Raw genomic sequence first — 40,667 nt, 5'->3', positions numbered from 1 at the left:
CCTTTGTTGTCGGTCGTCATTGTGGGCCCTCAGCCCGGCGGCCATTCCTTCATTTTTCTTTTCTTTTTTTCGCGGGGGGGCCCCCCCCCCCCCCGAGCCCGGAATCCATTCTTCAACCGTCTCTGCGACCAGATGGATTCCGGGCTCGCGCTGCGCCCCGGAATGACAGCGGCGGGAACCCTGTCAGCGAGTTTGTACATAGCCGTTAACCGTTCCTAAAGATGTGGCCTAGCGGGCGTTAACCCGCGTGCTACACCTCTCGCACAGCGCATCGCCGTGGATCGCGCCCCAGCCCTGATCGAGTTTCATGAGCCATCCAGTGTCCTACGCCCCCGCACGCGCGCCGCTGCCCGATCACGAGCAGAAACAGGCCGCACTGAGCTATCTCAACGAGGCCTGGGCCGAAGCGCGCCATGATGGCGTCGACGGCGACTGCCTGGCGCAGGCGAGCCTGTTCGCGGCCCTTGCCGAGCTCGTCGGCACCTATGGCGAGGACGCGGTGGCGAAGTTCGTCGAAGGCTTTCCCGGCCGCATCCGCAACGGCGAATTCTCGATCGACATTTCCAGACAGTAAGTCTTTCTCCAGGCAGTAAGCCTTCGAAAACGCCCCCGCCACGCGGGCGGGGCCAGCTTCCGCTGCAAACGGAATACGCTCCCGAGCCCGTTACGGCTCGATCTTGAGTGTCGCTTTCATGTTGGGATGATAGCGGCAGTAATAATCGATCGTGCCCGCCTTCTTGAGAACCAACGTCCCTGATTTCTTCGCGGGCAGGTTGACGTCGAAATCGCCGTTCCTGGCCGTCGCGGTGTGGGCGAACACGTCCTTGTTGATCCATTCAATGGTGTCGCCGACCTTGGCCGAAGCGTCTTTCGGCGACACTTCGAGATTCTCCATCGTGATCTCTATGGTCGCAGCGTGCGCCGGGACGGCCAACGCCACGAGCAGGACCGCTGACACGATCGCAGACAATCGTCCCGGCATCATCGCCTCCCTATTTCAGCTCCGCCGCGACGTGCTCGGCGTGCTGCTGATGGCCCTGGAAGATTTTCAGGCCGGTCTGCAGCAGGCTCTTCAGTTCGGCATTGCTGGCGGACGGAATGAGCTGGGTTTCCAGCGCGCCATTGACGGTTTTGTGGTAGGCGACCTCGTTTGCGACATAGGCCTTGTCGAAGGCCGCACCGCTCAGCTTGTCCAGTTCGGCGAGCTTCTCGCTCGCCTGCTTCGACAGCGCCTTGCTGGTCTCGTTGTCTTCAGGCGTGACGTTCAGCTTCTTGACCAGCGCGAGCGCCTGCTTGTTGACGGCCTCATGGTCGCGCAGCATGTCCTCGGCAAACGCCTTGACGTCCTTGTTCTTGGCCTTCTTCTGCGCCTGCTTGGCAGCGTTGATGTCGATCACGCCCGCGGTGTAGGCGATATGGGCGATCTGCGGATCGGTCAGCTTGTCGGCTGCTCTGGCGCCTTGCAGCAGCGCGGGGCTCGACAACAAGACTGCAGCGGCGATCGCCGCGCTCCAACGAACGAACATGGTTTGACACTCCTGTGGTGCCGGACGCTTTGCCGGCGCGTTGCTTCACAGGCGTTGGATGGGACTATGGCGCGAACGTTCCCGAAAAACTTCAGCCGCCGATGCCGAGCCGCTTCAGCACTGACACGGTCAGCCGCTCGCAGCGCCACCCGGCGAACGGGAACGCATCCATCACCACCGGACCGATCTCCTTCTCGACGTTCTCGCGCAGCATGGTCCGCGCACGGTGCAGCCGCGTCTTCACGGTCTCGGGCTTGACGCCGAGCAGCTCGGCGGTCTCCTCGATGTTCATGCCTTCCATGACACGTGCGACGAAGACCATGCGGAAGACATCCGGTAGTTCATCGATGGCGCGCTCGACGACGCGCTGGATTTCACGTTGGGCCATGGTCCTTTCCGGATCGCCTGCGGAAGAAACGGGAAATTTGATGATCTGCGCCTCGAGCATCGCTTCGGGCACCGAGCCGAGCTCGACATGCGGCCTGGCGCTTCGCGCCCGGCCAAGCGCCTCGTTGATGGCGATGCGCGACAGCCAGGTCGACAGCCCGGACTCGCCGCGGAAGCCGTCGAGATGGGTGAAGGCGCGGACATAGGTTTCCTGAACGACATCCTCGGCTTCGCTGTCGCTGCGCAGAATTCCGCGCGCCAGACGATAGAGCCTGCGGTTGTTGGCCTGCATGATCTCGCGTAACGCGGCCTCGTCACGGCCCCGCGCCCGCTCGACCAGTTCGGCTTCCAGGGTCCGGATTTCCGATGTTTTGGCGCCGGCGGATAGGCCGGCTGCGGTCCGTGGCATGGCGGTCACCTGCTCGTTTTGGCTTCGTCCTGACATTGGATGCCGCCCCAAGGGAAAGGTTCCCAACTTTCTGGCCTCCCCTGGGGAGGGACCAGGGAATGTCCTAATCCGTCTCGATCGGGAGCGCCGGATTTCTCGCCCACTCGCCCATCGAGGCATCGTACAGCGTCAGCTTGTCGTAGCCGAGTTGCGTCAGCAGCAGCAGGTCGATCGTCGCCGAGATGCCGCCGCCACAATAGCAGATCACATTCTTGTCGCGGGTGACGCCTGCCGCAACGAATTTGGCTTCGGCGTCGGCGAGCGAGGTCAGGGTCTTATCGGCATTGACAAGCGTTGCCGCTGATACGTTGACGCTGCCGGGAACGCGGCCGGGCCGCCCGTAGCGGCTCGGCTCGAGGCCGCGATGAAATTGTGGACCGAGCGCGTTGACGATAACAGTCGCGGGATCGCCGAGTCGCGCCTGCACCGCATTCTTGTCGACGAAGAAGTCTGCGCGCGGCGCCGCCTTGAAGGTCGTGGCGGGATAACCCTTCGGTCCTCCTGATACGACCGGCCGACCCTCTTCCTTCCATTTGTCGAGGCCACCGTCGAGCACCCGCGCGTCGACGCCGAGCGAACGCAGCATCCACCAGAACCGCGTCGACCACATCATCGTGCCGATGCTGTAGAGCACGACGGACTTGGATGCATCGAGGCCATGGCGGCCGAAGGCGGCCTCCAGCTGGGCCACATCTGGCATCATGAAGTATTGCTGCGCGGAGGCGTCGGAGAACTCGCCTTGCAGGTCGAGAAAATCGGCGCCCGGGATGTGGCCCGCCTCGAACGTCTTGTCGCCGGGCACGGCGCGATAGGGCACGTCGCTGCCTGGCGGCACCGGCTCGTTGTAGGTCGTGCAGTCGTAGAGGCGCAGGTTGGGATCGCCGAGAATGGCGGCGAGTTGCTCGGTGGTGATGAGGGGGGTCGGTTGGGACATTCACTCCTCCCTCAGGGTCGTCCTGGCGAAAGCCAGGACCCATTACCACAGGATCAAGTTGTGGCACACACGTGTAGCCACCCATCTTCGCAGCAAAATGCAGTCGGGGTAATGGGTCCTGGCTTTCGCCAGGACGACACCGAGGATGCGGCACTTTTGTGCCGCCTAACGATAACCCCCTACGCCTTCAGCGTCTCCAGAAACCGCACCGGTTCGCCCTGCGCGGCCGTTACGAGCTCGCCCTGCCACATCACGCGGCGACCGCGGATGAAGGTGCCGACGGGCCAGCCGGTGACGCGCAACCCGTCGTAGGGAGTCCAGCCGGCCTTGGACGCGACCCATTTGTTGGTGATGGTCTCGCTGCGCTTGAGGTCGACGACGGTGAAATCCGCGTCATAGCCGGCGGCAATGCGGCCCTTGCGGGCCATGTTGTAGAGGCGCGCTGGGCCGGCGCTGGTGAGGTCGACGAAACGCGCCAGCGACAACCGACCCGCATTGACGTGATCGAGCATGAGCGGCACCAGCGTCTGCACGCCGGTCATGCCGGAGGGCGAGGCCGGATAGGTCTTCTGTTTCTCTTCAAGCGTATGCGGGGCGTGGTCCGAGCCGAGCACATCGATAATGCCCTGCTCGATGCCGCGCCAGATCCCGGCGCGGTGATCCGCGCCGCGCACCGGCGGGTTCATCTGCGCCAGCGTGCCGAGCCGCTCGTAGCATTCGGGCGCGACCAGCGTGAGATGATGCGGCGTTGCCTCGCACGACGCGACGTCCTTGTGGTCGCGCAAAAATTCGATCTCTTCCTTGGTCGAGATGTGCAGCACATGGATGCGCTTGCCGGTCTCGTGCGCGAGCTTCACCAGCCGCTGCGTCGCCATCAGCGCCGCGGTCTCGTCGCGCCACACCGGGTGCGAGCGCGTGTCGCCCTCGATGCGCAGCGGCTTGCGCTCATTGAGGCGGTATTCGTCTTCGGCGTGAAACGCGGCGCGGCGGCGGATCACCTGGAAGATGCGGCGCAGGCTCTCGTCGTCCTCCACCAGCAGCGCGCCGGTCGAGGAGCCGATGAAGACCTTGACGCCTGCGCAACCCGGCGCACGCTCCAGCACCGGCAGATCCTGCACGTTCTCGCGGGTACCGCCGATGAAGAAGGCGAAGTCGCAATGCATGCGGTGATGAGCGCGCTTCACCTTGTCGGTGAAGGTGGCCTCCGTCACGGTCAATGGCGCGGTGTTCGGCATCTCGAAGACGGCGGTGACGCCGCCCATCACGGCGCTGCGCGAGCCGGTCTCGAGGTCTTCCTTCTGCTCCAGCCCGGGCTCACGGAAATGCACCTGCGTGTCCATCACGCCGGGCAGGATGTGCAGGCCCTTGCAGTCGATCACCTCGGCGGCGGAAGCCTGCGACAGGGTACTGATCTCGGCAATGCGGCCGTTGACGACGCCGATATCGCGGGCTCCCTCGCCGTCCTGGTTGACGACAGTGCCGCCCTTGAGGATCAGGTCGAAACGCTGGGTCATGGCTGAAGGCCTCTCTCGTCCCCAAGCGCAGGGCTTGAGGTCTTGTCGTTTTTGCCTTGCGGGCTTACGTTCCGGAGCAACATGTCGCAAGAGATTTTCGTATGAAATCAGCGTTTCTTCCGGACCGGGGCGTGATCAAGGTCGCAGGCGAGGATGCGCGCAACTTCCTCAATGGCCTCGTCACGACCGATGTCGACAAGCTGAAGCCGGGCCTCGGCCGATTCGGCGCGCTGCTGACGCCGCAGGGCAAGATCATCGTGGATTTCCTGATCACGGAAGCGCCTGCCGGCCATGGCGGCGGGTTCCTGATCGATTGCCCGAAGCCGCTTGCCGACGGCCTCGCCACCAAGCTGAAATTCTACAAGCTGCGCGCCAAGGTCACGGTGGAAAACCTGTCCGAGGATATCGGCGTGCTCGCGGCCTGGGACGGCAAGCCCGCGGCTCAGCCCGATCTCGCCTTCGCCGATCCACGCAATGAAGACCTCGGCTATCGCATCCTGATCCCTGAAGACCTCAAACAGAAGCTGTCGGATCTGATCGGCGCCGAGCTCGGCGACGCCGCCGCTTACGAGGCCCACCGCATCGCGCTCGGCGTGCCGCGCGGCGGGCTCGATTTCACCTACAGCGATGCGTTCCCGCACGAGACCAACATGGACCGCCTTTCCGGCGTCGATTTCGACAAGGGCTGCTATGTCGGCCAGGAGGTCGTCTCGCGCATGCAGCATCGCGGCACCGCGCGCACCCGTAGCGTCAAAGTGCTGCTCGAGGACTCCTCGCCTGAGCCCGGCGTCAGCGTCATGGCCGGCGACAAGCCGGTCGGCACGATGGGCTCGTCGGCGCAGGGCAAGGGTATCGCGCTGGTGCGCATCGACCGCGTTGCCGATGCGCTCGATGCAGGACAGGCGCTGACTGCCGGTGGCCTCGCTGTGAGGCTTGCGGAACCAGACGTCGTGCGCATTCCAACCAAGCAACCCATCGCATGAGCCGTGCCCCTCGCCTGCATCCCGACGGAAAGACGCGTTGCCCCTGGCCCGGCGAAGATCCGCTCTACGTCGCCTATCACGACACCGAGTGGGGCGTGCCGGAATATGACGACCGCGCGCTCTATGAGAAGCTGATCCTCGACGGTTTCCAGGCCGGCCTGTCCTGGATCACGATCCTGCGCAAGCGCGACAATTTTCGCAAAGCCTTCGACGATTTCCAGCCGGAAAAGATCGCACGCTACAACGAGAAGAAAGTTCACGCGCTGATGAACGATGCCGGCATCGTGCGCAACAAGGCCAAGATCGACGGCGCGATATCAAGCGCGAAATCCTATCTCGACATCATGGAGAAGGGCCCCGGCTTCTCAAAATTCCTGTGGGACTTCATGGACGGAAGGCCCAAGGTCAATCATTTCAAGACCACCGCGAGCGTACCGGCCTCGACGCCGCTCTCCATGCAGATCTCCAAAGAGCTGTCTTCGCGCGGCTTCAAGTTCGTCGGCCCGACCATCGTCTATGCCTTCATGGAGGCGACCGGCATGGTCAACGATCATCTGGTCGACTGCCATTGTCACGCGAACTGCGGCAAGACGCAGCGCAAGCCACGCCTCAAGTCCAAATGACGGCCAGGAAGTCGTCACCCGATGTGGCGTCTCGTGCCTGGCAGCGAATGCTGTCGGGCCGGCGGCTCGATTTGCTCGATCCCTCCCCGCTCGATATCGAGATCGCCGACGTCGCGCACGGGCTGGCGCGTGTCGCCCGCTGGAACGGCCAGACCATTGGCGCGCACATCTTCTCGGTCGCGCAGCACACGCTGCTGGTCGAAACCGTGATGCGGCACGAGAACCCGCGCGTGGATCTGCGCATGCGGCTTGCCGCGCTGCTGCATGACGCGCCCGAATATGTGATCGGCGACATGATCTCGCCGTTCAAGGCCGTGCTCGACGGCCATTACAAGGCGGTCGAGAAGCGCCTGCTCGGCGCCATCCACATCCGCTTTGGCCTGCCGCCGATACTGCCGGACGAGATCACGCTGGCGATCAAGACCGCCGATCGCGGCGCGGCCTATCTGGAGGCGACGACGCTCGCCGGCTTCAGCGAGAGCGAGGCCAAGCGCCTGTTCGGCAAGGACCCCGGCCTGTCCGACAGCGTCCGGCGCGACTATCTCACCCCCTGGACTGCTGCCCGGGCCGAGAAACAGTTTCTGGAGCGGTTTGGCGTCGTGTTTGCGTGATCGTTGTCGTGGGTTAAAGTCCTGCAGGGCGGGCAATTGGGCCCTTGCGCCGCCCCCACTGATTTTGCGCAATCAGACGAAAGTGGTGGGTACGCTTCGCTTTGCCCACCCCGCCAACGCTCGCTATAATCTGCGGAAAAAGGTCCGCCATGATCCACGTCTGCTCCCTCGCCGCACTTCCCGAAACCGTCCGCCTTACCAAGGCCAGCCACGTGCTGACCGTGATGGCCAATGTCGAGCAGGTGGCGCGGCCGGTGTCGGTACTGCCGGCCAACCATCTCAAGGTGTCGATGGACGACATCACCGAGGAGATGGACGGCTTCGTCGCGCCATCGGAAGCGCATATCGAGCAGGTGCTGAACTTCGTGCGCAGCTGGGACCGCGACGCGCCGCTGGTGGTGCATTGCTATGCCGGCATCAGCCGCTCCACCGCGAGCGCCTTCGCCGCCGTGTGTGCACTCAATCCGGATCGCGACGAAACCGAGATCGCGAAGAAGATCCGCGCGGCTTCCCCGATCGCCTCGCCGAACCGCCGCATCGTCGGCCTTGCCGACCGTGCCCTGGGGCGCAACGGCCGCATGCTGCGCGCGCTCGACGAGATGGGCCCGGGCGCGATGATGGTCGAGGGCCGCCCCTTCGTGATCGAGCTCGAATGACAGTTGCGCACCACAGCACAGGTGCGCTCCCTCTCCCGCCTGCGGGAGAGGGGTGGGGAGAGGGTATCTCCGCATCGGGACAGTCCCCTAGAGGAGAAAGCCCTCACCCGGCGCTGCGCGCCGACCTCTCCCGCAAGCGGGAGAGGTTACAGCGAGCCCGCGGCGAGACCGGCTCAATCAACTGGAATACGTATCTGATCACTCACGCGATCTCATCCGCATGAGCGAAAAGCTGCTGACGCCGATCGAGATCGGCCTGACTGCCGCGATCGTCGCGATCGAGAATCATGAGCCGCTGATCCTCACCGCGGGCGACAGTGACGAACTGGCGGGCCTGCCGTTCGGCCCGTTCGATGCGCCGAGCCATCGCACTTTCGAGATCGGCCTGCGGGCCTGGGTCGAGGAACAGACGGGCCTGCGGCTCGGCTATGTCGAACAGCTCTACACGTTCGGCGATCGCGGCCGGCATGCCGAGGCCGGCGACACCGGCGCGCACATGGTGTCGATCGGCTATCTCGCACTGACGCGCGCCATCGGCGGCGAACTGGCAGCCACGAGTGCGAGCTTCGCGCCGTGGTATCGCTTCCTGCCTTGGGAGGACTGGCGCGAGGGCCCGCCCGCGATCATCGCGGACAATATCATCCCGGCATTGACCGAGTGGGCCGAAGGGGAGACGCCGGAGACGACGCGCGCATTGCCGCGGAGGGATCGGGTGCGGTTCTATTTCGGTCTCGACGGCGCATCATGGGACGAGGAGCGCGTGCTCGACCGCTACGAGCTCCTGTACGAGGCCGGGCTGGTCGAGGAAGCGCGGCGCGACGGCCGCCCTGCGGCATTAGCGCGCAAGGCCCTGTCCGCGCTCGGCACATCCATGCGCTTCGACCACCGCCGGATTCTTGCGACAGCGATCGCGCGACTGCGTGCCAAACTGAAGTATCGTCCTGTGGTCTTTGAACTTTTGCCCGCCGAGTTCACACTTACCGAATTGCAGTATACGGTGGAGGCGATCTCCGGCCGACACCTGCACAAACAAAATTTCCGCCGCCTGGTCGAAATGGAAGCCCTGGTCGAACCGACCGGGGTGATGTCGACACAGACGGGCGGACGTCCGGCGGCGCTCTACCGCTTCCGTCGCGACGTGCTCCAGGAGCGGCCCGCGCCGGGCTTGCGCGTACGCTCCCGGCGCTAACCCGAGATATGCGCGATCGGCCCCTGCCCGCCGATTGCCTGGAGGCTTTATGTCTGACGGCCCGTTCGACGTCTTCGCGCTGATCATTGCGGTCATCGCTTTCATCATCGCGATCAAGGCCTCCAGCCAGACGGCTGAGCTGCGACGACGGCTGAGCTCGCTCGAAGCGACATTCCACGCGCAACGGCCCGTGCAGCCGCCGCGGATCCCGGCAGATGTGTGGGCTGAAGCGTCCGCGACGACTTCCGCAGCGCCGCCGCCGCTTGTGCCCCAAGCCGAAGCGGCAGCCGACGCGCCGCCCCCGATCGTCACCGAGGATGCTTCACCGCTTCCGCTCGAAGCGAGCACCGAGGCCAACGCGCCGCCCCCGCTGCCCGCCCCCGCGCCCGGCTTCGAGGAACGGCTCGGCACGCGTTGGGTGGTCTGGATCGGCGGCTTGGCGCTCGCGCTCGGCGGCTTCTTCATGGTGCGCTATTCGATCGAGGCCGGCCTCGTCGGCCCCGGCGTGCGCGTGTTCCTTGGCGGCGTATTCGCGCTTGCGCTGCTTGGCGCCGGCGAATGGTCGCGGCGCAAGGAGAGCATCTCCACCATCGCCGCGCTGCCGATCGCCAACATTCCCGCGATCCTCACCGCGGCCGGCACGGCGGTGGCGTTTGCGACCATCTACGCGGCATACGCGCTCTATGGCTTCCTCATGCCCGCGACCGCCTTCGTGCTGCTCGGCCTCGTCGCGCTCGGCACGCTGGCTGCGGCGCTCTTGCACGGGCCCGCGCTCGCGGGCCTCGGCGTGGTCGGCGCGTTCGTGACGCCGCTCCTCGTCTCCAGCGGCAAGCCGGACTATTGGGCGCTCTACATCTATCTCGCCATCGTCACCGCCGCGAGCTTCAGCCTCGCCCGTATCCGGTTGTGGCGCTGGCTTGCGGTCACCACGATCGCCTTCGCCCTGCTCTGGATCTTTCCGGGTCTCGATACCAGCGACTTGCAGGTCGCGCCGCACGCTTTCCATGTGATCGCAGGCTTCGTTCTTGCCGCTCTTCTCGTCGTCTGCGGCTTCATGTTCGGCCCGACGATCGAAGACGGTGAGATCGAGCCGGTCTCGTCGGGCTCGCTCGGTGCCTATCTGTTCGGCGCGATGCTGATCGTGCTGTCGAGCGCGCACGCGGACCTGGCGCTGATCGCCTTCACGCTGCTCGTCGGCGCGACGCTGCTTGTCGCCTGGCGCACGCCGGCGGCCACCGGCGCGCTCGGCGCAGCCGCCGCAACCGTCTTCGTCGTGTTCGCCGAATGGGCGGTGCGCGCCAATCCCGACATGCTGGTGCTGCCGGGCGGTCCCATGGCGGGCATCGCACCGACGGCGATCGATAGCGCGGTGACGCTGCATCTGGTGATGGCGGCGATCTTCGCCGCCGGCTTCGGCATCGCGGGCTTCCTCGCGCAGGGCCGTTCGAACTCGGCGATCATTCCGGTGGTGTGGTCGGTCGCGGGTGTCGCGACGCCGATCGCGATCCTGGTCGCGCTCTACGCACGCATCGCGCATCTCGACCGCTCGATCCCTTTCGCCATCCTCGCGGTGCTGCTCGCCGCCGCCTTCGGCGCTGCCACCGAGGCGCTTGCGCGCCGCGAGACCCGGCCGGGCGCCATGATCTCCACGGCCTTGTTCGCGACCGGCACGCTCGGTGCGCTGGCGCTGGCGCTGACATTTGCGCTGGAGAAGGGCTGGCTCACGATCGCACTGGCGCTGATGTCGCTCGGCACCGCCTGGATCTCGATGCAGCGGCCGATCCCGTTCCTGCGCTGGCTGGCCGCGATCTTCGCAGGCCTCGTCACCGCTCGGATCGGCTATGATCCGCGCATCGTCGGCGACGCCGTCGGAACCACGCCGATCTTCAACTGGCTGTTGTGGGGCTACGGCCTGCCGGCGGCATCGTTCTGGACGGCGAGCCTGTTCCTGCGCCGCCGCGCCGACGACGCCCCGCTGCGCATGGTCGAAAGCGCCGCGATCCTGTTCACCGCGCTGCTCGCCTTCATGGAGATCCGGCACTTTGCGACCGGCGGCGACGTGACGTCGGCACCGTCGCTGCTCGAATGCGCGCTGCAGGTCTGCGTCATGCTCGCCATGGCGATCGGGCTGGAGCGCCTGCGGCTGCGCAGCCGCAGCGTCGTGCACAATGTCGGCGCGGTCGTGCTCACGGTGATCGCCGGGCTCGTCGGCGTGTTCGGCCTCCTGATCCTGGAGAACCCGCTGCTGTGGCGCACCGACGTCGGCGGCGCCGTGTTCAACCTGCTGCTGCTCGGCTACGCGCTGCCGGCGGTGCTGATGCTGCTGCTGTCCTATGCCGTGGCTGGCGAACGCGGCAAGGCCTACGCCAACACGATTGCGGGGGGTGCACTGCTGTTCGCGCTGACCTATGTCACGCTGGAGATCCGCCGCTTCTATCACGGCCCGATCCTCTCCGCCGGGGCGACGACGGGCGCCGAGCAATATACCTATTCGATCGGCTGGCTCGGCTTCGGCGTGGTGCTGCTCGGCGTCGGCATTCTCGTCAATTCCGAGCGGGCGCGGCTGGCGTCGGCCGTCGTGATCGCGTTGACGATCCTGAAGGCCTTCGTCATCGACATGTCGACGCTGACGGGCGTCTACCGCGCGCTGTCGTTCATGTGCCTCGGCATCGTGCTGGTCGCGATCGGCTGGCTCTACCAGCGTATCCTGTTCCGGCGGCAGGTCGCACCGCCGCCGGCTCCGCAGACGAGCATGTGAGGATCAGGCCGCGCGAACCGATTCCAGGAATTGCGCGACCTCGACCTTGAGACGGGTGCTGTCCGTCGCCAGCGATTTCGCCGCCGACAGCACCTCGGTGGAAGCCTCGCCGGTCTCGATCGCGCCGCGCTGCACGTTGGTGATGTTCGAGGAGACTTCCTGCGTGCCGACCGAGGCCTGCTGCACGTTACGCGAGATTTCCTGCGTGGCCGCGCCCTGCTCCTCGACGGCGGCGGCGATGGCCGCAGCCACCTCGGACAGCCGCTCGATGGTGCCGCCGATCTCCTGGATGGCACTGACCGATTCCTGCGTCGCTGCCTGGATGCCCGAGACCTGCGCCCCGATCTCACCGGTCGCTTTCGCGGTCTGCTCCGCCAGCGCCTTGACCTCGGAGGCGACGACCGCGAAGCCGCGGCCCGCTTCACCGGCACGCGCGGCCTCGATGGTCGCGTTCAGCGCCAGCAGATTGGTCTGGCCTGCGATGGTGTTGATGAGCTCGACGACGTCGCCGATGCGGGACGCCGCCTGCGACAGCGCGTTGACGCGGTCGTTGGTCCGGCTCGCCTGCTCGACGGCCTCCGCCGCCATCCGCGCTGAATCCTGCACGCGGCGGCTGATCTCGGTGATGGAGGACGACAGCTCCTCCGAAGCCGATGCCACCGCCTGGACGTTGGTCGAGGCTTCCTCGGAGGCGGCTGCGACGACGGTCGCGAGTTCCTGTCCGCGCTGCGCGGTGTTGGTCAGCGTCGAGGCGGAGGCCTCGAGCTCGGTCGAGGCCGAGGAGACGGTCCCGACCACCTCGCCGATCATGGCTTCGAACTTGCGGGTGATGGCGTCGACGCGGCGGCCGCGTTCGATCTTGGCTTCGGCGTCGCGCGCAGCGGCCTCGTCGGCGGCCTTCTTGGCAATCAGCGCCTCTTTGAATATCTGCAGCGCATCCGCCATCGAGCCGATCTCGGTCTTCTCGCCGCGATGCGGCACCTCGGCCGAAAGGTCGCCCTCGCCGAGCGACTGCATCGGGCGGATGATCGAGGCAATGCCGCGAGAAACGTCGCGCACGAGATAGTAGGCGGCGCCGATCGCGATCACGACCGAGAGCACGATGATGCCGACCAGCACGCGGAAGATCATGGCGTAGCTGTCGGCGGCCTGCTTGGTCTCCAGCTCGGCGCCGCGATTGTTCATCTCGATGCCCTTCTGAAGCAGCGGGTCGGCGGCCTGGGCCATCTTCGCGACCTTGGTCTGCAACAGCTCGTTGGCGTCGGCCGGGAAACGCCCAACGCCCTTGCGCGACAGCGCCATCACGTCCTGCACGCCGTTCAGATACTCGGCCCATGCCGCGCTCCATTGCCCGTAGAGCGAGCGCTCCTCGGCGGAGGTGATCAGCGGCTCGTAGACCTTGCGGGTCTGGTCGATGCGCGCGCGCAGCGAGGCCAAGCGCTTCTCGGCGGCGTCCTTGCCCTCGATGGTGTCCTGCATCAGATGCAGACGGAGCGCGACGCGCAGCTCGTTGATGTCGGCGCGAAGCGAGCCGAGCGCGCGCACGCTGGGCAGCCAGCTCTCCGCAATCTCGACCGTATGGGAATTGATGTTCTGCATGGTGCCGATCGCCGTCACGCCGACACCGGCGAGCGAAAGAACGAGGACCGACAGCACGGCCAGAAGCTTGAAGACGATCGACAATTTCGACATCACGACAAATCCCGATGTTACCTGACAACGCGCAAATCACTTGCGCCGTGATCGCCACGACGGTGGCGAGACGGATGTCAGTTCAACAATGCTGGCTGGTTCTTATCCCGTGAGATTGCACACATAGTCGCAAGCAGGCGTTAACAGGGACCTACGTAAAATTACGGGACACTTCCGACAGTCGTGATTTCTCATGCAACCATCTGTTGCAGCTCACGGCCACCTCATGCTGCCACGCGCACCCTGCCCGCTTGCACCGCAACATGCGACCGACGCGGCGGCTGTCACGCCGCCCGTACCGATTCCAAGAAGCGCGCGACCTCGCTCTTCAGCCGGTGGCTCTCCTGCGAGAGCGATTGTGCTGCCGAATGCACCTGCGCCGAGGCAGCCCCGGTTTCGCCTGCGCCGCGCTGGACGTGGCCGATATTCGCCGAGACTTCGGAGGTGCCATTCGCGGCGTGCTGGATGTTGCGGGAGATCTCCTGCGTGGCCGCGCCTTGCTCCTCGACCGCGGCGGCGATGGTCGACGAGATCTCCGACATTCGCGCGATGGTGTCGCCGATCTCCTTGATCGCACCGGCTGAGTCTTGCGTTGCGTTTTGGATCGCACCGATGTGCTGGCTGATCTCGCCGGTCGCTTTCGCGGTCTGCTCGGCGAGCGCCTTCACTTCGGTCGCGACCACGGCAAAACCCTTGCCGGCTTCGCCCGCCCGCGCCGCTTCGATCGTCGCGTTGAGCGCCAGCAGATTGGTCTGGCTGGCGATGGTGTTGATCAGCTCGACCACGTCGCCAATGCGGGAAGCGGCCTTGGTCAGCTCGGCGACACGCGCATTGGTGCGCTGGGCCTGCTCGACGGCGACATCGGCGACACGCGCCGATTCCTGCACCTGACGGCTGATCTCGGAGATCGAGGAGGTCATTTCCTCGCTGGCTGAAGACACCGACTGCACGTTCGCGGAGGCCTCTTCGGAGGCCGCCGCCACGACGGTGGCAAGCCCGTTGCCGCGCTCTGCGGTCTGCGTCAGCGTGTTCGAGGACGCCTCGAGCTCGGTTGCCGCCGACGAAACAGTTTCGATGATCTCGCCGACGGCGCCTTCGAAATTATCGGCGAGCCGGTGCATGTCGGCCTTGCGCTGCTGGCGCCCGCGCGCCTCGGCTTCGATCTGCTCGGTGCGCAGCCGCTCGGCTTCCGCCATATTTGTCCTGAACACCTCGACGGCACCGGCCATCTCGCCGATCTCGTCCCTGCGCCCGATGCCGGGAACGGAAATCGAAAGCTCGCCGCGCGCAAGCCGCGTCATCGCCCCGACCATGCCGGCAAGCGCCTTCGAAATCGAGCGCCCCAGAAGGAAGCCAACCGCGGCGAGGACGACGACGGTGACGCCAAAGGCGACGGCCATCCACAGACGCACGGAATCGCGGGTCGCGGCCTCTGCAGCTTCGGCCTTCCTGTAGAGGTCTTCGACTGTGTTGCGCACCTCGATCATGCCCGGTTCCAACCCACGGAATGTTTTCATCATACTGGCGTCGAGGGCCGCAGTTTGCTGCGCGGTCTCCACCCAGGCCGCGAACTCGGACTGGTACTTCTGCAGCTTGGCCGTGATGTCATTCATCACGGCCGTCGGGACTGCGACGACCTCGATCGCCTTGGAGAATTCGGCTGCGGCCTTCTTCATCTCGACAGTGTATTTTTGGTCGCGCCGCAGCATGAAGTCCTTCTCGTGCCGCCGCATCATCAGCATCCAGCTCGTGCTCCTGGGATCGTCGATCTCCTTGAGCTTGGCTTCGATGTCGTGCACCGCGGCGCGGAGCGAGCCGGACAGGCCCAGCGTCTCGTTCAGGCCGAGCCGGGTCTCCGCGGCCACCAATTTGCCGAAGTCCGAGGCGTATCGCTTGAAGTCGTCCTGGGCCTGCTTCATCCGGTCGGACAGCGCGGTCATGCCGCCGGCCGCCATCAGACGCTCTATCTCTTCGAAATCGCGGTTGATCGGCCCGATCAACTCCGCGTGGGCCTTGGCGTAGCTCTCGTTGCGGCGCTGCTGAAAATTCTTCTCGTTGCGGCGCGCCTCCAGCATCTCGATCGAGAGCTGCTTGTCGAGATCCGCAATCGCACGAGCCCGGTTGGCAACGTCGCGGGAGGCGTCCTGGGAGAAACTGCCGATCTCATAGATCGCGCCGAAGGCGACGAGACCCAACAATCCGAACAGTCCGATCGCCATGACCTTATGGGTGAGGCGAATGGAAGGGCCACTCATGGGATGTGCTCCAATAAAATCGATACGCAATACAAGGAGGGCGATTCGGCACCCGGAATATTGCGGAGATCATGACTGCATCGGTTTTCCGGAAGGTTAACCGTGCGGCTCATCGCGCCGCGGCATCCAACTGGGAACGCATGCGAACCACCGCGCGTCTTCGCGCGGCGGTTGCAGTCGATCGATGGTTGGTGACGGCGGCCGCGTCATGCCGCGCGCACGGTATCGAGGAAGTTGCCGACCTCGAGCTTGAGGCGGTTGCTGTCGCCCGACAGCGACTGCGCCGCCGCCAGCACCTGCGACGATGCCGAGCCGGTCTCGTTCGCCCCGCGCTGCACGTCGGTGATGTTGGACGACACCTGGTGGGTGCCTTCCGCCGCCTGCTGCACGTTGCGGGAGATTTCCTGTGTCGCCGCACCCTGCTCTTCCACGGCAGCCGCGATGGTGGAGGAAATCTCCGAGAGCTTCTCGATAGTGCCGCTGATGTCCTTGATTGCGCCGACCGAATGCTCGGTGGCGCTCTGGATGCTGGCGATCTGCTGCCCGATTTCGCCGGTGGCCTTCGCGGTCTGTTCGGCGAGTGCCTTGACCTCGGCGGCGACGACCGCAAAGCCGCGACCGGCTTCGCCGGCGCGCGCGGCCTCGATGGTCGCGTTGAGCGCCAGGAGATTGGTCTGACCTGCGATGGTGTTGATCAGCTCGACCACGTCGCCGATCCGCGTCGCCGCCCTGGACAATTCGCTGACACGCTCGGTGGTGACACGCGCTTGGCCGACAGCTTCGTTGGCCACGCGGGCCGATTTCTGCACCTGCCTGCTGATCTCGGTGATAGAGGACGACAGCTCCTCGGTCGCCGACGCCACCGCCTGCACGTTGGTGGACGCCTCCTCGGAGGCTGCGGCAACCATGGTCGTGAGCTGCTGCCCACGCTCCGCGGTCGATGTGAGCGTCGACGCCGAGGCTTCGAGCTCGGTCGCTGCCGAGGACACGGTATCGACGATCTCCCCGATCGCGGCTTCGAAGCCGTCGGCCAGCTTCCGCATCTCCAGCTTGCGCTGCTCGGCTGCCCGCTTCTCGGCCGCAGCGTGATCGCCGCGCATGCGTTCGACTTCGAGGCCGTTCTGCTTGAAGACTTCAACGGTCCGGGCCATCTCGCCGACTTCGTCACCTCGGCGGGTGCCTGGCACGACCGTCGTGAAGTCGCCATTGGCGAGCCCACCCATCGCTGCGGAAATGGCTGAAAGCGGCTTGATGATCCGGCCAAAGGTGATCCAGAAGCTGAGGCCAGCGAGCATCACCGAGGCGCAGAGCAACACGACCGTGAAAGCGAAACTACGAGTGCTGCCTTCTGCCTGCATCGTGGCTTCGCGGTCAGCGGCCGCGCCGATGGCTTCACCGAGCTTCAGCACCGCGTTGATGCCGGCAGTGGCCCGCGTGAAGTACTCGGGTCCGGTGATCTTGTAGTCCCCGCCCTCGCCACCGGCGAGCACAAGCGCCCGCGTTTCACCGTAGGCTCCAAAATAGGATTTTTCGACCTCCGTCATCGCCTCGCCGATCTGCACGGCGAGGTCGGAGCGCAGCCGCACCGGCAATACCGTGTCCCATGCGAGTTCGACCTTGGCCCGCAGCGCCGAAAGGCGCTCATAGCCCTCCATCCCGAGCTTCGCGCGCGCACCGACGACCCCAGCCAGCAGGGCCCGCTCCCGTCCGGCATTCTCGGCCATCTGAGCTGTCAGATGTCGCAAGCCGATGAGCTGCGCCAGCCTTGCCACGGGCGGGCTGGTGAGCGTCTCGAGCGTCAGCCGCAAGCGGTTGCTCGCGACGTCGATCACCTCCGTAATTGTTGGAACGAAGCCATCTACGAGGTCAGGCTCACGTTGGACGCGCGGGCGCGACATTGCCGCGTCGGCCTTCTCACGCAAGAGACGCAGCGCCTCGAATTTCGCCGCCGCGTCCGCAATCTGTCTTTGCCCCGCCGTCATTTCGGGAATGGCGCTGATATCGAGGATGGCTTGGCGAAAGGCCTCGTCGGCCGTCGCGCGCGCCTTTGCGATTTCGGCACGGCGCTCGGCGCTGACGACATCAGGAGACTTCAGCACGCCGTTGGTGAGCCCGCGTTCAATTGCCCAATGCCCTGCGCTGCGCAGCAGCAGATGGGCAACTGCGTTGACCTTCAGGAATGCCTCCGACTCTCGCCGCTTGAGGATGGCCTCATAGGCGATGAATCCGGCCGAGGCCAAGCCCAGCAAGACCAGGGCAGAGATGATGATCGGCAAGATCGTGCCGATCCGAACATGTCCGAGTCGACTCCATGCGCTGGCGGCCTGAGTTCGGGCCTGCTGATGATGAGCAGGGCTCAACATGGTACGTTTCCCCCCACAGGAAACACGCAGCCAAGTCCTTGCCGGCTGCATGGACGTTGATCGTCCTTGCAGGAGAATCTAATCCCTGGGGTTTCGCATTCTGGTTAACGGTAGGGTTCGGAGTAATACTGAGATTTCAGCCCAAATAGTTGAAAGGGAAGAGATAATTTCGCGAGAAAGTTGTAAATTTCAGCTTGAGGTCGCCGCTGTTTGCTTTTGCAGCCGACGTTCGCCAAGGCATGCGCGAGACCTTCGCGGCGACGATCAGGATGCAAAAACGCCCCGCCAAAGGAGGCAGGGCGTCTCCCGAACTGTCTGGAACGAGGTTCTTAGGCGGCGCGCACGGTGTCCAGGAATTTTCCGACCTCGAGCTTGAGGCGGTTGCTGTCGCCCGACAGCGACTGTGCCGCTGCCAGCACCTGCGACGATGCCGAACCGGTTTCGCCCGCGCCGCGCTGCACGTCGGTGATGTTGGACGACACTTGATGGGTACCTTCCGCCGCCTGCTGCACGTTGCGCGAGATCTCCTGCGTCGCCGCGCCCTGCTCTTCGACGGCCGCCGCGATCGTGGATGATATCTCGGATAGCTTTTCGATGGTGTTGCTGATGGCGCTGATCGCGCTGACCGAGTCCTGCGTCGCGGCCTGAATGCCGGAAATCTGCTGGCCGATCTCGCCGGTCGCCTTCGCGGTCTGCTCCGCGAGCGCCTTCACTTCGGAAGCCACCACGGCAAAGCCGCGACCGGCCTCCCCGGCGCGTGCCGCCTCGATGGTGGCATTGAGCGCCAGCAGGTTGGTCTGGCCGGCAATGGTGTTGATCAGCTCGACCACGTCACCAATGCGAGCCGCCGCCTTGGACAATTCGCCGACACGGTCGGTCGTGGTTCGGGCCTGGGTCACCGCCTCGCTCGCGACCCGCGCCGATTCCTGCACCTGGCGGCTGATCTCGGTGATCGAGGACGACAGCTCTTCGGTCGCGGAGGCAACCGACTGCACGTTGGTCGACGCCTCCTCGGAAGCCGCAGCCACAACTATCGTCAGTTCCTGTGCCCGCTCCGCCGTCGAGGTCAGCGTCGAGGCCGAAGCCTCGAGCTCCGTCGCGGCCGAGGAGACGGTATCGACGATCTCGCCGACGGCGCCTTCGAAACTGTCGGCAAGCCTGCGCATATCGGCCTTGCGCTGCTCGGCCGCCATCTGGTCCTGCCGCATCTTGGCTTCCGCTTCCTCGCGCGCCTTCTGCTCCGACACGATCTTGAATTTCTCGACAGCCGCGGCGACGCCGCCGACCTCGTCCTTGCGGCCGAGACCCGGCAGGACAACAGAGAAGTCACCACCAGCGAGCTTGTCCATGGCAACCGTGAGCGCGCGGATCGGCCGCGCGATGGTCAGGAAGGACATCAGCCACGAACCGATGAGGACGAGCACGGCGCACGCGCCGACCACCATGCCGAGACGCTCGCTCGTGGCCATCTCCTGTTGCGCGGCAGCGATTTCTTCCTCGCTTTTATGCTTGGCGAAATCGGCAATCTCGCTGGTCAAATTATCCAGTTGCGTAGCGAGCGGCAGCGTCACCTCACGTACATGGCGCGCGCCTTCCTCGGAAATCTTGGCGGCGCGGGCGGGGTCCGTCGCCGCCACGGCCATGGCCTCGCTGCGAACGGAGGCGTTCTGCTGCGCACCCTTGAGGTAATCGGCGGACGTAGACTTGAGCTTCTCCATCCGCGCGCGATTTTCCGCGGAGTGCGTCAATCTGAGCATGGAATCGACGACGCCGTTCAGCGCTTTCGACCGCTCCAGCAGAAGCTCGCTCGCCTTTTGCAAGTCGCCCTGATTGTTGGCGAGACGCATGTCTCGTACAGCGAGCTGCATGCCGCGTATCCCAAGCTTGGCTTCGGTGGCCTCGCGGACCAATTCCTGCTGCGCAATCGCTGCTTGGTTGGAATGACGCACGGTGTTGTTGCCGATGACCTGGCTCGCGATCATCGCGCCGACGAGAATAACGCCGAACGCCGAAGCGAGCGCGAGCTTGGTACCGATTTGCAGATTCTGGATGAGTTTCGACATGGGCGCGTTTCCCGGGGATTACGCGGCCAAGTCATTGTCGGCCGCCCTCGGCGTTGATCGCCCTTGCCTAAAAACTGAGCTTCAGGTGTGGTGATCCGGTTAACGATCGCCCCCGGACAAATACCGGACTCACCGGAATCCCCTGAAAACGGCACGGTCCGCGCGCTTAACAGGTTAACCACACGCGGCGGTAGGATGCCCGACTTCTAGCCAGTGCGACCAAGGGCCTTCTGACTCTCGCCGATCAGGCTGATCCGGAACACCGGCTCCTTGTTCTCGTCGAGCAGCTCCATGCGCCATTCGGCGTTCGGCTTCAGGCTGCGCGAGATGCCGCCGAGCAGATTGGCGCAGACTTCGGTCATCTCGGTCCAGGCCGCAGCGCGATCCTCGAACTCATATGGCTGGTCGGCAGCACCGGAATAGCGGCCCGTGCTGATACGGAAGAAGTACAGCGACATCGTTGAACCCTTTTATCGGGCCGCGCCCCCCCGGCCGTACGCAAACTGGGGCGCGAACAGCTACCAACGCATGAAAGCCACCGTCCGTATGACTACGGCGCGGCGGCTTCGTGCTTGACGGCAGCTCTCAACGACAAAGTGCGCGGACTGTCCCGCGCACCAATTCACTGGGTGGAGCGACGAAGCTCCAGCGGAGCGTCGTCCTTGGCGGGCTCCGACTTGGCTTGCGGCTTCACCGGCTCGAGCCGGCTACTCTCGACGCGCGGGGTCTCGACACGCGCGGCGACTTCGGTGTTGGCCGCGCCGACCGAACCCGTGTGTTCCGAGGTGCGCAGCGAGCGCGGCCGCGCGACGGCACGCGCCATCAGCATCTGGTTGCCGCCCTGGTGATGGAAGTCGCAATAGGCGAAGCCCATCCCCGACACCGAGCCGCGGAAACTGCGATCGTCGGTCTTTTCAAGGTTGAAACAGGGCTCGAACGGAATGCCCTTGATCGAGGCGCAGACGTTCTGGCCGCGGATCTGAAGCGTGTTGCCGGGCAGGCGTAGATGTTTCACCGGACCTGCACCCGAGAACTGCACGGCGCCGGCGGCGCCGAGATCGTCCATGATGCGGCCCGCGCCCCGGGTGCCGTCAAAGCAGGTGAAAGCAAACACCTTCCCGGCGACGAAGCGGCGCGCCTCATCGGCGTTCATGCTTCCAGCAATGGCCGGCGCAAACGTCGCTACCGCCGTGACCGCCCCCAACACAATACGCGCAAGCATGCTCAACTCCGAACCAACCCCGCAGCGGGCTATGCCTTATCTCTTTACCCGCTGCTTACCATACTAACCATGGCGACATTGAAGCAGCATGGTTGGTAAAGTCTGAACGCCATTAGACAATTTTTACCACGGTGCGACCGCGGACCTGGCCGGCCAGGATTTTCGCGCCCCACTCCGGAACGTCGGAAAGCGAAATTTCGTGAGTAATTTCAGCTAGTTTCGTCCGATCCAGATCGGAGGCCAGGCGCTGCCAGGCGACCTTCCGCGGCTCGATCGGGCACATCACGGAATCGATGCCGAGAAGGCACACCGCGCGCAAAATAAAGGGTGCGACGGAAGACGGCAGGTCCATGCCGCCGGCCAAGCCGCAGGCCGCGATCGCGCCGCCGTACTTCGTCATCGACAGCAGATTTGCGAGCGTGGTGGAGCCGACGCTGTCGACGCCACCCGCCCAGCGCTCCTTGGCGATGGGCTTGGCGGCCGCCGACAATTCATTGCGGTCGATCACCTCGGTGGCGCCGATCTCTTTCAGGTAGTCGGCTTCGGACGCACGGCCGGTGGACGCGATGACGTGATAGCCGAGCTTCGAGAGCACGGCGGTCGCAACCGAGCCGACGCCGCCCGCCGCGCCCGTCACCACGACCGGACCGCTGTTCGGCGACACTCCGTGCTTCTCCAGCGCCAGCACGGACAGCATCGCGGTGAAGCCGGCGGTGCCGATCGCCATGGCATCGCGCGCCGACAGGCCCTGCGGAAGAGCGACCAGCCAGTCGCCTTTCACCCGCGCCTTCTCGGCATAGGCCCCGAGATGGGTCTCCCCCATGCCCCAGCCGGTGCAGACGACCTTGTCGCCCGCCGTCCATTGCGGATGGGAAGACTGCTCGACGGTGCCGGCGAAATCGATGCCGGCAATCATCGGGAAGCGGCGCACCACCGGCGCCTTGCCGGTGAGCGCAAGGCCGTCCTTGTAGTTCAACGTCGACCATTCCACGCGGACGGTGACGTCGCCCTCCATCAGCTCAGCTTCGTCGAACTGCGTGAACTGCGCGGTGGTGCCCTTGTCCGCCTTGTCGATCCGGATCGCCTTGAACGTCGCCACAGCAAAACTCCCTGACTTGTTTCAGGGGATGTTTAGCCGATCAGGCAGGCTGCGCAACCGCCCGCTGGACCGGTTTCTCCACGATCGGAAGATTGATCAGCGCCGAGAGCACGCCGAACAGGATCGAGAGCCACCAGATCGGCGTGTAGGAACCGAACCGCTCGAACACAATGCCGCCGAGCCAGACGCCGAGGAAGCCGCCGACCTGATGGCTGACGAAGGCGAAGCCATAGAGGGTGGCGAACCAGCGCGTGCCGAACATGATCGCAACCAGCGCCGAGGTAGGCGGCACCGTCGACAGCCAGGTCAGGCCGGAGGCAGCGCCGAACGCAATCGCGGAGAACGGCGTGATCGGGAATGAGATGAAGGCAAGCGTCGCAAGCGCGCGGGTGAAATAGATGGTCGAGAGGATGTAGCGCTTGGGCAGACTGTTCTGGAGATAGCCGACGCTCAACGATCCCATGATGTTGAACAGGCCGATCGCGGCGATCACCCAGCCACCGATTTGCGTGGAGATGCCGCTATCGACCAGGAAGGCCGGCAGATGCACCGTGATGAAGGCAAGCTGGAACCCGCAGGTGAAGAAGCCGAGGACAAGTAACACGTAGGAGCGATGGCCGAAGGCTTCCGCGAGCGCTTTGGTGAAGGTCTGCTGGTCCGCAGGCGCCGCGCTTGCCGTGCTTGCGACCGGCGGCGTCGAGAGCGCCAGCGACAGCGGGATGATCAGTAACATCAGGAAGCCGAACACGGTGAGCGCCTGTTGCCAGCCGAAATTGTCGATCAGGGCCACACCGATCGGCGCGAACAGGAACTGCCCGAACGATCCCGCCGCAGTGCCGGCGCCGAGCGCAAGGCCGCGCTTCTCGGCCGGCAAGAGCTTGGTGAATGCCGACAGGACCAGATTGAACGAGCAGCCGGCGAGACCGAAGCCGACCATGACGCCAGCGCCAATGTTGAGCGACAGCGGCGTCGAGGAATAGCGCATCAGGAGCAAGCCCCCGGCATAGAGCAGAGCGCCGACGCACATCACCCGGAACAGGCCGAAGCGATCGGCGACGGCGCCGGCGACGGGCTGGCCCAGTCCCCACAGCAAATTCTGAAACGCGATCGCGAGGCCGAACACGTCGCGGCCCCAGGCATATTCATGGCTCATCGGCTGCACGAAGAAGCCAAGCGCCGAGCGCGGGCCGAAGCCGAGCATCCCGATCGCGCAGCCGCAGAGAATGATGATCGCCGGCGTGCGCCAGGAGGAGGAACGGGAGACCGAACCGAGCTCGCCCATCTGTGTCGACATGCTGTTCCTCGTGCATCGTCGCGGATTCACAAATGGCAGCCGCGAGCCAGCTCGTTTAATGCATCTGCATGAAACCCCCAAGTCAAAAACGAATGCATTCCGTGAAGAGCTGGCGCGGGAGCATTGCATTTCCTCGCGGCCTCAGCCGACGCGCCGAGGGGACCGACTTGACGGAAATGTGTGCGGCGAGATCTAGCGGCTCCCAACACGGCGTGTTATCTCCTATTTGCTCATATCGAGCATATTAATATGATTTCCGGCCTGTCGGCCGGATTTCTCAGGCTCTGTATATGCTCAGAATGAGTATAAATGACATGCACGGGAGGCTTGGATGCCGCTAACTGGAATTTACGGCCCCGACGACTTTGCCAACCGGCCGCAGGGCCACGTCTTCGCCCCGGCACGGGGCGAGCAGGCGCGAACCGGACCTCCGCTGCCGATGCCTTCGCTGGAATGGACGCCGGAGGTCGAGCGAGCCACCGCACCGCTTTACGAGCGCGTGAAACACGTCATCCCGCCGATCGAATGGCCGTTGATGGCCCCGACGATCAAGGCGATCAACGAGCTGAAGCAGGCGCGGAACGCGGTGATCCTCGCGCACAATTACCAGGCGCCGGAGATCTTCCACTGCGTCGCCGACATCGGCGGTGATTCGCTCCAGCTCGCGGTCGAAGCCACCAGGGTGAGGGCCGGCATCATCGTCCAGTGCGGCGTTCACTTCATGGCGGAGACGTCGAAACTGCTCAATCCGGACAAGACGGTGCTGATCCCTGATACGCGCGCCGGCTGCTCGCTCGCCGCCAGCATCACCGGCGCCGACGTTCGCCTGCTCCGCGACAGATTTCCCGGCGTGCCTGTCGTAGCCTATGTCAACACCTCCGCGGAGGTGAAGGCCGAGGTCGATATCTGCTGCACCTCGTCGAACGCTGTCCAAGTGGTCGAGAGCCTCGGCGCACCCAGCGTGATCTTCCTGCCCGACCGCTATCTCGCCACTTACGTGGCCTCGAAGACCGACGTGAAGATCATTGCCTGGAAGGGCGCCTGCGAGGTGCACGAGCGCTTCACTGGTGCCGAGCTGCGCAGCTATCGCGAGGCCAACCCCTCCGTACAGATCATCGCTCATCCCGAATGCCCGCCGGACGTGCTGGCCGAGGCCGACTTCACCGGCTCGACCGCGCACATGATCAACTGGGTGCGCGAGCGGCGGCCGCGTCGGCTGGTGATGATCACGGAATGCTCGATGGCCGACAATGTGCGCGCCGAGCTGCCCGATGTGGAGATGCTGCGCCCCTGCAACATCTGCCCGCACATGAAACGCATCACGCTTGCCAACATTCTGGAGAGCCTGCTGACGCTTCGCGAGGAAGTGACGATCGATGCCGCACTTGCGGAACGTGCAAGGCGCTCGGTCGAGCGGATGATCAATCTGAAGAACTAGCGACGCACACAGCGGTCGTCCCGGCGAAGGCCGGGACCCATAACCACGCGAAGATATCGGCGCGAAGAACGACGTCGAGCAGCTCAATCAAACAACTCCTGCTGCGGAGTATGGGTCCCGCCCTTCGCCGGGACGACGGTGGAGAGCTTGGAGAAAGCTATGACAACAAACAACATCAACACCCTCCCCCGCACCGACGATGTCGTCATCGTCGGTGGCGGCCTTGCCGGATTGTTCTGCGCGCTTAAGCTCGCGCCGCGGCCCGTGACATTGATCTCGGCCGCGCCGCTCGGACAGGGCGCGTCGTCCGCATGGGCGCAAGGTGGAATCGCCGCGGCAATGGCTGAAGGCGATACGCCGGAAGCGCACGCCGCGGACACGGTTGCCGTTGGCGGCGGCATCGTCGACCAGGCGATCGCATTGGGGATCGCGCGCGAGGCCGCGCCGCGGATTCATGATCTTCTCGCCTATGGCGTGCCGTTCGACCGCGATCTCGAAGGCAGGCTCGCAGTCGGGCGCGAGGCCGCACATTCGGCGCGGCGTATCGTACATGTGCGTGGCGATGGCGCGGGCGCCGCCATCATCGCGGCGCTGAGCGATGCCGTGCGGCGCACGCCGTCGATCCGATTGATCGAAGGTTTCGTCGCCGAGGCCCTATTGACCGAGGACGGCGCCGTCGCCGGCCTTCAGTTGCGCGAAGCCGGCAATTTCGCTGCACGGCCGCTCCTGCTCGCCGCGCGGACCGTGGTGCTCGCCACCGGCGGCATCGGCCATCTCTATGCCGTCACCACCAATCCGCGCGAGGCCAGCGGATCCGGTCTTGCGATCGCCGCACGCGCGGGCGCGACCATCGCAGATCCCGAGTTCGTGCAGTTTCACCCGACCGCCATCATGGTCGGCCGCGATCCCGCGCCGCTCGCCACGGAAGCGTTGCGCGGCGAAGGCGCGACGCTGATCAACGGCCGTGGCGAGCGCTTCATGGCCGCGCGTCATCCGCTCGCCGAGCTCGCACCGCGCGACATCGTGGCCCGCGGCGTATTCGCGGAGATCTCGGCCGGACGCGGCGCCTTCCTCGATGCGCGGCAGGCCCTGGGCGCACGTTTTGCCGACAGATTCCCAACCGTTCATACAAGCTGCATCGCCGCCGGCATCGACCCCGCCACGCAGGCCATCCCGATCGCACCGGCGGCGCACTATCACATGGGCGGCATCGCGGTGGACGATCGCGGCCGCAGCTCGATCGACGGGCTCTGGGCCGGCGGCGAAGTGTCGTCCACCGGCGCGCACGGCGCGAACCGGCTGGCGTCGAATTCGCTGCTGGAGGCCGTGGTTTACGCCGCGCGCATCGCCGACGACATCGCCGGCCGCGCGATTCCTTCGCCCGCCCGCCTTGCCGTGGTGACGCCACGGGGCGGCGCGCCGGATGCTGCGGCCGTGAAGCGGCTGCGGATGCTGATGAGCACTTATGTCGGCGTGATCCGCGATGGTTACGGGCTTGCGGACGCAGTTCGCAGCTTCGCCGCGCTCGAACGCGAGGCCACGAGCATCGCGGTCAGCAACATGGCCACGGCAGCCCTGCTCGTGGCGGCGTCGGCCTGGAACCGGTGCGAGAGCCGCGGGGCGCATTTCCGCACCGACCATGCCGCGGACGTTCCCGCACTCGCACAACGCACCATGACCATGCTCACGGCGGCACGCGAGATCGCGGACAGCCTGAGCGAACGCCCAACACCGCGCACCGCGCAACCCCTGATCGCCTGATGGAGTCTGCCATGATCACCCCGACCTCCCTCCTCTATCCCGACGCCTTCCTCTCTCCCCTCGCGATCGACGAGGCCGTGCTGCGCGCGCTCGATGAGGATCTCGGCCGCGCCGGCGACATCACCTCGCTTGCGACGATACCCGAGGCAACGAAGGCGCAAGCTATCCTGGTCGCACGGCAATCCGGCGTGATCGCCGGCTTGCCGCTGGCGGTAGCCACCTTGCAAAAGCTTTCGCCCGGGATCGAGATACGCGCACATGTTCGTGACGCCGCGCGCGTCGCCCGCGGACAGCAGGTGCTGACGATCTCCGGGCCGGCACGCGCCATCCTCACGGCGGAGCGGACCGCGCTGAATTTCGTCGGCCGCCTGTCGGGCGTTGCGACGCTCACGGCGGACTATGTTGCGCGCACCGAGGGCACCCGGATGCGGATCTGCTGCACGCGAAAGACCACGCCCGGGCTGCGCGCGTTGGAGAAATACGCGGTACGCTGCGGCGGCGGCTTCAATCACCGTTTCGGGCTCGACGACGCGATCCTGATCAAGGACAACCACATCGCGGTCGCCGGCGGCATCCGCCCCGTGCTGGCGCGCGCCCGCGCCCATGCCGGCCACCTCGTTAAGATCGAGATCGAGGTCGACACGCTTTCGCAGTTGCGTGAGGTACTCGACACCGGCCTTGCCGACGCCGTGCTGCTCGACAATATGGACATTGCGACGCTGCGCGAAGCCGTTGGGATCAACGAGGGACGCCTTGAACTGGAGGCATCCGGCGGTGTCACGCTGGACTCGATCGCAGCCATCGCGGCGACCGGCGTCGACTACGCTTCAGCCGGCGCGCTGACGCATTCGGCGCCGAATTTCGACTGCGCGCTGGATATCGAGGCGTGAGGGCTACCGCCGCTCGGTTGCGCCCATCTCGGCGGAGCTCTTGGCTTCCTGGGTGAGCTCGGCGGAGAGCGCGGCGGTCTGCGCCGGGGTACCCCAGCTCGGCTCCTCGCTGCCGTCGCCCCATGCACGCGGGCGATAGAAGGTGTGGACGCCGGTCTTGTACATCTTCTTCATCTCGGCGACCCAGGACGGGCGCACCCAATAGGCGTGGTAGTGCGTGGACTTGCCGACCTCGGGTAGCCAGATCTGGCCGTCGAGCATGGCCTTCGAGATCTTTTTCGCGCGCTCCCACATCTCGGGCTCGCGGATCACGTCGGCATTGTTGTCGCAGGCAAAGGTGAACTGGCAGGCGAGATGGCGGTGCTTGTTCTGGTAGACGGCGCCGCACACGGTGTCCGGATATTTGCCGGAGAACACGCGGTTCATTACCACCTGCGCAACAGCCATCTGGCCGCGCACGGCCTCGCCGCGCGACTCGAAATAGACGGCCTCCGCGAGGCATTTTTCAGACTTCGCGCGCGACTTGTCGTCGAGTGCGAGCCGCTCCGCCGGCGATCTGGCGCGCTGGTTGTCGACGTTGACCTCACCCTTCGGCGCGACGCTCTCGCCGCTTTCGATATCCTTCGCAATATCCTCCGAGGGCGGCGACAACGAGGCCGTCACCTTCATGTCGGGATCGGGCATCACGATCAGCGGCTCCGCACCGGGTTGCCAGCTCTCGATGCTCTCGACATTGCCACCGAGCGACGAGCTGCCGAAGAACAGGTTCGAGGTCTTGACGCGGAATGGATCGCGCGGCGGTGCAGCCGGAATGGTGGCCTGCTTCAGCGCTTCGAGCGGCTGGAGCGCGAGCGAGCGCGCAACATCACTGGCTTGTGGCGCATTGGTGTATTGCGGCAGCGGCGGCGAGCGCAGCGCTTCGGCGAGTTCGGGATCGAGCGCGGCCGCGGACTCCGGCGACATCGCCTGTGGCAGCGCGACGGTCTTGGCGCCGAACACCGAGCTGTTCGACGTCGCGGGATCTTCCTGCGTGGGCGCTGCCGTCGGCGCGACCGCTTCGGGAGCCTGCGTCGGCGTGGCCGTTGCGAGGCGGTCACCCTTCATGGAGCGATCGACCTTGGGAAAATCGGCAGCCTGGTAGCGCGGCGGCGCCTGAAGCGCCGGATTGCGGCTGATCGCGCCGGTGACGTCGCGGCCGTCGAGGCTCGCGAGGCGAACCATCGCGCTCTGCGGCGCCGAAGTGCCGATCGGTCGGGAAAAACTGTAGGTGGCGAGCTGTATGGAGGACGCGGCAGAGAACACCTGCTTCTGCCAACGCTCCGCGACGCCGGGTTGGCGCGCCAGCAGCGAGGCAATGTCCTGATAGCCGGTCTCTCTCGGCATCAATGCGAAGATGCAGAGACCGATGCCGAAGGACGCGAACCGCGCGCCCTTCGGATGGGTACGCAACAAAAACATCGATACGCTCACGCTACGCTTACGCTAGAAAATCGAGCCGCAGTACATCCGTGCAATTCGATCTTTATCGTGAGTATCTAATTTAGGTTGCCGAGGCGTTAATCGGCGTTGCGCATGCGGCACACGCAAGCAATCGCAGGTGTTTTCACGGGGTGATGATGCGCGGTGGTAAATGCGCCCTCACGCGACGGGGTAAACAATCGGTCAACGCGAATGGTGAAGGAACTCTTGCGCGCACGTGTCATTGCGGGACGCGCGATGGGTTCCCGGTGTTGCAACATCATCCGCTGTCATGCCCCGACTTGATCGGGGCATCCAGTACGCCGCGGCTTCTACGTTCTGGCACTCACGTCTCGGCGTACTGGATCGCCCGGTCAAGCCGGGTGATGACAGCGAGTGTGTGGTGATCGCAATGACGGCGTGGAAGCAGTCGAGCCTCAAAAAGAAAGAGGCGGGGCTTAGCCCCGCCTCTCCGCATTCAGCATTTCAAATCGGCTTATGCCTGGCTCGCGATCGCCTTGCCGAGCGCGGCTTGCGCGGCGGCGAGGCGGGCGATCGGGACGCGGTAGGGTGAGCAGGAGACGTAGTCGAGGCCGATCGCGTGGCAGAAGGCGACGGAGGCGGGATCGCCACCGTGCTCGCCGCAGATGCCGACCTTGAGCGAGGCGCGCGTCTTACGACCGCGTACGACGCCGATCTTGACGAGCTCGCCGACGCCTTCCTGGTCGAGCGCGACGAAGGGATCGATCGGCAGGATGCCCTTGGAGACGTAAGTCCCGAGGAAGCTCGCGGCATCGTCACGGCTGATGCCGTAGGTCGTCTGCGTGAGGTCGTTGGTACCGAACGAGAAGAACTCGGCGCTCTCCGCGATCTCGGCCGCGAGCAGGCAGGCGCGCGGCAACTCGATCATGGTGCCGACCTGATAGGTCAGCTTGGTGTTGGTGTCGCGCATCACCGCCTTCGCGGTGGAGTCGATGCGCGCCTTGACGAGGTCGAGCTCCATCTTGGTGGCGATCAGCGGCACCATCACCTCGAGGCCGACGGCCTTGCCGGTGCGCTTCTCGGCCTCGACCGCCGCTTCGAAGATCGCACGCGCCTGCATCTCGGCGATCTCGGGATAGGCGATCGCGATACGGCAGCCGCGGAATCCGAGCATCGGATTGAACTCCGACAGCTCGCGCGCGCGGTCGGCCAGGCGCCGCGGGTCGGTGTTCATGGCGCGCGCCACTTCCTCGACCTCGGCATGGGTGTGCGGCAGGAACTCGTGCAGCGGCGGATCAAGCAAGCGGATCGTGACGGGGAGGCCCTTCATGATCTCGAACAGCTCGACGAAGTCGGCGCGCTGCATCGGCAGCAGCTTTGCCAGCGCAGCGCGGCGCGACTGCTCGTCCTCGGAGAGGATCATCTCGCGCACCGTGCGGATGCGCGTCTCCTCGAAGAACATGTGCTCGGTACGGCAGAGGCCGATGCCTTCCGCGCCGAACTTGATCGCGGTGTGCGCATCCTCCGGCGTGTCCGCGTTGACGCGCACGCCGATCTTGCGGACCTGGTCGGCCCATTTCATCAGCGTGCCGAACTCGCCGGACAGCTCGGGCTCGATCATCGGCATGCGGCCGGCGAGCACCTGGCCGAGCGAGCCGTCGATGGTGATGACGTCGCCGGTCTTGAAGGTGCGCGAGCCGATGCTCATGGTGCCGCGGCCGTAATCGACCCGGATGGTGCCGCAACCGGAGACGCAGGGCTTGCCCATGCCGCGCGCGACCACCGCGGCATGCGAGGTCATGCCACCGCGGGTGGTCAAGATGCCTTCGGCAGCGTGCATGCCGTGGATGTCTTCGGGGCTGGTCTCGATCCGGACCAGAATCACCTTGCGTCCGTCGGCCTGAAGCTTGGCCGCCTCGTCCGAGGAGAACACGATCTCGCCGGAGGCCGCCCCAGGCGAGGCCGGCAGGCCGGTCGCGATCACGTCGCGCTTGGCGTTGGGGTCGATGGTCGGATGCAGCAACTGGTCGAGCGAGGCGGGGTCGATCCGCGTCACCGCTTCCTTCTTGGTGATCAGGCCTTCATTGGCGAGCTCGACCGCGATGCGCAGCGCCGCCTTGGCAGTGCGCTTGCCGCCGCGGGTCTGAAGCATCCACAGCTTGCCCTGCTCGACCGTGAACTCCATGTCCTGCATGTCGCGGTAGTGCTTCTCGAGCAGCGTGTAGATCCGCGTCAGCTCCTTGTAGGCCTCCGGCATCGCCGCTTCCATCGACGCCTTGTCGGAGCCGGATTCCTTGCGCGCGTCTTCGGTGATGTCCTGCGGCGTACGGATGCCCGCCACCACGTCCTCGCCTTGCGCGTTGATCAGGAACTCGCCGTAGAGCTTGCTCTCGCCGGTCGAGGGATTGCGGGTGAAGGCGACGCCGGTCGCCGAGGTCTCGCCCATGTTGCCGAACACCATGGCCTGCACGTTGACCGCGGTGCCCCAGGATTCCGGGATGTCGTGCAGCCTGCGGTAGGTCACCGCGCGTGCGTTCATCCAGGATGAAAACACCGCGCCAATCGCGCCCCAGAGCTGGTCGTGCGGATCCTGCGGAAAATCCTTGCCGGTTTCGCGCGCGACCGCGTCCTTGTACTTGCCCACCAGATCGACCCAGTCGTCGGCGGTGAGATCCGTGTCGAGCGTATAGCCCTGGCTGTCCTTGAAGGTGTCGAGGATTTCCTCGAAGTGATGGTGCTCGAAGCCGAGCACCACGTCCGAATACATGGTGATGAAGCGGCGATAGCTGTCATAGGCGAAGCGGCGATCGCCCGACAGTTCCGACAGCGCTTCCACGGTCTCGTCGTTGAGGCCGAGATTGAGCACCGTGTCCATCATGCCCGGCATCGAGGCGCGGCCGCCGGAACGCACGGAGACGAGCAGCGGGTTCTTGGAATCGCCGAAGATCTTGCCGGTCAACTTGCCGACATGGTCGAGCGCCTTCTCAACCTGCGACTGCAATTCCTTCGGGTAGGATTTGTCGTGCGCGTAGAAGTAGGTGCAGACCGAGGTCGGAATGGTGAAGCCCGGAGGAACCGGCAGGCCGAGATTGGCCATCTCGGCGAGGTTGGCGCCCTTGCCGCCGAGCAGGTCGCGCATCTCCGCTTTGCCCTCGGCCTTGCCGTCGCCGAACGTGAACACCCACTTGCCGGCCTTGGCCGCAACAGGCGCAGCCTTGCTTGAAGCAGGCTTGCTTGAAGCAGCCTTGCTCGGTGCCGGCTTCGCGGCGACCTTCGGCGCAATCGGCTTCGTCGGTGCCTTTGCAACAGCCTTGGAAACCGACTTGGCGGCAGGCTTCACAGCCGGCTTGGCCAGCGGCTTCGCAGCGGCCTTGGCCACGGGCTTCGGGGCGCGCTTGGCAAGTGCCTTGCGGGCCGCCGGCGCGGCTTTCGCCTTGGCGGAGGACTTTGATTTCGCTGGCATTTTCGCTGAAGTTTTCGAGGCGGCTTTGGCCATAGCTTGCACACAACCTGCGAGAGGAATGGGTAATTGCGGGCCTTACACCACTTTGGGCAGGTCCGCGCAAGTCGAAGAGTTCCGTAGAATGAAGGCCTAGAGATGGAGCCACTTCAACAATCCGAGCCCGATCGCACCATTTATGATGAGAAAAATCGCGACGATCAGGTTCAGCAGGCGCGGCATGATCAGGATGAGCACACCCGCAAGCAGAGACAGGATCGGCGAGATGTGGGCGACGGTGATGTGCATGAATTTTCTTTCCGTGGGGTGGGGGCGAATCGCGGCGGGATCATAGCGGACTGGGTTCCGCGGGTAGAGACGCACTGGGCGCGCGCGAGTTCCCGGCTCCGCGAAAACAGCCCGAAAATGCCGCGAATGCGGCGGGCGTTTTCCGGAACATCGCCAAGACGCCTGCATTGGCAACCGGTCGCGCCATTGGCGCTTCCCGAAACCTTCTCGAAGGAGTTGCCCATGCGGAACAGGATTCTTGCTCTTGCAGCGCTCGCGGCCGCGATCGGCTCGCCCCTTGCGGCGCAGGCGCAAAGCAGCGTCACCGTGGGACGCGCGCCCGTCGTCGTCGAGAGCGGCCCGACCATCGCGGTCGAGCAGCGGCCGGCTTTCCGCGACTATGTCGTCGAACAACGTGTACCGGCTTTCCGCATCCCGGATCGCGTGGTGGTCGGTGCCACCTTACCTGAAAGCGGCGTCACCTATTATGACGTGCCGCAGCGTTTCGGCGCCACCACCTATCGTTATACCGTCGTGAACGGCGAGACCGTGCTGGTCGAGCCGCGCTCGCGGCGCATCGTCGAGGTGATGGACTAGCGTTCTCCGGAATCGACTAGGTGTCCGGCGCGTCACATCAATCAGGCTGACGCGAGCAGTATAGTCGGACATCAGGCCCCGCCCGGTCCTCCCCCCGCCGGGCGGGGCTTTTTTGTGCTGTCGTCATTCCGGGGCGCGCGAAGCGCGAGCCCGGATTGACAGTGTTGGCGGCCGCGGGACCGCGCTCAATCCTGGATCTTCGAGAAATCCGCCACCGCACGCGTGGCGCTGCGGATTTCGTTGAGCAGCTTCAGGCGGTTCTCGCGCACCTGCGTATCCTCGTCGTTGACGCGGACTTTCTCGAAAAATGCATCGACCGGCGGGCGTAGCTTGGCCATCGCACTCATCGCGGCAGCGAAGTCTTCCTTCGCGACAGCAGCGCTTGCCTCCGCCTTCACTTCGCCGATCGCCTTGGCCAGCGCCTTCTCCTCGCCGAGACCGTAGAGCGCGGCATCGGGCGCGCCGTCGAAGCTGCGCTTGTCCTTCTTCTCCTCGATGCCGAGGATATTGCTGGCGCGCTTGATGCCGGCGAGCAAATTCTTGCCGTCGTCGGTCTCGAGAAACTTTCCGAGCGCCTCGACGCGACGGACGATCATCAGGAGATCGTCCTGGCCGCCGAGCGCGAACACGGCGTCGACGAGATCGTGACGCGCGCCCTGCTCCCGGAGCTGGACCTTGAGGCGGTCGGCGAAGAAGGCAAGCAGGTCGCTCGGGAGCTTCTGCGCATCGGCAGGCTTCAAGGACAAGCCGGTGAGTGCGGACGCCGCCATCTTCATGATCGACAGACGCAGTGCGTTCTCAGCGATCAGCCTGATCACACCCAGCGCCGCGCGACGCAGCGCATACGGGTCCTTGCTGCCGGTCGGCTTTTCGTCGATCGCCCAGAAGCCGACGAGCGTATCGAGCTTGTCCGCGAGCGCCACCGCGACGCTAACCGGATCGGTCGGCACGCGATCCGCAGGACCTTGGGGCTTGTAGTGCTCTTCGCAGGCGGCCGCGACGGACGCATCCTCACCCTGCGCCAGCGCGTAGTACTTGCCCATCAGGCCCTGCACCTCGGGAAACTCGCCGACGACTTCGGTCAGCAAATCCGCCTTCGCCAGATGCGCGGCCCGCGCGGCCTTTGCGACATCGGCGCCGACCAGCGGCGCGATCTCGGCGGCGAGACGTTCGATGCGCTTGATGCGCGCGGCCTGTGTGCCGAGCTTCTCGTGAAACACGATCTGCTCGAACTTCGGCAGCCGGTCTTCCAGCTTCGTCTTCAGGTCCGTCTCATAGAAGAACTTTGCATCCGACAGGCGCGGACGGATCACGCGCTCATTGCCGGCGACGATGGTCTTGCCGCCGTCGGGCGCCTCGATGTTCGCGGTGAGGACGAATTTGTTGGTCAGCTTGCCGGTCTTGGGATCTTTGACGACGAAGCATTTCTGGTTGTTGCGGATCGTGGCGCGGATCACCTCGTCGGGGATCGCGAGATATTCCGCTTCGAACGATCCCATCATGACGACCGGCCATTCGACGAGGCCCGAAACCTCATCGAGCAGCACCTGGTCCTCGACCAGTTCGAACCCTTGCGCGAAGGTCAGCTCCTTGGCATCGGCGAAGATGATGTCCTTGCGCGCCTGCGGATCGAGGATGACTTTTGCCGCCTTCAGCTTCGCTTCGTAATCCTCGAAGCGTCGCACGGAAATCGCGCTAGGAGCCATGAAGCGGTGACCGTAAGTGGTTTGGCCGGTCTCGATGCCGTCCACCGCAAACTTCACGACGTCGGGCTCTTCGGTCTCGAGCCCGAAGGTCGCGGTGATCGCGTGCAGCGGGCGCACCCAGCTCAGCGAGCCCGGCTTGCCCGAGCGCGCACCCCAGCGCATCGATTTCGGCCAGGGGAAGGTGCGGATGATCACGGGGAGGATTTCCGCGAGCACGTCGATCGCGTCGCGGCCGGGCTTCTCAATCAGCGCGATGTAGAAGTCGCCCTTCGGGTCGCGCTGGATCTTGGCCTCATCCAGCGACGTCAAACCTGTCGCTTTCAGAAAACCCTGCACGGCCGCATCGGCCGCGCCGATCTTCGGTCCGCGGCGTTCGGTCTTCAGGTCAGGCTGGCGCGCCGGAATGCCGTGCACGGTCAGCGCGAGCCGGCGCGGCGTCGCGAACGCCTTTGCGCCCTCGTAGACGAGGCCTTCGGCAACGAGCTTGTCGGTGACCATGCGGCGCAGATCGTCGGCCGCCTTGGCCTGCATGCGTGCGGGAATTTCTTCGGAGAACAGTTCAAGCAACAAATCAGGCATCAGGCCGCTCCGCCCGCTTCAGTATGGATCCAGGCCTCGCCGCAAGCCTTTGCCAGTTCGCGCACGCGAAGAATGTAGCTCTGCCGCTCCGTCACCGAGATCACGCCGCGCGCGTCGAGCAGGTTGAACACATGGCTCGCCTTGATGCACTGGTCATAGGCCGGCAGCGACATCAGATGCGCCTCGCGCTTGCCGTCCTTCCAGCCGGCTTCTAGGTACTTTCTGCACGCGCTTTCAGCCATCTTGAATTGCTCGAACAGCATCGCGGTGTCAGCGATCTCGAAATTGTGCTTCGAATATTCCCGCTCGGCCTGCAGGAAGACATCGCCATAGCTGACCTTGGCGTCACCGTCGCGGCCGTTGAAGTTGAGGTCGTAGACGCGATCGACGCCCTGCACATACATCGCGAGCCGCTCGAGCCCGTAGGTGAGCTCGCCCGCGACCGGCGCGCATTCGACACCCGCGACCTGCTGGAAATAGGTGAACTGGCTGACTTCCATGCCGTCGCACCAGCACTCCCAGCCGAGGCCCCAGGCGCCCAGCGTCGGGCTCTCCCAATCGTCCTCGACGAAGCGAATGTCGTGCATGGCAGAATCGATGCCGATCGCCGCGAGCGACTTCAGGTACAGCTCCTGAAGGTTCGGCGGCGACGGCTTCATGATCACCTGGAACTGGTAGTAGTGCTGCATCCGGTTCGGATTCTCGCCGTAGCGGCCGTCCTTGGGCCGCCGGGAGGGCTGCACATAGGCCGCATTCCAGGGCTTTGGCCCGAGCGCGCGCAGCGTGGTCGCCGGATGGAAGGTGCCCGCACCCATCTCCATGTCGTAGGGCTGCAGGATCACGCAGCCCTGCTCGGCCCAGAACCGCTGGAGCGCGAGGATAAAGCCCTGGAACGAGCGTTCCGGGCGCATATGGGCGGGCAAGGAGGCGTCCATCGTCAGATCGGGCTCTCGCGGGGGGTTGAATCGCGCGGGACCGTATCGACGGCAGGAGTGGGAATCAAGGCAAAGGGGGGTGGAGTGTCCGGTCATGCCCGGGCTTGTCCCGGGCATCCACGTTCTTCATGCGTCAGGCAAGGCGTAGATGGCCGGGACAAGCCCGGCCATGACGACTGCAGCCACTAACCCGGCCGATAGGCTCCGGTCACGGGATCCTGCTTCAGCGTCTGGACGGCCCCCCTATGGGCGGCCTCGGCGACGCGCGAGAGGCGCATCTCCTCCAGCTCCTGATTGATCCGGATAGCGGTCTTGTAGGCCCAGCGGACCACGGCAAGCCCGCCCAGGACGCCCGCGAAAGCGACGAACGGCGGCATCGGTCGATCCTTGTTCAATGCTCAGCCCCCACGCGCATTCTTGCCCAGACCCGGCTGCACCGCAATTGGCTCAGCCTCAAGTCTCCTTGGGACCAAATGGCGCGGGAGGGCGCCGCCTAGAACCCGAATTTCGCCCAGATCGCGCGCGTCTCGACCGCCGAGATCAGCTCGTCCGGCAGGCCGACCATTGATTCCACGGCCGAAAGCTGCCCCGCGCCGGGCGATTTCCGGCCCAAAAGGCTGGAGAGCAGACCGGTCGGCTGGGCAATCACGGGGGTGAGAACCTTCTCGCCATAGCGGGCACGAAGAGTTGAGCGGAGATCGCCGATGCTGTCGGCGAGCCCCAGCGCGACCGAACTCTCGCCGGCCCAGTATTCACCCGTGAACAGCGTGTCGTCGGAGCCCTTCAGCCGCGCGCCGCGGCTCTCCTTCACCAGCGCGATGAATATCTGGTGGATCTCGCGCTGGAGCGCCTTGAGCTTGGCGACGTCGTCGGGGTTTTCAGGGAGAAACGGGTCGAGCATCGCCTTGTGCGCGCCGGCGGTGTAGAGGCGCCGCTCGATGCCGAGCCGCTTGATCGCCTCCTGGAAACCAAAGCTGCCGCCGACCACGCCGATGGAGCCGAGGATCGAGGAGGGATCGCAGATGATCTCGTCGCCGGCGCAGGCGATCATGTAGCCGCCGGAGGCCGCGACGTCCTCGACGAACACCAGCACCGGCAGCTTCTTCTCCGCCGCGAGCTGCTTGATGCGCAGGTAAATCTGGCGCGACTGCACCGGCGAGCCGCCGGGCGAGTTGATCACCAGCGCCACCGCCTTGGCGTTGCGCATCGAAAACGCCCGCTCCAGCACCCGCGAAACGGTCGCGAGCGTCATGCCCGGGCGCAGCGGCGTCACCGCGCCGATCACACCGGACAGCCGCACCACCGGCACCACGGCCGTGCCGGGACGGAAGCGCGCCGGCAGATATTGCATGAGCTTGTCGGCCAGGCCGGAACTCTCACGATCGTTCAATTGTTCGGCCATGCCGTTACCTCTGATTAACCATTTCTTATCACGCGACTGTCATTGGAAGGGCCCGGAACGTGTTTTGCAGAAACTCCGTTGAGAGGCTGCAATGGGCCAGCGGAGAACACCATGAAAATCTATCTGCTGATGCTGCTGATCGGTGCGCTGTTCATGGCGATCCGCCTGACGACTCCCCAAGAGCAGCAATCGGAATCGCTTCCGCAATAGCTCAGCACGGTTCCACCAGGGGTAGAACCGCCCTTCCCTCCAGAATATCCATCACCTCTTTTTTAGGCACGCGTGATTCCTCGTTGAGGATGAGGCCCGGCAACAATCGTGTCGGAGCCCTCCCGCCCTTGATCGCGCGCACCAGCACGCGGATCGCTGGCCGCCCGGCTTCACCGTGAACCGGCAGGATCGCGAGACTGCCGAAGCCGCGAGACAGCGCCGCCAAAACCTCCGCGATCCCATCTGCGCGCCAAATCAATGTCAGCGCACCATTTGATCGGAGGATGCGCCGGGCCGCATGCACCCAGGCATTCAGCGTCTCATTCGTCGCCACATGCGCGATCTGGCGCGCCTCGTCGGGCGAACCGCGATGGCGAGCGGGATCGTGGAAGGGCGGGTTCATCAGCACCACGTCGACGCTGTCGGGCGCGAGCCCGCTGGCCGCGAAGGCCTGCGCGTCCGCGGTAACGTCGAGCACGATCGTCTCGGCGGCAATCGCATTCGCTGCCGCATTGGCGCGCGCAAGCTCCGCCAGCTCGGGATCGATCTCGACCAGGCCAAGCCTGATCCCGGCCACGCGCCGCGCCAACGCAAGCCCGGCCGTGCCGATGCCGGCGCCGAGATCGACGACGCGGTCGCCCGCCCTCGCCTCCGTCGCCGCCGCGAGCAGAATGGCGTCGTGCCCGGCGCGATGGCCGGACCGCTTCTGCTTCAGCCGCAATCGCCCGCCGAGAAAGGCGTCCTCGGTGAGGTCTGCCAGCGCTTCACTCATCGCCGCGCAGTTCGTGGCTGAGGCCGGCCTCGGTCAGAAGCTGCCGGGCCTCGATGGCGTCGTCCTCGTGGACCAGGATCCGCCGCGGCAAAATGCCGAGCGAGCCCTCGATGATGCTCATGTTCTGGTCCAGCACCAGATGATGGATGTTGGCACCGTCGAGCAGCGCGCCGATCGCCGACACCAGCACCATATCGTTGGTCCGAACCAGTTCTCGCAAAACACAGGCCTCCTGCCTGACGGGGATGAAGCGGCAAATGTCAATGGTTCCACGGCCCTTGCCGCATCCCCGTCCAGTTTCTATTGTCTTTCCATCAGAATAGCCCTTCCGGGGCAAATATTGGAGACCGGCGTGGCCGTCATCGTACCATTCGAAACTCCCGGCGCGTCGATCGAAGAGCTGGTTGCCCTTGTCGCCGGTGACATGGAGCGCGTCAACGCCACGATCCTGTCGCGGACAGGTTCGGACGTGACCATGATCCCGGAGGTCGCCAACCATTTGATCTCCTCAGGGGGCAAGCGCCTGCGGCCGATGCTGACGCTGGCCATGGCCAACCTCGCCGGCTACACCGGCGACGGTCATATCAAGCTCGCCGCCAGCGTCGAGTTCATGCATACCGCCACCTTGCTCCATGACGACGTCGTCGACGAGAGCGAGATGCGCCGCGGCAAGCTGTCGGCGCGCATGCTCTGGGGCAATGAGGCGAGCGTGCTGGTCGGCGATTTCCTGCTCGGGCAAGCCTTCCGCATGATGGTCGAGGTCGGCTCGCTCCGCGCGCTCGACATTCTCTCCGCCGCCGCCGCCACCATCGCCGAGGGCGAGGTGATGCAGCTTGCCGCCGCCAAGAACACCGCGACCACCGAGGACGAATATCTCGCCGTGATCCGGGGCAAGACCGCCGAACTGTTCGCGGCCGCCTGCGAGGTCGGGCCCGTGATCGCCAACCGCCCCAAGGCGGAGCAGACCGCCTGCCGCTCGGTCGGCATGAATCTCGGCATCGCTTTCCAGCTCGTCGACGACGTCCTCGACTATGGCGGCAAGAGCGCCAAGCTCGGCAAGAACACCGGCGACGATTTCCGCGAGGGCAAGATCACGCTGCCCGTCGTGCTCGCCTTCCGCCGCGGCAACGACACCGAGCGCGCCTTCTGGATCCGCGCGCTCGAGCGCGGCGAGATCGGCGACACCGACCTCGACCACGCCATCGGGTTGATGAACAAGCATCGTGCGCTCGAAGACACGCGGAGCCGCGCCCAGCATTACGGCGCCATGGCGGTGGACGCGCTGGCGCTGTTCCCGTCCTCGCCGATGAAGAGCGCGCTGGAGCAGGTCGTGGCGTTCTGTCTGGCCCGGTCGCATTAGCTTCTCGCATCCCTAGCGCTTGCTGGTCGCCACACCCTCAGTGTCGTCCCGGCGAAGGCCGGGACCCATTACCCCGGTCAGCGTTGTCTTAGCGGCTCTGGCTACCATCGTGCACCACAACAACAGTCGTGGGTATGGGTCTCAGCCTTCGCCCTGGGGCATGCACATATCTCTAAGGCTCCATCCTGCTGCAACGGCGTGGAAGTATTCGAGGCCGTTTTTGAAGGTGATGG

At 65.1% G+C, this 40,667-nt stretch carries 34 protein-coding genes; 12 read left to right on the top strand and 22 right to left on the bottom strand.

The window, feature by feature from the left end; genetic code table 11:
* Positions 1–307: 307 nt before the first annotated feature.
* A complete protein-coding gene (locus tag AC0L21_RS33485) occupies positions 308–574 on the top strand; it encodes a hypothetical protein (protein ID WP_275171645.1) in 267 nt (88 codons plus the stop codon).
* 90 nt (positions 575–664) lie between these two features.
* On the opposite strand, the gene AC0L21_RS33480 is transcribed toward AC0L21_RS33485, so the two are convergent.
* The 5 genes from AC0L21_RS33480 to AC0L21_RS33460 form a co-directional block, all read right to left on the bottom strand.
* Positions 665–982 (bottom strand): cupredoxin domain-containing protein, encoded by a 318-nt coding sequence (locus tag AC0L21_RS33480; RefSeq protein WP_473265923.1) that lies wholly within the window; start codon positions 980–982, stop codon positions 665–667.
* A 10-nt stretch (positions 983–992) separates the two neighbouring features.
* Entirely contained in the window at positions 993–1,526 is a 534-nt protein-coding gene (locus AC0L21_RS33475) for a DUF4142 domain-containing protein (RefSeq protein ID WP_473265922.1), read from the bottom strand.
* 91 nt (positions 1,527–1,617) lie between these two features.
* Positions 1,618–2,322, bottom strand: a complete 705-nt coding sequence (locus AC0L21_RS33470; protein ID WP_247291139.1) for an RNA polymerase sigma factor — start codon at positions 2,320–2,322, stop codon at positions 1,618–1,620.
* A gap of 103 nt (positions 2,323–2,425) precedes the next feature.
* Positions 2,426–3,295 (bottom strand): sulfurtransferase, encoded by an 870-nt coding sequence (locus tag AC0L21_RS33465; RefSeq protein ID WP_473265921.1) that lies wholly within the window; start codon positions 3,293–3,295, stop codon positions 2,426–2,428.
* A 179-nt stretch (positions 3,296–3,474) separates the two neighbouring features.
* Complete coding sequence (locus AC0L21_RS33460; RefSeq protein WP_473265920.1) at positions 3,475–4,809, bottom strand: dihydroorotase; 1,335 nt, start codon at positions 4,807–4,809, stop codon at positions 3,475–3,477.
* A gap of 101 nt (positions 4,810–4,910) precedes the next feature.
* Here AC0L21_RS33460 and ygfZ point away from each other — a divergent pair, with 101 nt between their 5' ends.
* The 6 genes from ygfZ (at position 4,911) to AC0L21_RS33430 (ending at position 11,629) form a co-directional block, all read left to right on the top strand.
* Positions 4,911–5,792, top strand: coding sequence for a CAF17-like 4Fe-4S cluster assembly/insertion protein YgfZ (gene ygfZ / locus AC0L21_RS33455; RefSeq protein WP_473265919.1), 882 nt, complete (start codon positions 4,911–4,913; stop codon positions 5,790–5,792).
* On the top strand, positions 5,789–6,415 hold the full coding sequence (locus AC0L21_RS33450; RefSeq protein WP_473265918.1) for a DNA-3-methyladenine glycosylase I: 627 nt from the start codon (positions 5,789–5,791) through the stop codon (positions 6,413–6,415). Before ygfZ ends, AC0L21_RS33450 begins: the two co-directional genes overlap by 4 nt.
* On the top strand, positions 6,412–7,026 hold the full coding sequence (locus AC0L21_RS33445; RefSeq protein ID WP_473265917.1) for a YfbR-like 5'-deoxynucleotidase: 615 nt from the start codon (positions 6,412–6,414) through the stop codon (positions 7,024–7,026). Before AC0L21_RS33450 ends, AC0L21_RS33445 begins: the two co-directional genes overlap by 4 nt.
* 149 nt (positions 7,027–7,175) lie before the next feature.
* Positions 7,176–7,682: a tyrosine phosphatase family protein gene (locus AC0L21_RS33440; protein ID WP_473265916.1), complete on the top strand. Its 507-nt coding sequence runs from the start codon at positions 7,176–7,178 to the stop codon at positions 7,680–7,682.
* Between the two features lie 220 nt (positions 7,683–7,902).
* Positions 7,903–8,871 (top strand): NUDIX hydrolase, encoded by a 969-nt coding sequence (locus AC0L21_RS33435; protein ID WP_473265915.1) that lies wholly within the window; start codon positions 7,903–7,905, stop codon positions 8,869–8,871.
* A 49-nt stretch (positions 8,872–8,920) separates the two neighbouring features.
* Complete coding sequence (locus AC0L21_RS33430) at positions 8,921–11,629, top strand: DUF2339 domain-containing protein (RefSeq protein WP_473265914.1); 2,709 nt, start codon at positions 8,921–8,923, stop codon at positions 11,627–11,629.
* Between the two features lie 3 nt (positions 11,630–11,632).
* Here AC0L21_RS33430 and AC0L21_RS33425 read toward each other — a convergent pair whose 3' ends face one another.
* The 8 genes from AC0L21_RS33425 to AC0L21_RS33390 form a co-directional block, all read right to left on the bottom strand.
* A complete protein-coding gene (locus AC0L21_RS33425; protein ID WP_473265913.1) occupies positions 11,633–13,321 on the bottom strand; it encodes a methyl-accepting chemotaxis protein in 1,689 nt (562 codons plus the stop codon).
* A 284-nt stretch (positions 13,322–13,605) separates the two neighbouring features.
* A complete protein-coding gene (locus AC0L21_RS33420; protein WP_473265912.1) occupies positions 13,606–15,576 on the bottom strand; it encodes a methyl-accepting chemotaxis protein in 1,971 nt (656 codons plus the stop codon).
* Between the two features lie 206 nt (positions 15,577–15,782).
* A complete protein-coding gene (locus AC0L21_RS33415; protein ID WP_473265911.1) occupies positions 15,783–17,939 on the bottom strand; it encodes a methyl-accepting chemotaxis protein in 2,157 nt (718 codons plus the stop codon).
* Between the two features lie 329 nt (positions 17,940–18,268).
* Positions 18,269–20,002: a methyl-accepting chemotaxis protein gene (locus AC0L21_RS33410; protein WP_473265910.1), complete on the bottom strand. Its 1,734-nt coding sequence runs from the start codon at positions 20,000–20,002 to the stop codon at positions 18,269–18,271.
* Between the two features lie 206 nt (positions 20,003–20,208).
* Positions 20,209–20,460, bottom strand: coding sequence for a DUF6894 family protein (locus AC0L21_RS33405; RefSeq protein WP_473265909.1), 252 nt, complete (start codon positions 20,458–20,460; stop codon positions 20,209–20,211).
* A gap of 164 nt (positions 20,461–20,624) precedes the next feature.
* Entirely contained in the window at positions 20,625–21,224 is a 600-nt protein-coding gene (locus tag AC0L21_RS33400) for a hypothetical protein (RefSeq protein ID WP_473265908.1), read from the bottom strand.
* 112 nt (positions 21,225–21,336) lie between these two features.
* The gene (gene acuI, locus AC0L21_RS33395) at positions 21,337–22,323 is read right to left on the bottom strand and encodes an acrylyl-CoA reductase (NADPH) (RefSeq protein WP_473265907.1); all 987 of its coding nucleotides are present in this window, start codon (positions 22,321–22,323) and stop codon (positions 21,337–21,339) included.
* Between the two features lie 40 nt (positions 22,324–22,363).
* Positions 22,364–23,617, bottom strand: a complete 1,254-nt coding sequence (locus AC0L21_RS33390; protein ID WP_473265906.1) for an MFS transporter — start codon at positions 23,615–23,617, stop codon at positions 22,364–22,366.
* A gap of 331 nt (positions 23,618–23,948) precedes the next feature.
* Here AC0L21_RS33390 and nadA point away from each other — a divergent pair, with 331 nt between their 5' ends.
* The 3 genes from nadA to nadC all read left to right on the top strand — a co-directional run bounded on the left by nadA (position 23,949) and on the right by nadC (position 27,706).
* Positions 23,949–25,055 (top strand): quinolinate synthase NadA, encoded by a 1,107-nt coding sequence (gene nadA, locus AC0L21_RS33385; protein ID WP_473265905.1) that lies wholly within the window; start codon positions 23,949–23,951, stop codon positions 25,053–25,055.
* 159 nt (positions 25,056–25,214) lie between these two features.
* Positions 25,215–26,816: an L-aspartate oxidase gene (locus AC0L21_RS33380; protein ID WP_473265904.1), complete on the top strand. Its 1,602-nt coding sequence runs from the start codon at positions 25,215–25,217 to the stop codon at positions 26,814–26,816.
* 11 nt (positions 26,817–26,827) lie between these two features.
* On the top strand, positions 26,828–27,706 hold the full coding sequence (gene nadC / locus AC0L21_RS33375) for a carboxylating nicotinate-nucleotide diphosphorylase (RefSeq protein WP_473265903.1): 879 nt from the start codon (positions 26,828–26,830) through the stop codon (positions 27,704–27,706).
* Positions 27,707–27,709: 3 nt separating this feature from the next.
* On the opposite strand, the gene AC0L21_RS33370 is transcribed toward nadC, so the two are convergent.
* The 3 genes from AC0L21_RS33370 to AC0L21_RS33360 form a co-directional block, all read right to left on the bottom strand.
* Positions 27,710–29,164 carry a cell wall hydrolase gene (locus tag AC0L21_RS33370; protein ID WP_473265902.1) on the bottom strand — a complete coding sequence of 485 codons (1,455 nt, stop codon included), beginning with the start codon at positions 29,162–29,164 and terminating at the stop codon, positions 27,710–27,712.
* 496 nt (positions 29,165–29,660) lie between these two features.
* Positions 29,661–32,642 carry a pyruvate, phosphate dikinase gene (ppdK, locus tag AC0L21_RS33365; RefSeq protein WP_473265901.1) on the bottom strand — a complete coding sequence of 994 codons (2,982 nt, stop codon included), beginning with the start codon at positions 32,640–32,642 and terminating at the stop codon, positions 29,661–29,663.
* Between the two features lie 96 nt (positions 32,643–32,738).
* Positions 32,739–32,894, bottom strand: coding sequence for a DUF3096 domain-containing protein (locus tag AC0L21_RS33360; protein WP_007594951.1), 156 nt, complete (start codon positions 32,892–32,894; stop codon positions 32,739–32,741).
* Positions 32,895–33,116: 222 nt separating this feature from the next.
* Between AC0L21_RS33360 and AC0L21_RS33355 the strand changes: the two genes are divergently transcribed.
* Positions 33,117–33,470, top strand: coding sequence for a DUF1236 domain-containing protein (locus tag AC0L21_RS33355; RefSeq protein ID WP_473265900.1), 354 nt, complete (start codon positions 33,117–33,119; stop codon positions 33,468–33,470).
* A gap of 185 nt (positions 33,471–33,655) precedes the next feature.
* On the opposite strand, the gene glyS is transcribed toward AC0L21_RS33355, so the two are convergent.
* The 6 genes from glyS to AC0L21_RS33325 all read right to left on the bottom strand — a co-directional run bounded on the left by glyS (position 33,656) and on the right by AC0L21_RS33325 (position 39,294).
* Positions 33,656–35,755: a glycine--tRNA ligase subunit beta gene (gene glyS / locus AC0L21_RS33350; RefSeq protein WP_473265899.1), complete on the bottom strand. Its 2,100-nt coding sequence runs from the start codon at positions 35,753–35,755 to the stop codon at positions 33,656–33,658.
* A complete protein-coding gene (locus AC0L21_RS33345; RefSeq protein WP_473265898.1) occupies positions 35,755–36,690 on the bottom strand; it encodes a glycine--tRNA ligase subunit alpha in 936 nt (311 codons plus the stop codon). The genes glyS and AC0L21_RS33345 overlap by 1 nt, the downstream gene beginning before the upstream one ends.
* A 185-nt stretch (positions 36,691–36,875) precedes the next feature.
* Positions 36,876–37,067: a hypothetical protein gene (locus tag AC0L21_RS33340; protein WP_473265939.1), complete on the bottom strand. Its 192-nt coding sequence runs from the start codon at positions 37,065–37,067 to the stop codon at positions 36,876–36,878.
* Between the two features lie 116 nt (positions 37,068–37,183).
* Complete coding sequence (locus AC0L21_RS33335) at positions 37,184–38,092, bottom strand: S49 family peptidase (RefSeq protein ID WP_473265897.1); 909 nt, start codon at positions 38,090–38,092, stop codon at positions 37,184–37,186.
* Between the two features lie 211 nt (positions 38,093–38,303).
* On the bottom strand, positions 38,304–39,074 hold the full coding sequence (locus AC0L21_RS33330) for a tRNA1(Val) (adenine(37)-N6)-methyltransferase (protein ID WP_473265896.1): 771 nt from the start codon (positions 39,072–39,074) through the stop codon (positions 38,304–38,306).
* The gene (locus AC0L21_RS33325; RefSeq protein WP_007607161.1) at positions 39,067–39,294 is read right to left on the bottom strand and encodes a putative signal transducing protein; all 228 of its coding nucleotides are present in this window, start codon (positions 39,292–39,294) and stop codon (positions 39,067–39,069) included. The genes AC0L21_RS33330 and AC0L21_RS33325 overlap by 8 nt, the downstream gene beginning before the upstream one ends.
* A 132-nt stretch (positions 39,295–39,426) precedes the next feature.
* Here AC0L21_RS33325 and AC0L21_RS33320 point away from each other — a divergent pair, with 132 nt between their 5' ends.
* Positions 39,427–40,434, top strand: coding sequence for a polyprenyl synthetase family protein (locus tag AC0L21_RS33320; RefSeq protein ID WP_007594965.1), 1,008 nt, complete (start codon positions 39,427–39,429; stop codon positions 40,432–40,434).
* Positions 40,435–40,667 lie beyond the last annotated feature (233 nt).

It is taken from the genome of Bradyrhizobium sp. WSM4873, assembly GCF_055811355.1.
This window is presented reverse-complemented; position numbering and strand designations above follow the sequence as displayed.

What these genes read in the sequence shown, in the direction of transcription:
- AC0L21_RS33420 (WP_473265912.1), bottom strand. Translation starts at nt 15,576, where the DNA reads ATGAGTGGCCCTTCCATTCGCCTCACCCATAAGGTCATGGCGATCGGA.
- ppdK (WP_473265901.1), bottom strand. Translation starts at nt 32,642, where the DNA reads ATGGCCAAAGCCGCCTCGAAAACTTCAGCGAAAATGCCAGCGAAATCA.
- AC0L21_RS33370 (WP_473265902.1), bottom strand. Translation starts at nt 29,164, where the DNA reads ATGTTTTTGTTGCGTACCCATCCGAAGGGCGCGCGGTTCGCGTCCTTC.
- AC0L21_RS33445 (WP_473265917.1), top strand. Translation starts at nt 6,412, where the DNA reads ATGACGGCCAGGAAGTCGTCACCCGATGTGGCGTCTCGTGCCTGGCAG.
- AC0L21_RS33360 (WP_007594951.1), bottom strand. Translation starts at nt 32,894, where the DNA reads ATGCACATCACCGTCGCCCACATCTCGCCGATCCTGTCTCTGCTTGCG.
- AC0L21_RS33415 (WP_473265911.1), bottom strand. Translation starts at nt 17,939, where the DNA reads ATGTTGAGCCCTGCTCATCATCAGCAGGCCCGAACTCAGGCCGCCAGC.
- AC0L21_RS33480 (WP_473265923.1), bottom strand. Translation starts at nt 982, where the DNA reads ATGCCGGGACGATTGTCTGCGATCGTGTCAGCGGTCCTGCTCGTGGCG.
- AC0L21_RS33405 (WP_473265909.1), bottom strand. Translation starts at nt 20,460, where the DNA reads ATGTCGCTGTACTTCTTCCGTATCAGCACGGGCCGCTATTCCGGTGCT.
- AC0L21_RS33355 (WP_473265900.1), top strand. Translation starts at nt 33,117, where the DNA reads ATGCGGAACAGGATTCTTGCTCTTGCAGCGCTCGCGGCCGCGATCGGC.
- AC0L21_RS33390 (WP_473265906.1), bottom strand. Translation starts at nt 23,617, where the DNA reads ATGTCGACACAGATGGGCGAGCTCGGTTCGGTCTCCCGTTCCTCCTCC.
- AC0L21_RS33335 (WP_473265897.1), bottom strand. Translation starts at nt 38,092, where the DNA reads ATGGCCGAACAATTGAACGATCGTGAGAGTTCCGGCCTGGCCGACAAG.
- AC0L21_RS33345 (WP_473265898.1), bottom strand. Translation starts at nt 36,690, where the DNA reads ATGGACGCCTCCTTGCCCGCCCATATGCGCCCGGAACGCTCGTTCCAG.
- AC0L21_RS33330 (WP_473265896.1), bottom strand. Translation starts at nt 39,074, where the DNA reads ATGAGTGAAGCGCTGGCAGACCTCACCGAGGACGCCTTTCTCGGCGGG.
- AC0L21_RS33485 (WP_275171645.1), top strand. Translation starts at nt 308, where the DNA reads ATGAGCCATCCAGTGTCCTACGCCCCCGCACGCGCGCCGCTGCCCGAT.
- ygfZ (WP_473265919.1), top strand. Translation starts at nt 4,911, where the DNA reads ATGAAATCAGCGTTTCTTCCGGACCGGGGCGTGATCAAGGTCGCAGGC.
- AC0L21_RS33425 (WP_473265913.1), bottom strand. Translation starts at nt 13,321, where the DNA reads ATGTCGAAATTGTCGATCGTCTTCAAGCTTCTGGCCGTGCTGTCGGTC.
- AC0L21_RS33430 (WP_473265914.1), top strand. Translation starts at nt 8,921, where the DNA reads ATGTCTGACGGCCCGTTCGACGTCTTCGCGCTGATCATTGCGGTCATC.
- glyS (WP_473265899.1), bottom strand. Translation starts at nt 35,755, where the DNA reads ATGCCTGATTTGTTGCTTGAACTGTTCTCCGAAGAAATTCCCGCACGC.
- AC0L21_RS33410 (WP_473265910.1), bottom strand. Translation starts at nt 20,002, where the DNA reads ATGTCGAAACTCATCCAGAATCTGCAAATCGGTACCAAGCTCGCGCTC.
- nadC (WP_473265903.1), top strand. Translation starts at nt 26,828, where the DNA reads ATGATCACCCCGACCTCCCTCCTCTATCCCGACGCCTTCCTCTCTCCC.
- nadA (WP_473265905.1), top strand. Translation starts at nt 23,949, where the DNA reads ATGCCGCTAACTGGAATTTACGGCCCCGACGACTTTGCCAACCGGCCG.
- AC0L21_RS33470 (WP_247291139.1), bottom strand. Translation starts at nt 2,322, where the DNA reads ATGCCACGGACCGCAGCCGGCCTATCCGCCGGCGCCAAAACATCGGAA.
- AC0L21_RS33475 (WP_473265922.1), bottom strand. Translation starts at nt 1,526, where the DNA reads ATGTTCGTTCGTTGGAGCGCGGCGATCGCCGCTGCAGTCTTGTTGTCG.
- AC0L21_RS33450 (WP_473265918.1), top strand. Translation starts at nt 5,789, where the DNA reads ATGAGCCGTGCCCCTCGCCTGCATCCCGACGGAAAGACGCGTTGCCCC.
- AC0L21_RS33465 (WP_473265921.1), bottom strand. Translation starts at nt 3,295, where the DNA reads ATGTCCCAACCGACCCCCCTCATCACCACCGAGCAACTCGCCGCCATT.
- AC0L21_RS33460 (WP_473265920.1), bottom strand. Translation starts at nt 4,809, where the DNA reads ATGACCCAGCGTTTCGACCTGATCCTCAAGGGCGGCACTGTCGTCAAC.
- AC0L21_RS33340 (WP_473265939.1), bottom strand. Translation starts at nt 37,067, where the DNA reads ATGCCGCCGTTCGTCGCTTTCGCGGGCGTCCTGGGCGGGCTTGCCGTG.
- AC0L21_RS33435 (WP_473265915.1), top strand. Translation starts at nt 7,903, where the DNA reads ATGAGCGAAAAGCTGCTGACGCCGATCGAGATCGGCCTGACTGCCGCG.
- AC0L21_RS33440 (WP_473265916.1), top strand. Translation starts at nt 7,176, where the DNA reads ATGATCCACGTCTGCTCCCTCGCCGCACTTCCCGAAACCGTCCGCCTT.
- AC0L21_RS33380 (WP_473265904.1), top strand. Translation starts at nt 25,215, where the DNA reads ATGACAACAAACAACATCAACACCCTCCCCCGCACCGACGATGTCGTC.
- AC0L21_RS33400 (WP_473265908.1), bottom strand. Translation starts at nt 21,224, where the DNA reads ATGCTTGCGCGTATTGTGTTGGGGGCGGTCACGGCGGTAGCGACGTTT.